At 45.0% G+C, this 51,784-nt stretch carries 32 protein-coding genes and 1 other RNA gene; 18 read left to right on the top strand and 15 right to left on the bottom strand.

Annotated elements, in window-relative coordinates:
* The 3 genes from F3I09_RS25290 to rplU form a co-directional block, all read right to left on the bottom strand.
* A partial coding sequence (locus tag F3I09_RS25290; protein ID WP_188133957.1) for a hypothetical protein occupies nt 1-218 on the bottom strand: 218 nt, incomplete at its 3' end.
* Nucleotides 219-291: 73 nt separating this feature from the next.
* A complete protein-coding gene (rpmA, locus tag F3I09_RS25285) occupies nt 292-564 on the bottom strand; it encodes a 50S ribosomal protein L27 (protein WP_110055132.1) in 273 nt (90 codons plus the stop codon).
* A gap of 36 nt (nt 565-600) precedes the next feature.
* Nucleotides 601-903: a 50S ribosomal protein L21 gene (gene rplU / locus F3I09_RS25280; protein ID WP_149697847.1), complete on the bottom strand. Its 303-nt coding sequence runs from the start codon at nt 901-903 to the stop codon at nt 601-603.
* A gap of 311 nt (nt 904-1,214) precedes the next feature.
* Here rplU and F3I09_RS25275 point away from each other — a divergent pair, with 311 nt between their 5' ends.
* The 4 genes from F3I09_RS25275 to ssrA all read left to right on the top strand — a co-directional run bounded on the left by F3I09_RS25275 (nt 1,215) and on the right by ssrA (nt 6,159).
* On the top strand, nt 1,215-2,708 hold the full coding sequence (locus tag F3I09_RS25275; protein WP_149697846.1) for a GH3 auxin-responsive promoter family protein: 1,494 nt from the start codon (nt 1,215-1,217) through the stop codon (nt 2,706-2,708).
* A gap of 101 nt (nt 2,709-2,809) precedes the next feature.
* A complete protein-coding gene (locus tag F3I09_RS25270; protein WP_149697845.1) occupies nt 2,810-3,976 on the top strand; it encodes a 1-deoxy-D-xylulose-5-phosphate reductoisomerase in 1,167 nt (388 codons plus the stop codon).
* Between the two features lie 94 nt (nt 3,977-4,070).
* Nucleotides 4,071-5,405 (top strand): RIP metalloprotease RseP, encoded by a 1,335-nt coding sequence (gene rseP, locus F3I09_RS25265; RefSeq protein WP_149697844.1) that lies wholly within the window; start codon nt 4,071-4,073, stop codon nt 5,403-5,405.
* A gap of 377 nt (nt 5,406-5,782) precedes the next feature.
* Nucleotides 5,783-6,159, top strand: a transfer-messenger RNA (tmRNA) gene (gene ssrA, locus F3I09_RS25260).
* A gap of 429 nt (nt 6,160-6,588) precedes the next feature.
* Here the strand turns inward: ssrA and F3I09_RS25255 are convergent.
* The gene (locus F3I09_RS25255) at nt 6,589-8,172 is read right to left on the bottom strand and encodes a TROVE domain-containing protein (protein WP_149697843.1); all 1,584 of its coding nucleotides are present in this window, start codon (nt 8,170-8,172) and stop codon (nt 6,589-6,591) included.
* A 426-nt stretch (nt 8,173-8,598) separates the two neighbouring features.
* Between F3I09_RS25255 and F3I09_RS25250 the strand changes: the two genes are divergently transcribed.
* Together F3I09_RS25250 and F3I09_RS25245 are read left to right on the top strand one after the other, a co-directional pair.
* Entirely contained in the window at nt 8,599-9,078 is a 480-nt protein-coding gene (locus F3I09_RS25250) for a DUF2975 domain-containing protein (RefSeq protein ID WP_149697842.1), read from the top strand.
* Between the two features lie 3 nt (nt 9,079-9,081).
* Nucleotides 9,082-9,309, top strand: coding sequence for a helix-turn-helix transcriptional regulator (locus F3I09_RS25245; protein ID WP_149697841.1), 228 nt, complete (start codon nt 9,082-9,084; stop codon nt 9,307-9,309).
* 190 nt (nt 9,310-9,499) lie between these two features.
* Here F3I09_RS25245 and F3I09_RS25240 read toward each other — a convergent pair whose 3' ends face one another.
* From F3I09_RS25240 to F3I09_RS25225, 4 genes are all read right to left on the bottom strand, one after another.
* The gene (locus tag F3I09_RS25240; RefSeq protein ID WP_149697840.1) at nt 9,500-10,141 is read right to left on the bottom strand and encodes a hypothetical protein; all 642 of its coding nucleotides are present in this window, start codon (nt 10,139-10,141) and stop codon (nt 9,500-9,502) included.
* A gap of 33 nt (nt 10,142-10,174) precedes the next feature.
* Entirely contained in the window at nt 10,175-10,642 is a 468-nt protein-coding gene (locus F3I09_RS25235; protein ID WP_149697839.1) for a (2Fe-2S)-binding protein, read from the bottom strand.
* A 21-nt stretch (nt 10,643-10,663) separates the two neighbouring features.
* Nucleotides 10,664-12,949 (bottom strand): xanthine dehydrogenase family protein molybdopterin-binding subunit, encoded by a 2,286-nt coding sequence (locus F3I09_RS25230; protein WP_149697838.1) that lies wholly within the window; start codon nt 12,947-12,949, stop codon nt 10,664-10,666.
* A 201-nt stretch (nt 12,950-13,150) separates the two neighbouring features.
* Nucleotides 13,151-14,011, bottom strand: a complete 861-nt coding sequence (locus F3I09_RS25225; RefSeq protein ID WP_149697837.1) for an SDR family NAD(P)-dependent oxidoreductase — start codon at nt 14,009-14,011, stop codon at nt 13,151-13,153.
* Between the two features lie 70 nt (nt 14,012-14,081).
* Between F3I09_RS25225 and F3I09_RS25220 the strand changes: the two genes are divergently transcribed.
* On the top strand, nt 14,082-14,432 hold the full coding sequence (locus F3I09_RS25220) for a helix-turn-helix domain-containing protein (RefSeq protein WP_149697836.1): 351 nt from the start codon (nt 14,082-14,084) through the stop codon (nt 14,430-14,432).
* A 137-nt stretch (nt 14,433-14,569) separates the two neighbouring features.
* On the opposite strand, the gene F3I09_RS25215 is transcribed toward F3I09_RS25220, so the two are convergent.
* Nucleotides 14,570-15,637, bottom strand: coding sequence for a S9 family peptidase (locus tag F3I09_RS25215; protein WP_149697835.1), 1,068 nt, complete (start codon nt 15,635-15,637; stop codon nt 14,570-14,572).
* Nucleotides 15,634-16,020: a hypothetical protein gene (locus tag F3I09_RS25210; protein WP_149697834.1), complete on the bottom strand. Its 387-nt coding sequence runs from the start codon at nt 16,018-16,020 to the stop codon at nt 15,634-15,636. The genes F3I09_RS25215 and F3I09_RS25210 overlap by 4 nt, the downstream gene beginning before the upstream one ends.
* A gap of 740 nt (nt 16,021-16,760) precedes the next feature.
* Here F3I09_RS25210 and F3I09_RS25200 point away from each other — a divergent pair.
* Complete coding sequence (locus F3I09_RS25200) at nt 16,761-17,696, top strand: hypothetical protein (protein WP_149697833.1); 936 nt, start codon at nt 16,761-16,763, stop codon at nt 17,694-17,696.
* Between the two features lie 96 nt (nt 17,697-17,792).
* Here F3I09_RS25200 and F3I09_RS25195 read toward each other — a convergent pair whose 3' ends face one another.
* The 5 genes from F3I09_RS25195 to F3I09_RS25175 all read right to left on the bottom strand — a co-directional run bounded on the left by F3I09_RS25195 (nt 17,793) and on the right by F3I09_RS25175 (nt 20,167).
* A complete protein-coding gene (locus F3I09_RS25195) occupies nt 17,793-18,089 on the bottom strand; it encodes a DUF1330 domain-containing protein (RefSeq protein ID WP_149697832.1) in 297 nt (98 codons plus the stop codon).
* Between the two features lie 16 nt (nt 18,090-18,105).
* Nucleotides 18,106-18,513, bottom strand: a complete 408-nt coding sequence (locus F3I09_RS25190; protein WP_149697831.1) for a DinB family protein — start codon at nt 18,511-18,513, stop codon at nt 18,106-18,108.
* A gap of 69 nt (nt 18,514-18,582) precedes the next feature.
* Nucleotides 18,583-19,338 carry an AraC family transcriptional regulator gene (locus F3I09_RS25185; RefSeq protein WP_188133956.1) on the bottom strand — a complete coding sequence of 252 codons (756 nt, stop codon included), beginning with the start codon at nt 19,336-19,338 and terminating at the stop codon, nt 18,583-18,585.
* Nucleotides 19,339-19,519: 181 nt separating this feature from the next.
* Complete coding sequence (locus F3I09_RS25180) at nt 19,520-19,924, bottom strand: cupin domain-containing protein (RefSeq protein ID WP_149697829.1); 405 nt, start codon at nt 19,922-19,924, stop codon at nt 19,520-19,522.
* Nucleotides 19,925-19,948: 24 nt separating this feature from the next.
* Entirely contained in the window at nt 19,949-20,167 is a 219-nt protein-coding gene (locus tag F3I09_RS25175; protein WP_188133955.1) for a hypothetical protein, read from the bottom strand.
* 714 nt (nt 20,168-20,881) lie between these two features.
* On the opposite strand from F3I09_RS25175, the gene F3I09_RS25170 reads away from it, so the two are divergent.
* The 10 genes from F3I09_RS25170 to F3I09_RS25125 all read left to right on the top strand — a co-directional run.
* Nucleotides 20,882-21,367 carry a UpxY family transcription antiterminator gene (locus F3I09_RS25170; RefSeq protein WP_188133954.1) on the top strand — a complete coding sequence of 162 codons (486 nt, stop codon included), beginning with the start codon at nt 20,882-20,884 and terminating at the stop codon, nt 21,365-21,367.
* A gap of 322 nt (nt 21,368-21,689) precedes the next feature.
* A complete protein-coding gene (locus F3I09_RS25165) occupies nt 21,690-24,140 on the top strand; it encodes an FtsX-like permease family protein (protein ID WP_149697827.1) in 2,451 nt (816 codons plus the stop codon).
* 200 nt (nt 24,141-24,340) lie between these two features.
* Nucleotides 24,341-40,192: a non-ribosomal peptide synthetase gene (locus tag F3I09_RS25160; protein WP_149697826.1), complete on the top strand. Its 15,852-nt coding sequence runs from the start codon at nt 24,341-24,343 to the stop codon at nt 40,190-40,192.
* 20 nt (nt 40,193-40,212) lie between these two features.
* Nucleotides 40,213-41,967 carry a carbamoyltransferase gene (locus F3I09_RS25155; protein ID WP_149697825.1) on the top strand — a complete coding sequence of 585 codons (1,755 nt, stop codon included), beginning with the start codon at nt 40,213-40,215 and terminating at the stop codon, nt 41,965-41,967.
* Between the two features lie 20 nt (nt 41,968-41,987).
* Nucleotides 41,988-44,075 (top strand): hypothetical protein, encoded by a 2,088-nt coding sequence (locus F3I09_RS25150; protein WP_149697824.1) that lies wholly within the window; start codon nt 41,988-41,990, stop codon nt 44,073-44,075.
* Between the two features lie 9 nt (nt 44,076-44,084).
* Entirely contained in the window at nt 44,085-45,962 is a 1,878-nt protein-coding gene (gene asnB, locus F3I09_RS25145; protein WP_149697823.1) for an asparagine synthase (glutamine-hydrolyzing), read from the top strand.
* A gap of 22 nt (nt 45,963-45,984) precedes the next feature.
* Nucleotides 45,985-47,637 (top strand): ATP-binding cassette domain-containing protein, encoded by a 1,653-nt coding sequence (locus tag F3I09_RS25140; protein WP_149697822.1) that lies wholly within the window; start codon nt 45,985-45,987, stop codon nt 47,635-47,637.
* 9 nt (nt 47,638-47,646) lie between these two features.
* Nucleotides 47,647-48,366, top strand: coding sequence for a thioesterase II family protein (locus F3I09_RS25135; RefSeq protein WP_149697821.1), 720 nt, complete (start codon nt 47,647-47,649; stop codon nt 48,364-48,366).
* 2 nt (nt 48,367-48,368) lie between these two features.
* Nucleotides 48,369-48,959 (top strand): hypothetical protein, encoded by a 591-nt coding sequence (locus F3I09_RS25130; RefSeq protein WP_149697820.1) that lies wholly within the window; start codon nt 48,369-48,371, stop codon nt 48,957-48,959.
* A 23-nt stretch (nt 48,960-48,982) separates the two neighbouring features.
* Nucleotides 48,983-51,784, top strand: a 2,802-nt coding sequence (locus F3I09_RS25125) for a condensation domain-containing protein (protein ID WP_149697819.1), incomplete at its 3' end; no start/stop codon positions are given.

The following is a 51,784-nucleotide window of genomic DNA, read 5'->3' as shown; positions in this document are numbered from 1 at the left end:
GCCTTTTTAGGAGCAGCTTTCTTAGCAGCAGCTTTTTTAGGAGCGGCTTTCTTAGCAGCAGCTTTTTTAGGAGCAGCTTTTTTAGCAGCGGCTTTCTTCTTAGGAGCAGCTTTCTTAGCAGCGGCTTTTTTAGGAGCAGCTTTCTTAGCAGCAGCTTTTTTCTTAGGAGCAGCCTTTTTAGGAGCAGCTTTTTTAGCCGCTTTCTTAATTGTTGCCATTGTTTTTTGAATTTTGGGTTAGTAATTAAAATTGGGTATTAAAAAAAACTTTATGGCAAACACTGTTCCAGACTTACGCCTGGGCAGTGGTGTCAAGTGATCTTACGGAAACGATGGTTCTGTTCTCACGTCCTTTTCTGAATTCCACAACACCATCAGCTACAGCGAAAATGGTAAAATCTCTACCAATTCCTACATTCTGTCCAGGATGATAAACGGTACCGCGCTGGCGAATGATTACATTCCCGGATACGGCTGCCTGACCACCAAATATTTTTACTCCAAGCCTTTTGCTTTGGGAATCACGGCCGTTCTTAACGGAACCTTCACCTTTTTTATGTGCCATTTCTTATGTAACGTTTTAAACTTTATCTAATAAAAATTAAGCAATCTCGTTGATCCGGATCTTTGTAAAGTGTGTACGGTGACCAACTTTCTTTCTGAAACCTTTTCTGCGTTTCATTTTGAAAGCAATTACCTTATCACCCTGAACGTGGCTCAGGATCTCTGCTTTAACCACTGATTTTACATCAGTACCAACGGTCAGCTGGCCGCCATTATCTATTAACAACACGTCAGAGAACTGCACTTTATCTCCAATTTTTCCCTGCAACTGTTGTACAAAGATTTCCTGGTCTTTTTGTACTTTGAATTGCTGACCTGCGATTTTTACAACTGCAAACATAGTTATCCAAAAATAATTTCCTGCAAAAGTAGGATTTGTTTTCTAATTGACAAAGTTTTCTCAGCTTTTTGCTACCAGGCCGTAAACAGCCCGATTCCACTGAGAATTACAATTTATACTTTCAAAGATACATACTTTATTTTAATATAGTTGTTTGGAATCGCTATATATACTGCTGTTTTCATTGATTATTGCCTCCACGGGGAGGTTCCCTGATGTCTGCAAATACCTTGAGAACCCTTGCAATATGGGCTTTTATAACAATTTTTATTTTATACATTTGTCCTTTCACTTATCCTAAAATCAAAGGCATGAAGCTTAAATCACTGCTTGCCAAGCCATTTGCTTCCATCGTAGCTAACAAGATCAGGAAGGAAATGCAACGGGCGGTAGAAGACCAGGAGGCTATTCTGGAGGAGTTGATAAAAACAGGCAGGAAGACCGAGTTTGGAAAAGATCATCATTTCGATAACATCAATAACTACAATGATTTCAAACAGGCAGTACCTGTCAGAGATTATGAACAGTTCAAGCCTTATATCAATAAAATAAAGGACGGTAAACAGAACGTATTATGGAAAGGGCAGCCTATTTACCTGGCTAAAACTTCCGGCACAACAAGCGGTGTGAAATACATTCCTATTACAAAAGACTCTGTTTCCAATCATATAGATACAGCCCGTAATGCATTGCTGATGTACATAGCAGAAACCGGGAAAACCGAGTTTGCCAGCGGGAAGCTCATTTTCCTGTCCGGTTCTCCCGTGCTGGAAAGGGTAGGAGGCATTCCTTATGGTCGTCTGAGTGGTATTGTGAACCATCACGTGCCCCGCTATCTGCGCACCAATCAGCTGCCTTCATATGAAACCAATTGCATTGAAGACTGGGAAACCAAGCTGGATAAAATCGTTGATGAAACCATCGATCAGGATATGACGCTGATCAGCGGTATTCCACCATGGATGCAGATGTACTTTGACAGGCTGATAGAAAGAAGCGGAAAACCGGTAGGAGAGCTGTTTAAGAACCTGGACGTGCTGGTATACGGTGGTGTGAACTTCGAACCCTATCGTGCAAAACTGATGGCTTCCATTGGTCGCCCGATCAATACAGTTGAGACTTTCCCGGCATCTGAAGGCTTCTTTGCTTTCCAGGATACCCAGGAACATAAAGGATTGTTGCTGAATACCAACTCCGGTATTTTCTATGAGTTTATTCCTGCCAACGAAATATTCAATCCGAACCCTACCCGTTTATCGCTGAAGGATGTACAGGTAGGTGTGAACTATGCGCTGGTAGTAAGCACCAATGCGGGCCTGTGGGCGTACAATATTGGTGATACTGTGAAGTTTGTATCCACTAATCCTTACCGTTTGCTGGTAACAGGTCGTATTAAACACTTTATTTCCGCATTCGGAGAGCATGTGATCGGAGAGGAGGTAGAGTATAGTCTGATGAGGGCTGCAAAGGAGGAAGATCTTCATATCACGGAGTTTACCGTGGCTCCCATGGTGGCGCCACAGGAGGGGCTGCCTTATCATGAGTGGTTTGTGGAATTTGAAAATCCACCTGCTGACCTGGCTGCTTTTGCGAAAAAAGTGGACGGATATATGCAGGAAAAGAACATTTATTACAATGACCTGTTAACAGGGAATATCCTGCAACCCCTGAAGATCAGACCGGTGCGCAAGCAGGGTTTTATCGATTATATGAAGTCTGTAGGTAAACTTGGCGGACAAAATAAGGTACCCCGTTTAAGCAACGACAGATCATTAGCAGATGAGTTGAGCAAGTTCCTGCAGTGAGAACTTTTTCATTGGGAATTAGCAATTAGGGCGAGAGGATAGTACTCCTTCCTCTTAAATCCTACGTTCCTAATTCTCTTATTTCCCTTATTATTGCATCAATGAGTAAGAAGAACATAGCCATATTTGGCTCCACAGGATCTATTGGCATCCAGGCATTGGAGGTGATTGAAGCACATCCTGACAAGTTCAGAGTGGAAGTATTGACCGGCGGACAGAACGCCGGACTTTTAATTGAACAGGCTTTGAAATTCCGTCCGAACGCCGTTGTGATAGCCGATGAAACACAATATGACAAGGTTAAGGAAGTATTATTTGATAAAGGAATAAAGGTATTCGCAGGCGCCAAGGCGATGGTGGAAGTGGCTGCCTGGAGTAATATAGATATGATGTTGGCCGCTGTAATGGGGTTTGCCGGTCTGGCGCCTACTTTGGCGGCTATTGAGCAGGGCACGCCTATCGCCCTGGCTAACAAAGAAACCCTGGTAGTTGCCGGGGATATCGTAATGGCAGCTGCCGCCAGGAAAAATGTGCCCATTATCCCTGTAGATTCTGAGCATTCCGCCATTTTCCAATGTCTGCTCGGTGAGTCGCTCAGCAAAGTGGACAAGGTGATCCTGACCGCTTCAGGCGGGCCTTTCCTTGGTAAGAAGCCCAACTTCCTCATTAATGTGAAGAAAGACCATGCGCTCCAGCATCCTAACTGGAGAATGGGCGCCAAGATCACGATTGACTGCGCGACCCTCATGAATAAAGGTCTGGAAATGATCGAGGCTCGCTGGTTATTCAATCTGCCACCAGACAAGATCGAAGTGGTGATACACCCACAGTCCATCATTCACTCCATGGTAGAGTTTGTGGACGGATCGCTGAAAGCGCAGCTGGGCGTGCCTGACATGAAATTACCTATTCAACTGGCTTTAGGATTTCCGGAAAGACTAGCCAACGATTTCCCGAAATTCTCTTTCAAGAATAATCCTACGCTGACATTCGAACAACCGGATACCAAGACTTTCCGCAACCTGGCCATTGCCATCGAGGCGATGCACAAAGGAGGAAATGCTGCCTGTGTAATGAATGCTGCCAATGAAGAAGTAGTGCATGCCTTCCTGAAGAACAGGATCGGCTTCCTGCAAATGACTGAGGTGATCGAAGAGATCATGGTGAAGTTGCCGTTCATCGAAAAACCCACCTTGCATGACTATTATGAAAGCGATCAGGCTGCCAGAGAATATGCGAATTCTATGATCAATGCGATTGTAATTTAATATTACATTAACGCCGTACTGCAGTTGAACCGCCTATATTTGCCGGACTATCTATAGATTATTAACATTATATATTTACGTCAGATTCATCTACATGACCACACAAGAAATATTGGTAAAGGCCGGGCAGTTAATACTGTCACTCTCAATACTGGTAGTATTACACGAGCTTGGGCACTTTATCCCTGCCAAGCTTTTTAAAGCAAGGGTTGAAAAATTCTATCTATTCTTTGATCCCTGGTTTTCCCTGTTTAAAAAGAAGAAAGGAGATACAGAATATGGTATAGGCTGGTTACCCCTCGGCGGATATGTAAAAATATCTGGTATGGTGGATGAGAGCATGGACCGTGAGCAGATGGCCAAACCACCTCAGCCCTGGGAATTTCGTTCCAAACCAGCCTGGCAGCGTCTGATTATCATGATAGGTGGTGTGACCGTCAATCTGATCCTCGGTTTCCTGATATACGCTATGATGCTGTGGCATTGGGGAGAAAGCTACCTGCCGACCAAGAACCTGACTTACGGTATCGCTGTAGACTCCCTGGCTGGCAGTATTGGTTTACGTGACGGAGATATGGTCCTGTCTGTCAACCATGAGCCAGTTGAGAACTTTAAAGCGATTCCTGCAGAGATCATCCTCCGCGAAGCCACCAGCATACAGGTGGAACGTGCCGGCAAACCGCTGGACATAAAGATCCCTTCCGGTTTTATCCGTGAAATGATCAAAAAGAAAGGGACTCTGATGGAAGTACGTGTTCCTTTCACAGTAGATAGCGTACTACCGAAATCCGCCGCTGAGAAGGCTGGTATCCGGAAAGGAGATAAGACTTTGACTGTCAATGGCCAGCCTGGTTATTATTTCCATGAATTCAAAAAAGCATTACAGGCTTATAAGAATAAAACTGTACCGGTACAGGTATTACGTGAGGGAGACACCATTCAGTTGTTCGCCCATGTACCGGAAACTGGTATGTTAGGTATGGCTCCGGCTAATCCTGAGAAGGATTTCAAACTGGCTACCCGTGAGTATACCTTCTTTGAAGCTATACCTGCAGGTTTTTCCAAATGTATCGGTACACTGGTGAAATATGTTCAACAGCTCCGCCTGATCTTCGTATCCAAAGAAGTGAAGGCAAATGAGTCATTGGGTGGGTTTATCAGTATTGGTAACCTGTTCCCTGCTCATTGGGACTGGATCGCTTTCTGGGAAATGACGGCTTTGCTGTCTATCATCCTCGCGTTTATGAATATCCTGCCGATTCCGGCCCTGGATGGTGGTCACGTGCTCTTCCTGCTGTATGAGATCATTACCGGCCGTAAACCAAGTGAGAAGTTCCTGGAATATGCTCAGATCGTTGGTATGGTAATTCTGTTTGGCTTGTTGATATATGCGAACGGGTTGGATATCTGGAGGAGTTTATTTAAGTAGCTAATAATCAAATAGGAATAATAAAAAGAGGCCCGAAAGGCCTCTTTTTTTATGTGGTGAATTTGCTTCACGGCGGTTATTTGAAAAGTTATTAGTTCGATGCTTGTTCTATGTTATTAGCGCACTTTGATTGTTCCCAGGTCCAACTATGAGATAGGTATACGTCGGGTATAAGGCATGTATACGTTAGGTATAAAGCGCACTTTAGTGCGCTCCAGGCCCCACTCTATAAGGCATATATACGTCATGTATAAGGCATGTATAAAGCGCATCTGCCCCTATTGGATACAAATATCGGTCAATTCTACTGCATTATCCCTCGCTGTGATGGAAATTCGCCGGAATGTCCGTACCTTTGTAAGCTGCGAAAGCAAACTGGGGTCGCCTGGTTTTGACAGCATAGATCTTTGAAAGTGTAAGCATGTCGTGCGTTGTATAATTAGCACGTAAATCTGAATATACAACCTTTAATTGGCGAATCTAACTACGCCATGGCTGCCTAATCAGCGATTAGCGCACCCATTTTGGCCGCCGCAAGTTCCCGTCTGCTAGAACTGCCGCCGCCTAAATCAAAACCTTAGCGGAATAGGTACTCATGGTTTCTGTGAGTGAGTACTGAAACAACAACGGATAAGGACCAGGCTGGTTAGTTGCGCCCCTGGCAAGGTTCCGACACAATAATGCGTAAATAAGCATGTAGAAAGCTTTCGGCGAATATGTTTGGACGCGGGTTCGATTCCCGCCGACTCCACGGACCTGATTTCCCACCTGGGAATAACGGGGAAAAAATTTAAAAGGTCGCCTTGAAAAGGCGGCCTTTTTGTTGTTTATAAGTGATTGATTCGCTTTGACGGTGACTCTTCTCTACGAATTGATCTTTTCTATCAGGGCAAAAAGCGAAACAAAAACGGGGCTGCGCATTGCCGGAGTCGAACCGGATAGTTATTACTATTCCTCCCCTTAAATGGACGAAGTAATTCGTTTCTACGGCACCTGTATATCTTAATAGTAAACCGGGTAATAAATCGAAAAGGTACTTACTGTGACATTTTAGTTAAACTACCTTTTTCAGGGCAGGATTGATTATCTGCATCTTCACCTTGGAACGAAGAAATCCTTTTCTACGACACCGGTTTAAATGTTTAGTCAAAAAGCATTCTAAACGGTAATATGCCGTTTCCTCCTATAGTTCAATATCATTGATCTGGTCCACCACAGTAGATCCGTTTTCTACATAATAGATCATATCAAATATCTTTTCACTCCAACCGCTTACCAGCACTGTGTTTTTATTATCTTCCTTGGTTAAGGTGTTGCCATATCCCTTCAGGTCTACACTATACAATTTTACTGTTGGATTAATAGCAAGATATTGTTTCAACAATTTATTGAAGTTATCTCCTTTGTTACCTTGTGAGTCATACCAGTTGCAACCTGTACCTATCTGGCAGTCAGAGAAGATAATAATACGGTTCACTATTGTTTTAGTAGAGATCAGCTTATCCATGTATTCGAAAATTCCACGCTCTGTAGATGGTCCACATTTCTTTGCTTCTGAATTGATCAGTTTGAAATTTTCAAACAAGTTGGACTCCCTGTTCAATACTGGTTGTATCAAATAGTCGCCAAACAAACCGATAGACGTGTTTTTGCTTTTGTTCCAATACAGCACAGCAAAAAGGTTGGCAATATCAGCTGTCTTACGGCTGCTCATCGCAGAGACCAATGACTTACCAGTTGCATCGCCATACATACTTCCCGAGTTATCAGACAGTATCACTGTTTTTCCTGCGTTTACAGATATATTATTGCAAGCAATCAGCAATGCTTTTTCTAATGCTGCAGTTGCCTGTGCTATTCTTTCTGCCTGGTCTTCAAATACAATTTCTGCTGCTGATAATTTCTCAATCTCCAGGAAAGCAGATAGATATCTGAATGGCAGTTGTTTTGCCTTCTTTACTCTATCTGCATCCATTAATATCGTCAATGCTTCAGTAAATGCTTTTGCAGAGCCTTTTGTAAGAATGTTACGCAGGTTACGTAATACAGCCATATAACCGAGCCTTCCGCTCATCACCAGTTCTTCCCATTGCATTGCTATGGCATGTTGCTTTTCTGCGTCTGTTACAAATGTTTTTTTGCCGAGTTCAGATAAAACAGTTTCCCATGTGTATGGTGTTTCCAGCTCATTCTTCGCTATTTTATTAAACAACACCTGTTGCGCTTCATCTTTCGCTTTTGGATGAACAAGGAACAAGGCATCTCTCATTTTTACTTCGGCAGCAGTATTGTACTTAGCGAACTGGTATTCGTCAAATTTGTTGAATGCTGCAGCTAACCCTTTCTGGACCTGCTTAGACAGCTTATTTAATTTTTTTATGCCCGCTCTTTTATTTGTAACCTGGTAATAGGCCAGTATTTCCTTTATTTCATCAGCTCTTTGCACGATACCGTTGATCGTTTTGCTCACCAGACTGTTACCTGAGGTAGCCCTTGCCAATTCAACAGCTAATACAACAGGTATTGAACGCAGATTCATTTCCTTACGTGCATAAATAGCTAGCTTAGCAACAAACCCAGGTGAGCACTGCGCAATCAGTGTCCTTATACGGCTAAACTTTTCTTCTTGCTTCTCATAGTAAGAATCATCTACCACACAGGTTGCCACTGCAGAGTAAAGTTCCATCTCCGGAGTCAGCTTATATGCAGTAGCTCCCATATAGTTGCTTGTTTCTTTCACCGCGTTTGTTGATAAATTGAATCTCATAATCTGAAGTTTTGTTGTTGACAAGACAAAGATGGTAGTACTTCGGCGCAGCTTATTTGCGCAGTTGGAAGTTTTTTTACAGATTAGTTGTATCTATTGATAATCATTTGCTTATCAAATTATGCTGGCTGTGATGATTGCGCGGTCATTCCATCAATTTCGGTGTCAAAATTGCTCAGGGTAAAGTGAACTCCTTCGGAGACAGCCTTGTAGCTTTAGCATAACAGGCTACAAATAATGGTTTAGATTAGCGGGTATGCCTGGCTCCCCCCTTTAATTAGGCCACTCAAAAGTTTCCTTTTCAGTCCATAAGCAAAAGTGACAAAGACATTTACTTTCCCAATATTTCCTAAAATACAATAAATATTTATTGTTTATCAATAATTACTTACTTTTGCAATAGAACCTAAAATTGTAAAATCATTTATGAAAAGAATCTCAACAATATTTCTTCAGGCCGTCATCGTGCTTATCGGCATTGTGGTGCTTGTTATTTTGATTCGGCTTCCCTTAACAGAGGGAAGAGCCGCAAACTTAGACTTGTTAAGCATTTACTCCGACCCGTTCATCTTGTATGGATACGCAGCATCAATCGCTTTCTTCGTTGCGCTGTATAAGGCGTTCAAATTGCTAGGATACATCGGACAGAATAAAGTATTCTCATCAAACTCTGTTGGGACTTTAAAGAGTATAAAGTATTGTGCAATTGTATTAAGCATTTTAATTGTGACGGCAGGACTATACATAAAGATATCCCATGATAAGGAGGATGACCCTGCGGGTTTTCTTGCTATTTGTATCGTGACTACTTTTGCTTCTATCATAGTTGCAACTGCTGCAGCAATATTTGAAAAAATCTTGCAGAATGCCATAGATATGAAATCTGAAAATGACTTAACAATTTAAGCTATGCCAATCATTGTAAACTTAGACGTGATGATGGCAAAAAGAAAAATTTCTCTGAATGAACTTTCCGAAAGAGTTGATTTGACATTATCTAACCTCTCTATTTTAAAGACAGGTAAGGCGAAAGCAATTCGTTTTAGCACCTTAGACGCAATTTGCAAAGCATTAGACTGCCAACCAGGTGACATTCTGGAATACGTAAATGACAAAAAAGGAACAACGAACCGCTAACAAAAGCTATGAGTCATAGCCGGGGTTAGTGTAAACGAAAAGTATTATCTTCTAAGTAAGTTTGGGCATGTGGGACAGCGCCGGCAGGTCGCGCTAAACATTCCGCTACGCTTCATCTATTAGCGCTCCTATAATTAAATAAATATCTACCTGCCCTGCCACGAAATCTGGAATGAAACTGTACAGAACGTTAATTCTTCGGAGCAATGCCTCCATTGTTAATCCATTCATCCCATGCTTCTACGAAATCTTTATACGCTAATGGTGGTGGTTTACGGCCCTCACCCATATTCCATCCTGCTTTTACGAGGGTATCTCTCGCATGTTCGATCAATTTCGCTTTATTTTTGTGGCCGTTTTGTTTGTAGTCCATTATTTGCAGCGCAAGTTCACGTGCCGATTTTCCTTCGAAGACCATTTTCATATCAGCAGGGGGAAGTCCCCATTTTGGGTTACCGGGCGGAGTACGTAACCCAGGCGAATTCGAAGGTTGATGACAATTCGAACATTTCATTGCATATACCCCTTTCCCATCCTTACCTCTCATCGGCGACATAGTATGTATATGGCTGTCATCTCCCTGGAGCGGTATATCACCGGCCGGATGACAATTCATACATCTCGGACTCATTAATACCTTATAGACTTTCTCAAAAGCCGCCAGGGATGCAACGCTATCAATTTTATCTAACTTTTCACGCGTTACAGTTTCACCATCATTATTGGTTCTAAACGCACTTGCCGATAAGCCAATTACGGTTACCATAACCGTTATAACGATAATGACTTTTTTAAGAGAAAATAAAAGTTTTTTCCCGAATTTAATTTTCATCTCTTTAATTTTTACTGGCAGATAAGCGTTGATTTATTTCGAACCTTTGCGTTGAATCTCTGCAGCCAGGTGAATTGCCTGATGAATGCGCAGATAAGTACCGCAGCGGCAAATATTTCCTTCCATGGCGTTATTTATATCTTTGTCAGTTGGATTCTTATTCTCGTTCAACAATACTGCTGCTGACATAATCTGGCCCGCCTGGCAATATCCGCACTGACTAACATCTAATTCCAGCCATGCTTTTTGTAGCGGATGGTCATTGTTTACTGATAAGCCTTCAATTGTTACAACTTGTTGTCCTGCAGCTCTGCTTACCTTAGTAACACATGAGCGAACGGCTTCGCCGTTCAGATGTACAACACATGCGCCGCATTGCGCTACGCCACATCCGTATTTTGTTCCCACAAGACCAATTACGTCCCTTAGTACCCAAAGCAATGGTGTGTCAGGATCAATATTCAGTTCATAATTTTTCTTGTTGATATTTAGTTTGAGCATAGTAGGTTATTAAATGAGCATTTACTGAATTGATCTTCTGATTTTCGGCTTATTAGTTGACTGTAGTGCCTGTTCAAAGAATGGTTGGTTGTAATACCTCCTGTTAGTGGTTTTATACAACGCATTAGCAACAGCGCCAAACACCGGAGGAAAAGGTGGCTCACCTAAGCCGGTGGGATCTATGTCATTTTGAACAAAGTGAACCTCAATTTTATTGGGTGCTTCACTGTGTCGTATCATTCTATAACTATGAAAATTGTTTTGTTCAGGCACACCATCTTTATGACTTAGCCTGCCAAATAATGTATTACCAATGCCATCTATAACAGCACCTTCTACCATGTTAGTTGCAGCATCTGGATTTATGACAATGCCACAATCAATTGCACTATAAACGCTCTCTACAAAAGGATGTCCATTTTTCATTACCATGTCAACCACATGAGCAGCATATGAATTATGGCAAAAGTAAGCGGCCACACCCCGGTTACGATTTTTGTTTTCCGGCTTACCCCATCCAGACTTTTGTTTAACTAATTTCAGTATACCGGCATACCTGTCAGGATCATATTCGTTGTTTTTGCCAACAGGATTTTCCTTGGCTCTTTTTAAGAGTTCCAGTCTGAAATCTATAGGATCCTTACCCATTATCTCTGCCAGTTCATCAAGAAATGATTGTTCTGCAGCTGCATTAAAGTTTGACCGTGGGGCCCTGAATGCTCCAATTGTAATATTGGACGGTATCTGCCAACCTTCAGCAAGATAATTATCGACAGCTCCTGCAGGGAACCTGTTTGCGTGTATTGCATGTTCAGGGATGCCACCACCTTTTACATGGAATGCGATTAGATTTTTATTTGCATCCAGAGCAGCCCGGTAAGTTGCGGTGTACATAGGACGATAAATGCCATAGGTCATATCATCCTCGCGTGTGTAAATAAGTTTGATGGGGGCTTTTACCTTTTTAGAAATAAGTGCTGCTTCTGAGAGATAATGCCCATACGCCCTGCGTCCGAAGCCTCCACCCATACGCGTCATCTGAATCTCAATCTTGTCGGCCGGCAATTTCAATATTTTTGACAGGGTTGGTTCTGTCCAGCCAGGTGCCTGCAAAGGTCCTGCCAGTAAGGCTTTTTCATCCGTAACATGCGCGAAGAAGTTCATTGGCTCCATGCAGTTATGTGCTAGGAATGGTGCATTGTAAGTGCGTTCGATAATCTGAGCAGCATTCTTAAAAGCAGTTTCCGGATCCCCGTCTTTCCTCAATTGTTGAGCAGGTTTTTTTGCATACTCCTGCATTTTTTCAAATTGTGTACTCGTACTTTCAAGCTCTCCCGGAACAATAACTTCTCTTTTCGCACCTCTGCCCCCCATGGTATCTTTAGTGTCACCGGCAGCTTCCCACTGTACTATTAGTTTCTTGCGGGCATTCATTACTTTCCAGGTTGTATTACCTACTATGACCAGCAGATCGTTAAATGTGCGGGTATCGAAACCGCCTTGTTCAAAACCATCTTCATATAATTCCAGTGTAAAAACATCTTTGATCCCTGGCATTTGCAAGGCCTGAGATGCGTCAAAAGATTGAAGTTTCATTCCGAAAGCAGGGGGATGTTGTATCATAGCAATAAGCATTCCTTCCTGTTTATAATCCAATCCAAAAAGTGGTTTACCGGAGACGATTTTTGAACCCTCAACATTTTTCTTTGAGTTGCGCACTACATTAAGATTCTTTACATCTTTTAGCTTAATTCCTTGTGGAATGGGAATGCCCGAAGCTTTTGATGCGAAGCTGCCATATGTTCCTGATTTACCACTTTTGGCATGATAAAGCATTCCCGCTTTGGTTGTCACTTCTTCCATTGGCACATTCCAGGTTTGGGCTGCCGCTTGGATCAGCATATGCCGCGCTGCCGCTCCCGCTTCGCGAAGTGGTTTCCAGTACATTCTCACCGAATTACTGCCGCCAGTAAATTGTGGTCCTAATTTTATATTGTCGTGTGGCCCCATTTCTACGACTATTTTTTCCCAGTCTGCTTCTAACTCTTCCGCTATGATCATGGGAAGTGAGGTCATCACATTTTGCCCAAATTCCGGATTTGGGTTAAATATTCTTATGATATTATCCGAGGAGATTTTTATGTATCCATTTAATTCATTCCATTGTTCGGCAGGATCGACGTCTTTCGAGGTATCTGCCAACCCCACCCCGGGAAGCCAGGCGAAACTGATCATAAGACCGCCACCTGCTAATAATGAAGATTTTAAAAAGGAACGTCTGCTTTGGGTTGACTTAGATTGTTCCATCTTGAAAATTTATTGTTTTAGGCAAATTTTACCGTTCAGAATACTGGTCCTGTTTATACTGAAGTAAGTTACCTATATTTTCCCCGGACCTACGTATATAAATTACTGATTTGTTTACCAATATTCCTGATTATGTACTTCGACATTCAGGTTGGTTAATTGGACTGTCTCCGTACTATGCCTACTGCCACTATACCACGACTACCGGTATAAACCGGTTTGCTCCAGACAATAGTTCCAAATGAGTTGTTCGCGCTCCGCCGTGAAATATTTTGTGCTTTTCTTAGCCGGTTTCCTCTCTACAAAATAATCGCCTGACTTGCCAGGCACATTTTCCGCAGTCGCCAGGTATACTATAGTATCTGCCCCCGACTCAGGGCTTCTGAAGAAAGAACGAGCCAGCTTGCTGACAAAATTCAGTACCGGGCCAAGATCACTGCCAACACCAAAACTAGTCGCCACTGCGCCTGGATGAAGTGTATACGCCCTCACATTGGTAATACCATCCCGCTGCAGCTGCCCTGCCAGGTGCTGGGTATTCCAGATCAGGAATAACTTCGCATTGCCGTATGCCCGCAATGGGTTATACTGTTTTTCCAACTGTATATCGCCAAAATCCGGCTTTGCATTTAACTGGTGAGAATTAGACGCCACATTGATAATGCGGGCATTATCGCTCTTTACTAGCAAATCCATCAATAAATGAGTGATCAGGAATGGGGCCAGGACATTGACTGCAAATGTCTTTTCAAAATTCTCGTGGGTGGCCTCCCGGCCTTTACCCATCAGGCCGCCCGCATTGTTGATCAGTACATCAATCCTCGAAAACTGCTCACGTATATCGGCACACATCCTGCGGATGTCCGCCAGGCTGTAGAGGTCGGCCGTTACCGTACTAACCTGATTGTTCCCGCTATCAGCAATGATTTCCTTCCTTATCTCTTCCGTTTTTCCAGGATTTCTTCCATGGATGATTAGCTGGTAGCCCTGCTGCGCCAGCGCCAGTGCTGCCGCCTTGCCAATGCCACTGGTAGCACCTGTGATCAATACCGTTTTTGCCATTCTTATTTTTTTTACAAAGCTACCAGTACAATGGTATACTTTTGATGCCAGTTACCTAAAGGATACCAGAATGGCGAAAAAGGAATTAAACATCGAGCAGAAAATTAAGTATGTACAAGACACGCTATTCGTGATCAGCGGCAAATGGAAGCTGCCCATCATGATGGCCATCAATAGCGGCAATAATCGCTTTCGCGACATCCAGCGCGCCGTACCCAATATCACCACCCGCGTACTTTCCAAAGAACTCAAAGACCTGGAAGAAAACAGGTTAGTAGTGCGCACTGTGTATGACTCCCTACCCGTTACTGTGAGCTACACGGTCACGCCGTATTGCAAGAGCTTAAAACCAATGGTGGATGAAATGATCAAGTGGGGCGAGAACCACCGTGCAGTGTTGAAAAAGGCAAAGCCTGCGTAACCGGCCATTGCAGCCGGAGGCAACCCCGGAATTAAGCGCCGGTAACAGGGCGGTCTCCCAGTTTGCTGCATTGCTTGAATGGCAGTTCCCGCCCCGGATGTAATAATGAAATTAAAGTGCTGTGCGACCTAAACCCGCTATTCGCAATAGCTAATTCTGGGGTTTGTACTGTTGCTGCATTGGAATTGATAGTTGCTTTGCGGATATTTTGGCGCAGGATTGTCTGTTACTTCCAGAGGGGGCATTGTTTGCCCATTGTAAGAAGGCATGGTGGTTTGAGCAGCTGAACCATTTCCTAAAGCTACATTTTTGGCATTCACATTACCATTGAAACTATAATCTATCATCGCATCCAGCAGGCGGTACACGCCATAATAATCCAGGGCATCATAAGCTTGGCGGGAGCTGGGCATCGCGTGGTCGGTTACATAGTTGTATTTATTAATGGTGGAAGACTTAAAATAAATAAAATCCTTCTCACTGTTTGGGATATTGATGTGTTTGTAGATGTCAATAGCCAAACGGTGGTCATTCACATCGTCCTCATCATATACTTGCGAAATCATTTTGGTATTGGAAGGGAAATTTTGCAATTGCTGCTCAGTAGTCAGATTACTGCTCCAGTTGAAGGCGTACCAGGGAGCCATCGTAAAGAGGAAACGCCCGTTTTGTCCCCAGCCTTTTTCCGTAAAGGCCTTATAGGCAAGGCCTATGCTGGCTCCTCCACCAAAAGAATGCCCCATAAAACCCACTTTACGCGTATCGATAATGTTCGGATAATCTGCCGCTGCTTTTACAAATCCTTCCCAAAGGGTCTGGTAGCGATGATCTACGCTGATGTCAATGGTACGGTATGGAACGAACACAACTACATAGCCCTTCTTCGCAATAAAATTGTATAGTCCTATATTGTAATCTTTGCTCTCCCCTCCATATGGATGCGAAAAAAATATGGTGGGTCTGGGCGAAGTAATGCCTTTGGGATAAAAGATCGACACCTCCGTACCAGCATATTGTGGGTTCGCAAAATCAATCTCGGCAACCTCATAGCCTCCATCAGATCCGTAACCGGATACAGGTTTTTGAATCGGTCCCTGGAGGCTACTATCGGTCTGCGATTGCAGTATTACTGATTCCTTATCGTTTTTGGAACATGCTGACATTGCAATGAACATCATTGCAGGCAGAAACAATCGCTTTTTCATTGTTTTTTTTCTTTTAAGGCTTCCAACATTTGTTCTTTGAGTTCCTGATATTTCTCGTATTGGCTGGCATCCAGTATTTTGCTGAGCGATGCATCTTTTTCTTTTTGAGAAGCCTTTAATTTTTTGAGCTTAGACAATTTTTTTTCGTCACTTTGCAGGACAGGGGCATTCTTCAGGGCGTATTCCAAATTGAGTGCCTGTACCTGCTCGATTTGTGCAGCATTTAATGCCAGCTTATTTTTCATCCATTCAGTCTGCATCTTTGCCCGCTGCTCAGGCGTGCTGTTTTGCATCGCTGCTTTGTTCTGTGCCGATGCTGAAAAGGCTATAATTGAAAAAGCTATTCCAAGCAATGCAGATCGTCTTTTTGTTTTACTAATCATTTTTGATACCGTTAAATTTTTAATTTCCTGTTTTATACAACAAATGTAGAAATATCGTAATTACCATTTTCAGAAAACGGGTGAGTCTGCCAAATTAAGGGTTGAAATACACTATCTGTCCGGCCATTTTCTGAATAGTATAGCCGTGCCTGAAAGAGCAGACTGGTAAAGAAAGGCTGATTATGGCTCCTATCTTCTTAAATTATTATCAGAAGTCTTACAACCGGATTTGGAAAGTGGCTTTCGGTTCGTTAATCAGAACGATATAGACAATTTTACAGCGTGTATTCAAATACGCCTGCATTGCAGCCGCAATTCGGGTGGACGCATTACAAACTGCTGTTATCAATTGGGTGGAAGGGAATTAGTCTTACAATTACGGAATCCAATTCCGAAATTGTAAGAAATCGATCATTTTAAGTCATAATCTATTGATTATCATATGTTAATTGTCCGAAACCAAGCGGCAATATCAATCTTCCTTTCCTCCGCCAACCCTTCCGTCTCCAGACTTTTCCTTCAACTTAAGTCCAACTCAAGCCCTATTCATTCCCGATTAAAGTTCAAATACTTTAGCTCACTTAAGGCTCATTATAAAGGGATTACTATAGCTCCTATGGAATATACAGATGCCCTTTTTACCCCCTTGTAATGCCCTCAATGAATAAAGATATATTCGAACAAAAACCTAATTATCAGCTTATTAATCCGTAAATTGAATAAATAATCTATTGCATGTTATGGCCCAAAACTTCAACATCCTTACGCAGGGGCTCTCCGGCCATGTCGGAGACCTGATCTATTACGAGCGGAACGGCAAACAATTCTGCCGTAAAATGCCTCAATATGGCCCGGACAGTATGTCTGCTGCCAGCAAGCAAAGCAGTCGCGAATTCGCCAGGGCCAGCAAGGCCGCAAAATCGATCCGTTCGGCCCTGAACGGTATCTGGCAACCCGCCCGGGACGAAACGACCGTATACAGGCTTAATAAGGCCGTTTATGCAGCGCTGAGGGAAGATACCCGGCATCCTCGCGGTAAACGTGTATTCGGTCCCGCTGCCCTGCATCAGCATCTCAAAGACTTCAGATATAATAAGAAGGCTGTCATGACTATCGGCGGAATAGATACTATACGCCAGGAGAATGGGAATGTGCTGGTGAAACTGCCCACCAACTGGCAACACTGGCTGAAACCGCCGAAAGACGCCCGTTATATACAGCTTCAGGCGGTAGCGCTGGATATGGACCTGGAACAGCATACCTGCCTTGGAACCACCACAGCAGCCAGCTGCGTTCCGTTGGGAGAAAAACAACATACGCTGTTGTTGCCAGCCACACCGGTTAGCGCCACTGCTACGATCGTTCTTTTGCAGATCCGTTTTTTGCACACCAATACAGGTATTCAGGCTGCCGGCACCACCAGCAGCGAACAGGCATTTGTAACAGCAGTGCTGGAACCAGTATTACCCTTGGAGGAAAAAACAGCGCATCCGCAGCAACCAGCTAAAACCGCCAGGATCGCGAAAAGAAGCCGCTCTGCGACGGAGATGCTGGCTAACAGACAACCCGAGACGACGATGCCTTCTCATAAACAGGAAACGAAGTCCGCAATCAGGGAAAGGTTTATTCAAAGGGGATTAATTCCCTTAACAGATCTACCGGAAGGACCAGCATAAATATCATCAATCAGGAATGTAGAACAGGAAGGTTTGCACAAACAAGATCAATACTAAAAAGCCTGGAAATAATCCCAGGCCCTTTAGTATGCTTTTTTATTGCCGCACAAATTCCTTTACCAGCACCATCGTACAATTTGTTGTAGAACGAAGCCTGATCTGTTTTACAGGCTGATACTCCGGATCGGCATAACAAGCCAATGCAGCTTCCTCCGAAGGGAACCGGATAATCGCATTCATTGTTTTTGCTACACCTTCTACGGCAATTGCATTGAGATCCGAAGCCAATACTTCAGCCCCATATTTCTGCAGTAATTCATACACAGGAGCAGCATAGTTGGCATACTCCTCCATATCAATGACATCATAACTATTGATATAATAAACAGCCATTGAAGAAACTTACAGGTTAAAAAATATATTCCGGGGGAGTAATGCCTTTGCAACGCAGATAAGTTGTTGCCTGCCCTCTGTGGTGTGTGATATGGTCCAAAGTACCGAAGAATCCGACGGTGGCCTCTTCATCCTTCGCCATTTTATCCACTGTATTTTCCAGTGCTGTGAAGGCTGCTTCAAGCCAGGCAATTGTCGCATCTCTATCCGCAGTTACCGCTGGTGGTTCCCAGGCCGGTTCTTCTTTTTCGATCAGTGTTGCTTTAAACCAGTGAATACCGTAACCGATATGGTGCATCAGTTCCCGGAAACTCCAAACCTCTTTCGTTGGCTTAAAATCATAATGTGCGGATGGCATTCCGTTCGCCACTGCCAGGGTGTAATTTTTTGAATTCTCCAGCTTGGCCAGTAATAGCTTTTTCATACTATGTTTATTTTGATAAAACAAAGCTAAAAAGCCTGCCCGGCGCTGACTTAAGACATCTTGCTGTTTTTAAAACCGCAATTGGGAAGGAGCTTTGCCGTATATATTTTTATATGAAGCAGAGAAATGTTCCAGGCTATTGAAACCACAGGAGAAGGCAATGTCAGTGATGGGTAGATGGGTATTCCTGATCAGCAAAGTGGCTTGCGCCAGCCTCACCTTTAATAGATAGGTATAGGGTGTAACACCTGTTAACTGTTTAAATAAGCGACTGAAATGAAAGGGACTCAAATGACCAATACCCGCCAGTTCGGTCAGGGAAATATTATCGGTAAAACGGTCATTAATATAATATTTCACCGATTCAATGATTGGCAGATAAAACTTCTTTTGTTTGTAGCTCAGTATAGGATGCGCCTGCGGGGCGCCAGCTGACACCACCATCAACAAAAGATTGGCAACAAGCTGTTCGATGAACAAAGAATCATGACGTGATTTCGCAAGTTCACAAAAGATGATGTGATGCAGATGTTCCGTCTGCGGTGTAGCCTTTATTAAAACCGACTGTATATCCGGGTTATTGAAAAACCAGGAAAACTCATTAGTCTGTCCTTTAAATGACTCCAGATTTTCAGCAGGCAATGAAAATATAGTACATTCATCAGGAAGATCATGTACGTGTCCCACCCTGTGTTCATATCCCGGCTTGCAAACCAGGAATAATCCATGGTGGGCATCGAGATCATTTCTAAACACTTTAAACTCGAAATTCCCTTTGCGTACATAAGCAATCGAGAATGTTTCCTGTGATTCGGTTTTTGACACTGTACACTCCGTGCATCGACATAAAAAGTCATGCACCGTGCACAATTGTGACTCGTAAAGTGTGGTAATATCTGCCTGCATAGTCTTTGTAATGTATAACAAAGTAAAGTGACATAAGTGACAACAGTATGTCAGCAGGAACCTTATCAAACGTTGTCACTTATCGTTACCTCCATGCTAACTAGCCCCGATACTGTTCTTCACTAACAGGTTCCAACCAGTTAACTATACCTCTCTCCGTATTAATACCAATCGCCGTATGAATCATCACTGCATCTGGAGATGCTCCATGCCAGTGCCTGGTTCCCGGTAATATATTGATAACACCACCTACCTCTACACGTCGTACAGGTTTCCCTTCTTCCTGGTAATAACAAGTCCCTTCTTTAATGAGTAGTATTTGATTGCCGGGATGCGTATGCCAATTATTCCTGGTTCCCGGTTCAAAAAGAACATCGCTGATGATACAATTAGTAGTTTCATCCGGAGTAACCAGGGGTTTCAGCCACGCCTGTCCGGTAAAGTATTCAGCCGGTGCTGGTTTGTAACCTTCTTTTTCTAACTGTTCCTTCGTATACTGTTTCATGATCTATTTGATGTTAATATCGGTTTAGAATTCCTGACTTGTCGGCCTGAATAATATCTCACTAATATCCACTTCTTCCGGCTGACTAGTGGCAAAAGCAATTGTACGCACGAAAGAATCAGCGGGAATAGCTTTTTCACATGCTTTTTTAAACACTTCTGCGATGTCAGGTTCAGAGATTGTGTCGGTAGCGACAATAGCATTCTCACCAACTGTAGCTCCATGCATTTCTTTCGAACACAAAGTTATCACTTTTAGCAGGGCCGGAGTTAACAATAATCAAATCATTAATTAAAAAAATCAAACTATTTTGATGCGCATCTCTCTTGGTGTCTGTCCGGTATTTTTCTTAAAAAGTTCACCTTTTTCGCCGAGCGGTTTAGGTAATTAACATGAATGTTAATCCCTTTCGCATATCCTGGGCTGTTCTTTTAGTTTCAGCCCGGTTTTGAAATCAGGTGTACTATTGACTGCCTGTGCATTTATTGAATAAAGTTATAAAATTCAAACCTAAACGATGCCGGCATCCGGATATTGCTAATATGCGAAATATTACCAGCATGGAAACCGCCTTAAACAACACAGGTATTCGAAATCAGAGGAAGGTATGAAGCAGATAGTTATCATTTAAATACACCTATCGGAAGATTAAAATAAGTGCTGAATTTCCCCAATTACTCATTAATATATTTATTAGAAAATAAGGCAGCCAGCCTAATAAAAAAAATTTTACTTACATTCCTTTTTCTCTACTTTTGGAAACCTGTCGATGTAAACGGATTGTTACTTTTTCCAAATTTTAAGACTAGTTAAAGCTTTAGAGTGATTATTGTGTGGGCAATTACGGGCCTGATCCGTTCTATTGCTTCACCTTTAGTATCCTGTTCGTTGTTCCATCAAACCATAATTGTTAAGCAATGAAATCCCTTAATGATGGCCCTTCAAAATACCCCAATATTGGACTGGCATTTGCTTTATACGCGTCCGCGATTTGAAGCAAAGCTCAGGAAAGAAATTGCCGATCTGCAATACGAGTGTTATTTGCCGATGCGGACCGTTACCCGGAAATGGAGTGACAGGATAAAAAAATTAAATGAGCCGCTATTTCCCGGCTATGTGTTCGTAAAAATTCCAAGGAAAGACCGCTATCGCATATTATTGTTAAGCGGCAGTGTCGGATTTGTATCATTCGAAGGCGAACCTGCTATATTACAGGAAAAGTTAATTGAAGATGTACGCAGACTCGAAATGCATGATACGGAATCAATCCCGTATTATTCTACGGGAGAGAAAGTGATGATCACGCAAGGTGCATTTGCAGGATTCGAGGGAGAATTGATACGCATACAATCGAAACTGAAAGTGGTGATAAAGATATCTCCCATAAAGCAGGCACTGGCCGTGGAGGTTGATAGTTCATGTATCAGCAGGTTGGTGTACTAGGAAAGAATTTTTTTGAAACTATGAAAAATTATCTATTTTAGGGGCCGCAAGAATAGTTAACCGAGACGTTAGAATAAGCATCCACCAACATTTTCAGCCTATCATAGAACTTTTGTGACTCATGTTCCTGTGACTTGATTGGGCGAAGCCGTGTTAACCACAGAAACCAAGTGTAAGGTATACGTAAGAAACTACGTAGAAACACGTGAACATGCTGTATAAATACGCAGAAATTCAGGGTATATATCACCACACGTTGTCCCGCCACCAGTCACACGTTTTTTGATATTGTATCTACCGTTTATAACCAATTCGAAGGTAAATGCTCAGAAATTATTTCATTATCGCCTGGCGGAATCTGCTCAGACATAAGGTATTCTCTTTCATAAACATATCTGGCTTATCAGTGGCAATTGCAGCTTGTCTGCTGATTCTTCAGTATATCCTGTTCGAGTTTAGCTATGATAAATTTCACACACGGGCGAACCTCATATACCGCGTAAAACAGGAACGCTATCAGGACGGCGCGCTGGCAGAGCGCTCCGCCAGGAGTTTTTCCGCCCTCGCCGATGCAATGAAAAGTGATTTCCCAGAGGTGCATAACGCTACTACCTGTTTCCCACTCGAATGCATCGTATCTGCTTCAGAAACAGAGAATATCACCCGCTCTTACAAGATGCCCCGCGTACTATTTGCGAGTGCATCATTCCTGAAGATTTTCAATTTCCCCATCATAAAAGGCCGTGATGCATTGGATGAACCGAATTCGCTCATCCTCACGGCATCCACAGCAAAGCGTTTCTTTGGTGATGCAGATCCTATCGGTAAGAAGTTAAGGGTCGTAAATTTCAACCAGGGAACGGATATTGACGGTTTTGTAAAAGGTGTATGCAGTGATATTCCCGCTAACTCGCATTTACAGTTTGAAATGCTGGTGTCCACCAATCCTAAAGATGTTTCATGGACCTATGCAGACAACTATACGTATGTTGAACTAAATGATAATGCGAACGCAGAGAGGCTGGAAAGTAAGCTGCCGGCCTTTCTTGCAAAATACACTTCCAGCTTGACAGGTAGTAACAAAGTAAAGCTGGGATTGCAGCCGATCACACAGATACATCTTTACTCTGATCTCACCGGCGAACCTACCGTGAGCGGTACTGGTAAACTGGTGTGGTTTATGGTGCTGATTGCAGTGCTGATCCTGATGATTGCATATATCAACTACATTAATCTCTCTACCGTAAAAGCAATGGAGCGTGCACGGGAAGTGGGATTGAGAAAGGTGTTCGGTTCGGAGCGTCTGACCTTAATGAAGCAATTCTTTTTTGAATCTTTACTGCTGAACTTCGTCGGTATTATCATCGCTATCCTTATCACACTGGTTTGTCAGGAGCTGTTTAATCAGCTGGCGGGAGTTGATATACCAATGGGATTCTGGACCAGTTACTGGTTCTGGCTGGCCTTCCTGGTATTACTGCTGGGGGGCGCGCTGGTATCAGGAATCTATCCGGCCTACCTGTTATCAGGTTATCAGCCTGTACAGGTACTGAAGGGGAAATTGCCACTAACAGGAGCAGGGATCAGCATAAGGAAGATACTGGTGGTATTCCAGTTTGCAGTGTCCATAGCACTGATTATCGGTACATATGCTATCTCCCGGCAGGTAAATTACATGAGAGAAACGAACCTCGGCATGAACATCGATCAGACCCTGATCGTTGATGCGCCTGCCAATAAACTGGAATCACAGGGAGGACAGAATTTTTATCAACGTATCAATACTTTCCGTACATCACTGTTACAATCTCCCAATATCAAAAGTGTGACAGCTGCTTCCAGCATGCCTGGTCTGGATATATTGTGGAACAGGCCTTATCAGCGCAGGGACGACGTATCTGCCAATAAGGGAAATATGTATGCGACGTTCTCTATCGGACCTGAATTCATCAACCAGTTTGACATAAAAGTGATAGCAGGACAACAGTTCTCTATTACACCCGATCAGATTACAGACAGCGCAAAGGCCACTATCCCTATCATGATCAATGAGTCTGCCGTAAAGGCTTTTGGCTTTGAAAGTGCGAAAGATGCAGTGGGAAAGATCCTGATCGATAAAAATGGCTTTGGCGTTACATTCGAGTATGAGATCGTTGGTGTACTACAGAACTTTCATCAGAAATCACTGAAAGAATCTTTTACACCCATCGTATTCCGTCTGGAAGATGGTTCCAGCATAGAATATTACGCAGCAAAAGTAAGTGCCACCAATATTGAAAAAACGATCGCATATATTGAAAAGAGCTATAAAGAATTATTCCCGTCGAGCCCTTTTCAGTATGCATTCCTGGATGAATTCTTCGACAGGCAGTATCGTACCGATGTGCGTTTCGGAAAGATATTCGGCCTCTTCTCCGGTTTCGCCATTTTTGTTGCCTGTCTTGGCCTCCTGGGTTTATCATTATTTACCAGCATGCAAAGAACAAAGGAAATTGGTGTGAGGATAACACTTGGCGCATCTGCCGTCAGTATCTTTGTTTTACTGGTGAGAGACTTTATGAAACTGATACTGATTGCATGCTGTATTGCATGGCCACTGGCATGGTGGGGACTATACCAATGGTTGCAGCATTATCCCTTCAGGATTGGCATCAGCCCCTTATTGTTTTTTATTCCAACTTTTATAGTGCTTTTCATTGCGCTGTTAACAGTGGCCTTTCACACATGGAAGGCGGGAAGATTGAATCCGATTAAAGCCTTAAAGTATGAGTAAGAAAAGATTGTTTATGTCGTAGAGCAATTATTACCCCAAAAGCTTGCCGGCTGATCATTCCTTGCCGGTAAGTAATTTTTGTTTCCTGTTTTGATGTAGAATTCAGGCAGACCGGAAGGTCTGCGCGTGTTGTTTTCCGGCTGCCCTGCCAGGGCGGTCAGGCGGAGCTATTTTGTTTTCAAAAAAATATACTGCTTTGTATGATAAAAGAGTTAATCCATACTGTTTTTGAAGATATTGCTGAACGATACCCTGCAAAGACTGCTGTGGAAGAAGATAACTATAGTATAACCTATCAGCAGCTGAACAAGCAGGGAAACAGAATTGCACATCTGATGTTATCCCTCAATATCAGCAGCGGCACTCATGTTGCAGTGATATTGCCCTCCGGCGTACATTTGGTAAGTACACTATTAGGCTGTCTGAAAGCCGGCGTTGTTTATTTACCCTTATCCCGCAATACCGGGATACCTGCACATCATATTTTTAATCAAACAAATCCCGGATTCATTATAACTGAAAGTGACCATCTGCCTGCGCTGGAGTCCATGCTGTCCGGATTGGGCGCAACCATGCCTCCACTACTTGTATTCCCTTCTTCAATGCATGGACTATTGAAAGGACTGGACCTGCAGGATATAGGCGTAATAAGTGCTGAAGAAGAACCTGCTATGTTGTGGGAATGGGATGGCGATAAATATGTACGCACAGATATATCATTGGACGATCAGCAGTTTACAGATCCGGGACTGGCTATCGACAAGCAGTCCGATGCGTATATATTTTTTACATCTGGCTCTACAGGCATCAGTAAAGGCATTATTGGTTCTTACAAGAGCCTTGCGCATTATATACACTGGCATCGGGGCGCCTTTAACGTGAATGATAGTACACGTATCAGTCAACTGGCTCCTGTGACGTTTGATGCTTCATTGAAAGATATATTGGTGGCTATTACCGCCGGCGCTACACTACACGTGCCGGGTGCCGGTTTGAAAGAACAGAGCGATCTGCTGGCTGCATGGTTGCATGAGAAAGACATTACATTGTTGCAAACAGTACCGTCTATATTCAGGCTTATTACAAAATCGCTGAAGGAGAAAGGTCGTGATCTTCCAGCACTGGAACAGGTAGTCCTGGCAGGAGAAAAACTATATGGAAAGGATGTGCTGAACTGGCGCTATGTGAATGGTGAAAAGGCACGCCTGACCAATATGTATGGCCTCACCGAGACTACCATATTGAAAAGCTGCTATCATATTCAGTCATGGAACTGGGACCCCGGAGAGACGATCCCGGTTGGTATGCCTATCAGCAATAGTATGATTGCTGTGGTAAACCAGGATCAGATATGTGCTCCGGGTGAAATAGGAGATATCTATATCAAGAGCCCTTTCATGACCAAGGGTTACCTGGATACTTCCCTGAACAGCATGTTGTTTGTTCAGAATCCGCTGGTGAATGATAGACAGGATATAGTTTGTTACACAGGGGATATCGGCCGTTACAGGGAAGATGGCAACCTGGAACTGCTGGGAAGAAGAGACGAACAGATAAAATTGCATGGTGTAAGGGTTGAACTGGATGCCGTGAAAGCTGTTGCATTAAAGCAGGAGGGCATCGAACAGGTAGAATTATTATTACACACTAATGATGAGTTTCAGCAGGAACTGATCTGCTACTATAGCGGGAAACAGTATGAAGCAGTAGCGCTAAGAACTTTGCTTGAAGCAGCGCTCCAGAAGGAGTATCTGCCTGCTTATTATATATGGCTGCCAGCTTTCCCATTGAATATAAACGGTAAAGTGGACAGGAAAAGACTGCCTCGTCCGTGGGAGTTGCTGGAAGATGATAACTATGAAGCTCCCTTGCCGGGAGTGGAAACACAGTTGTTGAAGATCTGGCAGCGTATACTGGGGAATGAGAAGATCAGCAGGAATGCGTCTTTCTTTGTTTCGGGAGGCTCTTCATTGAAAGCTATACAGCTGGTTTCCCGTATTTATCGTGAAATGGAAGTGCAGTTGTCTATTGCCGATGTATTTAATGCCTCATCTATTGCAGCACAGGCAGAACTGATCTATGCGAGTGCTAAGCACTTCCAGCCAATTATCACTCCGGTGGCCCAACAGTCGCATTACGGATTGTCCCACGGACAAAGAAGATTATGGGTATTGGAACAGTTGCACGATAAGCTGGCAGCATACGCGAGGCCTGATACTTATCATTTGCAGGGAACGGTAGATATACAGGCCCTGGAAGAAGCATTCAGGTCAGTAATAAAACGGCATGAGAGCTTGCGTACTGGCTTTATTGCTGTGGACGGGGAACCCCGGCAGGTCGTTATTCCTGCGGAATTGCTGGAATGGAATATCACATACACAGATCTCCGTGCAGCAGCAGAACAGGAGAAACAACTGGAAGAAATATTAAGCAGGGAAACACAGGTACATTTTAACCTGGAAAAAGCGCCACTGATCAGGGTAAGCCTGGTGCAGTTGTCGGAAGAGGAATATGTGCTGGTGCATGCTTTACATCATATCATCTCGGATGAGTGGTCCATGCAGGTCCTGATCCGGGAAGTACTTGGGTTTTATAGCGATCCTGCATTGGTATTGCCCGATCTGACATTCCAGTACAAGGACTATGCAGCCTGGCAGGCAACACAACTAAGTGGGACAAATCTGAAGAAGCACGCAGACTACTGGTTGTCTCAATTGCAGGGAGAATTACCTGTGTTGGAACTGCCTGCAGATGACGAGCGCCCTGTGGTAAAAAGTTATAAAGGTGCGCAGGTAGCTGTAGAACTACCAGCGGCGTTAATAAGCCGTTTAAAGGCACTGGCAGAAGTAGAGGGGGCTACCTTGTTCATGGGGCTTGTATCGCTGGTGAAGACGTTATTATACCGTTATTCCGGCCAGGAAGATATTATCACCGGTATACCTGTTACAGGCAGAAGTGGGGCAGGCCTGGAGCAGCAGATAGGTTTTTATCTGAACACATTGCCATTGAGAAGCCGCATTAATGGAGAACATGGTTTTGTAACCTTACTGCAACAAATTAAAGAGCACGCACTGGCATTGTATGCACATGAGGTGTATCCTTTTGATCTGTTGGTAGATCAGCTGCATTTGCAAAGGGATATGAGCCGGTCACCGGTATTTGACGTAGCCATTATCTACCGGGAAGAACAGACTGCGCAGCAGGCGCCTGAAATGGAGGGCGTACAGATATCACAGATCGGTATGCCGGTACACACAAGTCTGTACGATCTCACTTTCTGGTTCTCACATATCGGTGAAACTGTAAAGCTTACACTGGAGTATAATACGGACGTATTTGCAGCGCAACGGATCACGAATGCATGTGATCATCTGCTGCAATTACTGGAGAATATACTGGCTGATAGCAGGCAGCCGCTGAACAAGATCAGTTATCTCTCTATCCGTGAAATGACATGGATAGAACAGCAGCTGACAGGAATACAGCAGGCGTATCCTGCTGCAAGTACGTTGATCGCTTTATTTGAAGAACAGGTACGGCAGACGCCGGCGCAGAAAGCACTGGTGATAGGGAATGAGGCCTGGTCATATTATGATCTGAATGTAAGGGCTAACCAATTGGCGAATTATCTGCTGCAGCAGTTTAAGATTGCACCAGGCGACGTTATAGCCCTGAAGACGGATAGAAATGAATGGTTGCTACCGGGCATATTGGGTATTCTGAAAACAGGCGCAGGGTATTTGCCGGTAGATCCTTCGCTGCCGGAAGCAAGGATAGCCTATATGCTGAACGACAGCAATACGCGAATTATACTGACTGACCGGCAAGAAGAAGAGGTGGGTTTTACAACTGTATATATGCCAGATGTATTTAGAGCGCCGTATACATTGCTGGTGGATAATCCGTCTATAGTAGCCAGTGGCGATAGCCTGGCTTATATGATGTATACTTCCGGATCAACAGGAACTCCTAAAGGCGTAATGGTGCCTAATAAAGCAGTGATCAATCTCCTGCATAGTATGACTGGCATGCTGGAAGTTAAAAGCAGTGATAGCTTGCTGGCAGTAACCACTTATTCATTTGATATTTCCGTACTGGAATTATTCCTGCCATTGCTTAACGGTGCAACAGTGATCCTCGCGGGGAATGAAGTAGTGAACACTCCATTCCTGTTACAGGAAATGATCCATGCGCAACAGCCAACGATCATGCAGGCAACACCCTCACTATGGAGTTTGTTATTTGAACATGGCTGGACTGGCCATAGCGGTATGAAGTTATTATGCGGAGGTGAAGCGCTTAGCCGGACACTGGCTGCTCAGTTATTGGGAGCAGGGGCAGAAGTATGGAATGTATATGGTCCTACAGAAACAACGATATGGTCTGCAGCGCACAGGGTAATGACTGCGGATGCTGTTATTCCCCTGGGAAGACCCGTAGCGAATACAAATATTTACCTGCTGGACGATCATTTTATGCCTGTGCCAACAGGTGTTCCGGGCAATCTTTTTATAGGAGGTGCAGGGCTATCAGATGGTTACTGGAAACGCTCAGCACTAACAGCAGAAAAGTTCATTGAGGTGCCATCAGTGGCAGATGGCTTATTATATCGCACGGGCGACAAGTGTTCCATTGGCTTTGATGGTCTGCTGTATTTTTCAGGCAGGGAGGATGAGCAGGTGAAGATCAGAGGGTATCGTGTGGAGACGGGAGAGATCGCAGAACAGATCAGTCAGTACGAAGGTATTTTACAGTCTGTAGTGGTGTTGAAAACTGTTGATACTGAGCAGAAGCTGGTCGCTTATTTTGTCGCGCCAGAGAAAGTAGATATTGCAGCATTGCGTAATTACCTTGCAGCGTTCCTGCCGGCATATATGATACCATCTGCGTTTGTGCAGTTGGAACAATTGCCTGTTAACGCTAACGGAAAAATCGACAGGAAAGCACTGCCACTGCCGGAATTGTATGATGCCCGGGAGTATGTAGCGCCAGTAACAAAAGAAGAACGTACAATTGCCGCAATATGGCAGGAGATATTGGGTGTCGATACGCTGAGTGTGACAGATAATTTCTTTCATCTCGGTGGTCATTCACTGAAGGCCATACAGGTCATTGCAAGGATATACAGGGACCTTCAGATCAGGGCGGAGTTGAAGGATTTGTTCCGTTATCCTGTATTAAGTGCATTTGCGGCAGCGGTGAGAAAAGCGGATCATAGTACTTATACCCATATTCCGGAAGTGCCATCGCAGGAATATTATCCGTTATCACATGCACAACGGAGACTATGGCTGTTAAATCAACTGGAAGGTAATGCAGTATTATACAATCTGCCAATGAGTTACTACTTCAATGGTACATTGAATGAAGCCGCTTTGAACTACGCTTTCAGTACATTATTGGCAAGACATGAGAGCCTGCGTACACGCTTTGTAATGAAAGGCGATAATCCCGTACAGGAGATTATATCCATAGAACATCTCACGTTTAAAATCGTCAGGGAAGATCTTCGCTTAGAGGAGGATGCCCGCAAAGTAGCTGAGGCAAGAGCACTTGAACTGGCATTGCTTCCATTCGAGTTGTCTGACGCGCCGCTGCTACGGGTACATTTACTGCAGACGGCAGATCATGAGTGTTTATTCTTCTTGTGCATACACCACATCATAGCAGATGAATGGTCCATCCGCCTGCTGATACGTGAACTATTGTTTTACTATAATAGTTTTCAGCGTGAAGACATTACACCACTACCATCATTAAGGATACAATACAAAGACTATGCTTCCTGGCAGCTGGAAGCATTGAATGAGGCACAGTTGACGTTGCACCGGAAGTATTGGAAAGAACAGCTGGGAGGAATATTACCTAAGCTGGAACTGCCATCAGACAGGTTAAGGCCGGTTGTACAGCATTACAGCGGCGGACAGGTAAGTTACAGGTTTAACCAGGAAGGGATCACCGGGTTAGACCTCCTGTGCAGACAGGAACACGCAACGCGTTTTATACTGCTTACCGCGCTGGTGAAAACCCTGTTATTCAGGTACAGTGGACAGGAAGATATTATTGTAGGAACGCCGGTAGCTGGCAGGGATCATACAGACCTGGAGAACCAGATCGGTTATTACCTGAATATTTTGCCTTTGCGCTCTTATCCGGGAGGCAGGACAACCTTCCGTCAATATCTGCGGGAGCTAAGGGAAACAGCCTTCAATGCTTATACACATCAGGCTTATCCTTTTGATATACTGGTAGATGAACTGGGACTGGAACGGGATATCAGCCGTGCACCATTGTTTGACATCGTGATCACATTGGAGAATACTGCTGAAGATCTGTATCCTGAGATGAATGATATAGCGATCACTGAAGTAGTGCTGAAACCGGAACTGAGTAAGGTTGACCTGCATTTTATATTCAGGGAAACCAGCGAAGGGCTTTATCTGAAGCTGGAATACAGCCGGGAATTGTATGACGGAGATCGTATGGTACGGATGATGCAGCACCTGGAAAGCCTGATGATAGCAGTTGCCAGGGATCCTGAAACGGAGCTTGCAAGATTGAACATCTTGCCCGGGGCAGAACGTACACAGATATTATCAGTATTCAACAATACAGATTTTACCTATCCCGGGAACATTACGCTGGCGGCCCTTTTTGAGGCGAAGGTAAAGCAGTCGCCGGATGCCATAGCGCTTGTGTCAGGAGATAGGTCGATGACATACAGCATACTGAACGAGAAAGCCAATCGCCTGGCAAAAGTATTACGGCATCAGCATGGCGTTGAGCCGGGAACACCTGTCGGAGTAATGGCTGGTCAGCAGGAGTGGCTGATTGTTTCCATTCTTGGCATATTAAAAGCAGGAGGCGCTTATGTACCGATCGATGCGTCTTATCCTCCTGAAAGGATCAGGTACATTATAGAAGATACTTCTTTACCATTGCTGATAACGATATCAGACTATCTGCTGGATGTAACATATTTCACAGGACAGTTGCTGGTAGCAGATATTGAAATACCTGAATTGCCGAAAAGCGAAGATAATCTACCCTTACTTTCCGGCCCATCAGATCTGGCTTACATCATATATACCTCCGGTTCGACAGGTAAGCCCAAAGGTGTGATGATCAATCATGCCGGTGTGGTAAACATGGTGCATAACGAGCTGTCTGTTTTCGGTACCAGCACAACAGACAAGGTGTTGCAGTTTGCATCTCCTTCCTTCGATGCTTCCGTAGCAGAGATCTTTATGGCTTTTGCGGCCGGAGCAACATTAGTACTGATCCCCGCTACAGTGGGCCGGGATGCTGCCAGGGTGACGGAATACATGGAAGTTGCCGGCGTTACGGTAGTGATACTACCTGTTTCCTATCTGACGGCATTGGATACTACGAAACTGCATTTCCTGCGGAAGATCATTACTGCGGGCGATGTTGCGCATGTGCCTACAGCAGTTGCATGTGCCGCTTTCGCAGAGTACTATAATTGTTATGGCCCTACAGAAGCTACAGTATGGGCAAGCTCTTACCAGGTAACAGCCGCAGACGCAGGCCTGGGTAGATTGCCGATAGGAAAACCCGTGCATAATGTACGAATGTATATACTGGATGAATTACAACAGTTGTTGCCCGTAGGTATCAACGGTGAGATATGTATTGGAGGCGCCGGTGTAGCGATGGGATATTATAATAACGAAATACTATCAACAGCGAAGTTTGTCAAAGATCCCTATGGAGAGGGATTCTTGTATAGAACAGGAGATACTGGCCGCTGGTTAGCCGATGGTAATATTGATTTCACAGGAAGACTGGATGACCAGGTGAAGATCAGAGGTTACCGCATTGAGACAGGAGAAGTGGAGCAGGCGCTGTTAACTTATCCCGGCGTCAGCGCAGTGGTAGTAAAGGCCTTTGGCAATGATGCTGAGAAATACCTCGCAGCATATTATACAACAACAGGCAATATAGCAGGTGCTACTCTACGTGCTCATCTCCAGCAGTTCTTACCTGAATATATGCTGCCATCCTATTTTGTACAGGTGGAGCAATTCAGGATGAATAACAGCGGTAAAATTGACCGTAAAGTGCTGAAAGCGCCGCAGGCTGATACGGAAGTGCTGGTACAACAACCAGTGACACCGACTGAAACTGCATTACTGGAAATATGGAAAGAAGTACTGGGTAACGAACAACTGGGTACAAAGCATCACTTCTTTGATGCAGGAGGACATTCCCTGAAAGGGATACAGGTGGTAACCCGGGTATATAAACAGCTGGGCATAAGAATAGAATTGAAAGACCTTTTCCTGCATCCGGTATTGTCTGACCTGGCAGCGGAAATTGACAGGACACAGGCCGGTAGTTATACACCTATCAGCACTGTGGCTGCGCAGACACATTATAAGTTGTCGCATGCACAGCGTAGGTTGTGGGTATTGGATCAATTTGAACCGGAAGGCTCTATCGCTTATAATCTGCCGGTATGTTACCGCCTGGAAGGTAAGCTGGACAGGGATGCATTGGTGACAGCATTCGATATACTGATTGAACGCCACGAAAGTCTAAGGACAGTCTTTGAGGCAGTAGAAGGTGTACCCATGCAGTGTATACGGACGGCGACAGAAAGTGGCTTTAAATTGCAGGATGAAGATCTTCGTGGTCATCCGCAGGCGGAAGAGCAGGCAAGAACTGAAGCGATGCAGCTGGCGCTCGAACCATTTGATCTGAAGAATGGTCCATTGCTGAAAGCAAAATTGATGCAGACAGCAGATGAGGTATTCCTGTTTGTACTGTCTATGCATCATATTATTTCAGATGAGCGCTCATTGCGCGTTATACTCGAAGAGTTGATCGCATTGTATAACTCAGCGCTTACAGGAACACCGTACAGTTTACCGGTGTTAAAAGGACAGTATAAAGACTATGCGGCATGGCAGGAAACGGAGTTGACAGGAGAGAAAGTGCAGCAGCACCGTACTTACTGGCTGAACCGCTTCGAAGGAGACATCCCTGTACTGGACCTGCCAGCTGATCATCCCAGACCTCCCGTGCAGACCTATAACGGTGGACAAGTGTATATCAAATTGCCGGAAACATTGAGTAATGGCCTCAAAGAGCTGGCTTCTTCAGAAGGCGCCTCACTCTTCATGGGGTTGGTAACACTGGTAAAAACATTGTTATACCGTTATACAGGCCAGGAAGATATTATTATCGGATCGCCGGCGGCAGGACGCGAACATCCTGACCTGGAACACCAGATAGGATTTTTTATTAACACATTGGTGTTGCGGTCCCGGTTTGCCGGCAAAGAAAGTTTCCGCAGCTTATTACAGCAGGTAAAACAGACCGCTCTTGAAGCATATTCGCACCAGGTATACCCATTTGATACGCTGGTGGATGAGCTGGACCTGGAACGGGATATGAGCAGGGCGCCGCTGTTTGATGTGGTGGTTGTACTGGATAATACCAGTGAGCAGCCACTGCCTGCAATGCCTGGTTTAAATGTAGAAGATGCGCTCATACAGTTGCCGGTAAGCAAGATTGACCTGCGTTTCTTCTTTACCGATACGGCTGCTGGTATCGGGTTGACACTGGAGTATAATTCTGATCTGTACCACCGCGATCGTATAGAACGGATGACCGCACATCTGGAGCAGCTGCTGATATCGGTTTTGGCGTCTCCTGAAAAGAGCCTTCAGACATTTGAGATCTTATCTGATGTTGAGCACGAACTGCTGACATCATTCAATAATACAACAGTTGTCTTTCCTGTCGGGGAAACGCTGGTAGATCTTTTCGAAGAGCAGGTAATACTTCATCCGGATGCCATTGCACTGGAAGGAGCCGGATGGAGTTGCAGCTACCGCACATTGAATGAACGTGCGAATCAGTTGGCAAGGCTGCTGCTGGATACACACCATGTGGAAAAAGGAAACATTGCGGCTATTATGCCTGGTCGGAATGAATGGCAGATCATCGGGTTATTAGGGGCATTGAAAGCAGGGCTGGCTTATCTACCAATAGATAGTAAACTCCCCAAAGATCGTATCCGGTTTATGCTGGAAGATTCCGGAGCGAAGATATTACTGACAGAATCTGCATTCATGTTTGATATTGACTATTTCAGCGGGTCGCTGGTGGTAATGGATATCGAACTGTATAATGCAGACCTGCCACTGGAAAACCCGGAAGTAACAACCGGAGCCAATGACCTGGCTTATATTATTTATACTTCAGGATCTACTGGTCAGCCGAAAGGTGTAAAGATCAGGCATAGCAGTGCCGTAAATATGGTATTTAACCAGCAGCACGTCTTATCTGTCAGCAGAGAAGATAAGGTGCTGTTGTTCTCTTCCTTTTCTTTTGATGGCGCAGTTTTCGAAACCTTCATGGCAATATGCGGAGGTGGTGTATTGGTAATGCCGGAAGAGGACACTGTGAAGAATGCAGAAAAGCTGTTGGACTATGTAGCCTTGACAGGCATTACTGCCGCTGTATTTCCGTCTGCTTTTGCTGCTTTGCTGCCACCGGACCGGTTATCTGCATTGCGCTTTATGATTACGGCAGGAGATGTGGCGCCGGTGGAAACTTTATTAAAGGCCAGTGAATATACGACTTGCTATAATGGGTATGGACCTACAGAAAATACAGTATGTACGACCCTCTATAAAGTGAGTGGATCTGACGCTGGCAGACGTTCCCTGCCAATTGGCCGGCCGGTGGGTAATGTGCAGGTGTATGTGTTGAATACTGCGTCAGCAATCCAGCCTGTAGGGGTAGACGGAGAACTGTGTATAGCAGGCGCCGGCCTGTCTGCCGGATACCTTGACCGTCCCGGACTGACAGCAGATAAGTTTATCGCCAATCCTTTTGGCAGCGGCTTACTGTATAGAACGGGAGATAAAGGCCGCTGGCTGCCGGATGGTAATCTGCAGTTCAGCGGACGTATGGACAATCAGGTTAAGATCCGTGGTTTCAGGATAGAGAAAGATGAGATAGCGCAGGCATTGTCCCTTTTCCCGGGCATTAATGGCGTTGCAATTGTTGTGAGAGAATTAGCGGGCGACAAATACCTTGCGGCCTATTATGCGGCTCAGAATGCGATTGATGGGCTTTTATTGAGGCAGTTCCTGGGAAGGAATTTACCGGACTATATGATCCCCGCCAGGTTCATACATCTGGAAGCCCTGCCGTTGAACAGCAGTGGTAAGATCAGTTACAGGCATTTACCGGTTCCCGCAGACCAGCAGGTAGCTGCTGAAGAGACAGGAGGAACGGTAACAGAACAGCGTCTGCTGGCTATCTGGAAAGAAATATTACAAAGGGGCGATATTGGGTTCTCCAGCGATTTCTTTTTATCGGGTGGTCATTCATTAAAGGCTATTCAGCTGATCACAAGAATATACCGTGAATTTGGCGTGCAGTTATCCATAGGGGATATTTTCGGCAACACCGTGCAGGCAAGCCTGGCAACCCTGATTGATCAGGCGCAGCAACAACAGTTCAGGGAAATACCCGTAGCACCGGAGGCTACATACTACCCGCTGTCACATGCGCAGCAACGCTTATGGCTACAGACGCTGCGTTTGAGGGATGTACAGGCATTCAATGGTATTGAGGTCTACCGCATCAGTGGGCAGCTGAGACGGGATGTGCTGGAAGCTGCGTTTGCAGCAGTAGTGGCGAGGCATGAAAGTCTGCGGACAATATTTGTCACCCGCGAAGGAACTCCCATGCAGCAGGTGGTGAATGCTGACTTCCGTATGGTGTATGAAGATCTGCAGGGTGTACCAAAACAGGACGAAGAGATAATAACGCGTATCCGTCAGGCAGGAGAGTGGAAATTTATACTGGATCAGGGGCCATTGATGCGTGTATTGTTGTTGCAGACGGGAGCGGAGGAGCATGTATTGCTGTTGGCATTGCATCATATTATTTCAGATGAATGGTCTATGCAGGTGTTAATAAGGGATCTGTTGACCAGTTATAATGCCGGTGTAAAGGGAGCGCTTAACCCATTGAAGCCCCTGCGTATTCAGTACAAAGACTATACACTATGGCAGGCGCAGGAACTGAGCGGTGAGCGGTTAGCCGCGCATGAGCAATACTGGTTGCAACAGTTGGGGGGAACTTTACCACAGCTAACTTTACCGGCAGACAGACCAAGACCGGCAACACCATCATTCAGCGGAGAACAGCTGACATTCCGGATTTCAGAAGAAAGTAGTGCTGGGTTAAGGCAATATGTGAAGGCAAATCAGGCCACACTATTCATGGGATTATTGTCACTTGTGAAGGCGCTCTTATACCGTTACAGCGGGGAGCGTGATATCATTATCGGAACACCGGTAGCCGGCAGGGACCATGCAGATCTGGAAGACCAGATTGGTTATTACCTTAACACAGTGGCATTACGAACCCAGGCAGATGGCGAAGCAGGGTTCAATATGTTACTGCAGCAGGTGAAGCAAACAGCCACAGATGCATTTGAACATCAGGTATATCCGTTTGACAGACTGGTAGAGGTGTTGGCGGCAGGAGAGGATGTAAGCCGGAATCCTGTTTTTGATGTGGTGATGATATTGCAGAATATCCGCCTGGAACCACTGGCAGCATTGGAAATGGAAGGAGTAGATATTGAACCCTTACCTGGACAACTGAAAACAAGCAAGGGTGATCTGCGATTCCTCTTTGCGGAAGAAGAAGGGTATATCAGTGGAAACATAGAGTATAGTACAGACCTGTTTGACAGGGAACGCATAGCCCAGATCATTAAAGACCTGCAGTCATTATTGGCATTGGTTCTTCAGTCACCTGAAGTATCTGTCTCATCGCTGGCGTACAGAGGTGATGAATCTCAGCCTGCCGCATCATTTAATGCACCTGTATCAGCGCCTGTATATCCATTGCTGACAGATATTATCGCTGCACAGGCATTACAACAGCGTAATAAAACAGCTATCAGGGATGGAGAGGGCGCCATCAGTTATGAAGAACTGGCAACACGCTATAATGTGTTGGCTGCTCACCTGGAACAGCATACAGGTATACAATCAGCGGTGGCCGTTGCATTGAAGGCAGGGATAACACAGGTCACCAGTCTGCTGGCATGTTTTAAAGCCGGTATGATATACTTGCCGATGGATGCCGGTATGCCTGTGCCGCAATTGATCTATATACTGAGAGAGGCTAAGCCTGCTGTATTGATTACCGACAGGGAGCAGGTACCGGCCTGGGAAGCAATATTCCAGCAGAGCGGACATACTGCGGAGATACTGGTGCCAGCTGAGTTGGAGGGTACAGCAACAGTAATATCAGGATGTGTTACCACAAACATGTCCGCCTATATATACTATACCTCAGGTTCTACAGGAATGCCAAAGGGAATAGTAGGAAGTCAGGGTAGTATCAGCCATTATACCCACTGGCATGCCGCAGCTTTCAATATCGGGGTGAATGACCATATCAGTCAGCTGGCGCCGGTAACATTTGATGCGTCACTGAAAGATATTTTCCCTGCATTGATGACGGGAGCCACATTACATATACCATCACCGGCTATTCGTCTGCAGATGGACCTGTTGACTACATGGTTATCTGATAACAATATTACTATACTGCAAACAGTGCCATCACTGTTCCGCTTGATCACAGCCAGTCTGCAGGGGCCATTGCCAGGCATCCGGCAGGTAGTGCTGGCCGGAGAACGGTTGTATGGCAGGGATGTGATCAATTGGAGAACAATACATGGTGCAGCCGCCAGCGTATCTAACCTGTATGGCCTGACAGAAACGACCGTATTAAAGACGTTTTATCATATACCGGAAACTGACTTCGCAGCGGGAGCAGTCATTCCTGTAGGACAACCCATCTCGCACACCGCTGTAGCTGTGTTGAATAATAATCACTATTGCCAGGAAGGAGAAATTGGTGAAGTGTATATCAGCAGCCCGTTTATCACCAAAGGCTATCTGTCACCTGCATATAAAGACATCTTCGTCGCACATCCATTTGTAGAGGGCGTACAGGTAGTGCGCACAGGAGATTTGGGACGTTATCTTCCCGGCGGGGTCCTTGAACTGTTGGGCAGGAAAGATGAGCAGGTGAAGCTACATGGTGTCAGAGTAGAAACGGCAGGCGTGCGGTCGGCTATCCTGGAGCAGGAGGGGATCACACAGACAGAACTGGTATTGCATGAAGAACAGGAGCTGATCTGTTACTATACAGGCAGGCCTTATGAAGCGGAAGAATTGAGGAAGGCATTGGCAGATGTGCTGCCGCAAAGCCATCTTCCGGCAGCTTATATATGGCTGGAAGTATTCCCGATGAATATTAACGGGAAGGTGGACCGTAAGCGCCTCCCTCGTCCGGAACTGGTATTGGCTAATCGTCAGCGGGCGTTGCCACATGCCGGTATTGAGCGGCTGGTAGCAGATATCTGGGAACAAATATTGGGTACAACAGATGTAGGCCGGAATGACTCGTTCTTTACAATGGGTGGTTCTTCGCTAAAGGCTATACAATTGCTATCACGCATTTACAAAATGTGTGAAGTCCAGCTAAGTATTGCAGATGTCTTTGAATATCCTACAGTAGCAGGGCAGGCGAAGCTGATATTGGGCGCGCTGAAAACAGCCTACCTGGCCATCCCACATGTAGCGGAAGCTGAAGATCACGCGCTTTCCTATGCACAACAGCGTTTATGGGTACTGGAAGAGCAGATGAAGGGACAATCCACGTTTAATATATTCATGAGTTATCGCCTGGAAGGCACATTATATCCGGCATTACTGCAGCAGGCATTTACTACACTGGTATTGCGACATGAGAGTTTAAGAACGGTGTTCGTGCTGAATAATGGCGTGCCAAGGCAAAAGATATTAACACATGCCAATGTCAGCATACAATATGAGGACCTGAGGGCGGCAACAGATAAAGAAGAGATAGTAGAGGAGTACAAAAAACAGGTAGCCTTATCACCATTCGATCTCAGTGGAGGTCCATTGATACGGGTAATGCTACTCCACTGCGACGAAGAAGATTATGTGCTGCTATTCGCCATCCATCATATCATAGCAGATGAGTGGTCATTACAGATATTGGTGAGAGAAGTGCTCAACCTGTACAATGGCTATGTAGCAGGAGCAGAAGCGATATTGCCGCCATTACCCCTGCAATACAAGGATTATGCACATTGGCAGTCGGCAGCGATGGATAGTGTTCGCCTGAAGGCACAGCGTAGCTACTGGCTGGCAAAACTGGGAGGAACATTGCCGGTGCTGGAACTGCCGGTAGACAGGCCAAGACCGGCAGTGCAAACTTATAACGGGCAGCAGTACCTCTTTGAATGGAGTGCTGAGATCAGTAACAGATGGCGTTCATTCCTGGAAGAACAGCAGGTAACGATGTTTATGGGATTATTGTCGCTCGTGAAGTTGTTATTATTCCGTTACAGTGGTCAGCAGGATATCATTGTAGGAACACCTGTAGCTGGTCGTGATCATCCGGACCTTGAAGGACAGATCGGTTACTATCTGAACACATTGGCCTTAAGAAGCAACATCAATGCAGAAGGCGGATTTGATGCACTACTGTTGGCAGTGAAACAAACTGCCCTGGAAGCATTCGATAACCAGCTGTATCCTTTTGACAGGCTGATAGAAGAACTGGGTGTGAACAGAGACCTCAGTCGCTCGCCATTGTTTGACGTGGTATTGATATTACAGAACGTACAGGTAGAAACCACGGCACTACCTGAAATGGCCAATGTATTGATCACACCTGCTGCAATTGATCCCGGTATCAGTAAGGGCGATCTGCGTTTCCAGTTTGAAGATCAGGGCACTCATATCAGCGGCAGCATAGAATACAACACAGACATTTATGACAGGGCGCGTATTGTACGTATGTTACTCCATCTTCAACAGCTGATAGCGGCTGTGACAGCGCAGCCTGGTCTGTCGTTAACTACACTCAATTATCTGACCGAAGAAGAACGGGAAGAAGAACGCTTCCAGTCTGATATGTTCAGCGCTACTATAGACAAAGGTTTTTAACCATTATAAAATCATCATCCATGAGTTTAAATATAATTGGCATCTCTGCCTTTTACCACGATTCAGCCTGTTGTATACTCCAGGACGGCGTATTGAAAGCTGCAGTGCAGGAAGAAAGGTTCAGCAGGAAAAAGAATGATCCCGATCTGCCCAAGGCAGCCTTTAACTATTGCCTGAAAGAAGCAGGCATCACAATTTCCGATATTGATTGCATCGCCTATTATGAAGATCCGGTAAAGAAATTATCCAGGCAGCTATGGAGTGGTAGCAGATTTATTACTGCAGATAGTATACGTAATACAGACCACGCAGCAGTAGAACGGCAGATCAGGGAGCAGTTTGGTTATGATGGTCCTGTCAGGTTCTATGAGCACCATCTGTCACATGCCGCCAGCAGTTATTATTATTCCGGTTACGACCATGCCGCTATTCTCACGGTAGATGGAGTGGGAGAGTGGGCTACTACTACCTACGGCATTGGTAAAGGTGCAAAGCTGGAACTATTTGAAGAGGTTTCCTTCCCCGATTCACTGGGACTATTATACAGTACTATTACCAGTTACCTCGGTTTCAGCGTAAACAGCGGTGAATACAAGGTAATGGGACTTGCGCCTTACGGCAAGCCTTTATATGTTGACAAAATAAGGCAGCTTATCAGGAACGGAGAAGCCGGTCAGTATGAGTTGAACATGGAATACTTTGATTTCCTGAAAGGAGAGAAAATGTATAGTGAGGCCTTACCTGCATTATTCGGGTTGGCGCCGAGGAAAAAGGAGACGGCGATACTGCCGGTGCATGAAGACATTGCTGTCAGTTTGCAAGTAGTACTGGAAGAGGTCCTGATAGAGAAGGCACGTTATCTGCACGAAAAAACGGGGGCGGAAAATCTTTGTATGGCTGGTGGTGTAGCCTTGAACTGTGTAGCTAATGGAAAGATCCTGAAGAGCAGTCCCTTTAAGCAACTTTTTGTGCAACCCGCTGCAGGAGATGCCGGATGTGCATTAGGAGCAGCCGCATTGGCTCATGCCGATCTGTCCGGAGAGGGAATGACCAGTCAGTTGGAACATGTTTACCTGGGCCCCTCTTACGGCTCAGCAGAGATCAAAAAATTGTTAAGCGCTACGTCTCTGCGCTATACGCAGCACAAGGATGATGAGGAACTGGTAAAGCAGGTAGCACAGCGTTTGGCAGAAGGTAAAGTGATAGGATGGTTTCACGGCAGGATGGAGTTTGGGCCACGTTCATTGGGCGCCCGCTCAATACTGGCCGATCCCCGGGGAGCTGATATGCGTGACCGCATCAATGCAATGGTAAAGAAGCGTGAAGCGTTCCGTCCCTTTGCTCCTGCTGTATTGGAATCAGCAACAGGTGAACATTTTGACATAGATCATCCTTCCCCTTTTATGCTGGAAACCTGCCAGGTGATCTCTTCCTTTGATCTGCCTGCCATTACCCATGTAGATGGATCTGCCAGGGTGCAGACTGTAGGTGAAAAGACAAATCCACGGTTTGCTGCATTACTGAAAGCCTTTGCGGATTTGACAGGATGTCCTATCCTGCTGAACACATCCTTCAATGTAAGAGATGAGCCGATAGTATGTAATCCTGAAGAAGCATTGATATGTTTTGTTACCACGGATATAGACTGTCTGATACTGGAGGATTTTATCATTGACAACGAAAACAATGATACCAGCATATTGGAGATGATCAACCAGAATCTCCTGGAACGTCCTTCATTTGAATTGAATCCTAACGTCTACACTTTTATCTGATCTTAATTAAAAAAAGGATTATGTCTGTACGACCATCATCAGCATTAAGAGAGAAAGCAGACGCCCTCGCTTTATTATTGAGCAGTGGGCAGTCATCCACCATAGCAATAAATGCCCTGTTCGAAGAGTTGGGTATTACCAATGAACAGATTGCAGATACGGCACTACATGGATCTGTAGCAACGGGGCATATAGGTATTTATAAACCGGAAGAGGTAGACGGAGAAATTGTGTATAGTCGTGATGTATCGAGAAAAGCCCGCTGGACATACTTTGCCGATATTCCAGTGATCCCTGCGAAAGGAACTCGCAAAAGAGTTGTCCTGCTGGGGGAATCTGTAGCCCGTGGATTCTTACTGGACCCTGGTTTTACACCTGCACAGGTGCTGGGTACTTTACTGAATGGCAATGCCGATAAGGATGAATTTGAGGTGATAGATCTGGCAGAGACGAATCTGGGCATGGCTGGCCTGAAAGAGCGTTATCGTGAAGCGCTTGCGCTGGAGCCTGATATGGTGTTGTTCCTGGCTGGGAATAACTGGCGCGACGACCTGGTGAATATGATATTAACTGACAAGACATATTTGTCCCGGGTAAAAGATGCCCTGGTGGTAAATCAGGATATCAGCAGTGCGAGAACTATACTGGAGGAGTTATTTTCTAAACTGGTAGGATCTTTCCTGGAGTATGTACGAACAGTGGGAGGGCCTGAATTACCCGTAATATTTGCCATACCGGAGTTCAACCTGCTGGATTGCAGAAGTACACCGGGAGAGCGCTTCATATCAAGATTACCTGATAATGGTATTGCCGGTTGGATAGCCGCCAGGGATCAGGCGGAGCTGGCCTTAAAGGAGCAGGATGCGCAACGCGGTATTGCGGAGGCCAACAGGATGATAGCACTGGATCCCAGTCACCCTTATGGATATGAACTGTTAGCGGATGCACACCTGCTATTGCAGGAATATGATAAGGCGCGCGTTTACCTGGAAACAGCAAGAGATACAGCATTGTTCTGTCGCACCAACAGTAAGCCACGTATGTTCAATATAACAAGGCAGACAATATTGCGGGAAGCTGCAACGCACAAGATAGGGGTGGTGGACATCCCGGAAGTATTCAGCCGGCATCTGAATGGAAGAATACCCGGTAAGGACCTTTTCCTGGACTATTGCCATTTTACTGCAGAAGGTATACAGGTAGCCATGCAGGCTGTAGCTGATAAGGTACTTGCGCTTTCAGGCAACAAAGCAAGTGGTAAGGTGCCTGCTGCAAGTATCAGACCCGATCAGGAAGTACATGCAATGGCGCATTTGTTTGCTGCCATTCATAATGCACATTGGGGACAGCAGTATGGCATACTGTATCATCACTGCGTAAAGGCGCTGCAATATTCCAAAGAAATTGCCCGGACAATGATCTACTACTGCGATATGATGAACCGCAGTGCATCCAATAATCTTTGCAAAACATTGGAAATACTGGTAACAGGAAATACCCGCCTGGACAGGTATGTACATGCCCTCTTGCATCCCCGTTCCGGCAAAACCATGGAGATTGATCTGGTGAATGCTATGGTGGCTGCGTTGCAAACAGCAGGGGTCAATCTTAATAAGTATGTGGATGATCTCAGGAATAAAGAACATGGGGTAGCCGGGCAGGCTGTTAACCTGCTGGAGACATTTTATCATGCTACCTCATACGATGAATATCAGGGAACAAAGGCCGCCTTTTATCAGGCCAGGGATGCGCAATCTGTCTTCTTCCTGGTAGCCGCTAAAGATGAACCGGTATTCTTTGATATCTCACTCCGTGTGCCCGGATTACAGGAAGAAGGTAAGATCAGGGTGTTGTTGAATGGAGTACAGGTAAGTGAAGTGGCAGTGTCGGGGAAATGGACACGTCATTCACTGACAGTACCGGCAGATATCTGTACCAATGGTATCAATACTGTAACCATCTCTTGGCCGGTGCCGGAACAACTGGTGGCCGCAGAACAGCGGACCACAGCGGATGAGGCTATCCTGGATGCTGCTTTTTACGTATTTGGTGAGATCGTGACGTTTACGGCTACCAGTAATACGGCTACTCACTTTGAGCTTAATTAAACTTCTTTTATGTGCGGTATAACCGGGATAATTTACAATAACAGGCAGCAGACCGTTGATGAGAACATATTAAGGCAGATGGCAGGTAAGATGGAACATCGCGGACCAGATGATGCCACCAGTTATGCAGACGGGCATGTCGGGTTTGGTTTTCGTCGGCTGAGTATTATAGACCTTGCTCATGGGCAGCAGCCTTTTTTCAGTGCAGATGATAACATAGTGATGATCTGCAATGGAGAGATCTACAACTATAAAGAGTTAAGGGCTGACCTGCAGGCCAGGGGACATATATTCCGTTCCGCATGTGATGTGGAAGTGATCCTTCATCTGTACCGGGAGTATGGAACCGGGTTCCTGAATATGCTGAACGGACAGTTTGCTTTTGCGTTGTACGATAAAAACAAACAAACCTTGTTCTTTGCCAGGGATCATTTCGGTATTTGCCCCTTGTTCTATAGTCAACAGGAGCATGTGTTCCTGTTCGGGTCAGAGATGAAAGCCCTGTTGGAATTCCCTGGTATGCCCAGAGACGTGGATCTTGGCGGGCTTGACCAGATATTTTCCTTTCCGGCAAATATAGCTCCCGTAACTATGTTCAAACACATACGGAGCTTGCAGCCGGGATATTATGGGCTGTTCAGCAACGGTAAGCTGGAGCTGCATGAATACTGGGACCTGGAATATCCGGAAGAAGCGCATGTTTATGAAGAGAAACCGGAATCTTATTATATAGAACAGCTGGATGAGTTGCTGCAACAATCTGTCAGGTATCGTATGCATGCAGATGTACCGGTAGGCTTTTACCTGAGCGGAGGCCTGGACTCCTCTATTATCGGCGCTACTATGCGTAGCCTGAAGAATGGCAGGGATTTTAGTTCTTTCTCAATCTGTTTTTCCGGTTCGCCCGACAACAAGGAGATCAATGAACAACGTTACCAGCGGCTCATGAGTGAGCATATCGGATCAATGCATCATGAGGTGGAGTTTAACTGGAAAGACCTGGATAATAAGTTGAAACAGGTGGTATATTTTTCAGAAGCACCATTGAAAGAAACATATAATGTTTGCTCACTGGCCTTGTCGGGAAAAGCAAAGGCTCAGCAGATAAAGGTAATCCTGTCCGGGGAAGGAGCCGATGAGCTGTTTGGAGGGTATGCAGGTTATAAGTTTGACTACCAGCGTGCAAAGAATGGCGTTGTGAAAGACCTGGATTACCTGATGGAAGACCAGGTAAGAAAGACTTTGTGGGGGAATGAAGATTTTATCTACGAGAAGAATGAGTATGAATTTAAAGGCACAAAAGAAGCGCTTTATTCCACGGGTGTTAATGATGTGTACAGCCAGTTTGACTGCCTGCGGCAGCCTGCCGTAGCGCATAAACGTTTACAGAAGAGGCATATTTTCCATCAGCGTTCTTATGTGGACTTTAAATTGAGACTGGCAGGGCACCTCATTGCAGATCATGGGGACAGAATGACGCTGGCCAACAACGTTGAAGGCCGTTATCCTTTCCTGGATGTGCCACTGGTAGAATTTGTACGGCAAATACCCCCGGGGCTGATGCTGAAGAATATGAAGGAGAAGTATATTCTCAAACGGCTGGCAGATAAATATGTGCCAAGAGAAATTATTGACCGTGAGAAATTTGGATTTGTTGCTCCCGGTAGTCCGCAGTTATTGAAGAACAACAATGAGTGGGTGAATGATCTGTTATCCTACGATTACATTAAAAGAAGAGGTTATTTCAATCCGGATACTGTGGAACGGTTGAAAGCCATGTATACGCATAAGGACTTTATTCTTACCCCGCCTTATGATATGGACCTGCTCATCATTATACTAACGTTCAATATATTCTCGGAGGTCTTTGAAGTGCCTTCTTTATAGTACCTCTAATAAAACTATTCTTATGGGTTTTCTCGATACACTGATAAAGAAGTCGAAACAAGCGATCGGGTATGTGGTCGTACTGGGTGTGTTTAATAGTTTGCTGAACGGAGGTTTGCTGATTTTTATCAACAGCACCATTGCAGGTAAGCCATTTCCGGTATTCCCTGAATACAACTGGTTGGTATTTATTGTAATTGTGACGACCTCGCTGATCTGTTCAAGATATTTCCAGGCCTACATGATCCGGCTGACCAACAACATCCTGTTTGATTTTGAACTGACGATACTAACTAAGTTGCGTCATGCCTCTTATGAAGATTTTGAATCGCTGGGAAATGAGAAGGTGTATACTGCCATCAATGACACGAAGGTACTGGCGCATGCACCGGAAGTATTTATGAATGCTTTCAATGCCTTTGTGGTGATCATTTGCTGTTTTGGATATCTGTTCTGGATTGCTCCACTGGGAGCCGCGTTTGTCTTACTGGTGATGGCGGCATTGTTGGTATTCTATATTGTGCGTAACAAGGCAATCGAAGCAGATCTGAACAAGCAGCGCGATTTGCAGAACGTATATTATAAACATCTCGAAGACCTGCTGCACGGTTTTAAGGAACTGAAGATGAGCATCGTCAGGAATCTTTCCATATTCGATAATTTCCTGATAAAAAACAGGGAGGCAGGGAGAAATATATCCATAGGCACTTCAGTGAAGTACATGGATAATGAGCTGATAGGTAGTTATAGCTGGTATATTGTAATGGGCATTACCATGTTTATACTGCCGGCGATGTTTCACCTGGATATTGCAAAGACATCTGCATTTCTGATCACTATTTTGTATCTTATAGGACCGATCGCTATCATATTGACCCTGGTGCCTACCTACACCGCCGTTAAGATATCTGTGCAGCGATTGAATGTATTTGACAGTATGCTGGATGCGCTTGACAGCCATACTGCTGCAACTGTTAACCTGGTAGATGAACCATTCGACAGCATACGTTTTGAAGGGGTAAGCTACCGTTATGACAAAGGGAAGGAGCAGGGATTCCATCTGGAACCCTTTAATCTTGCCATTCAGCGTGGAGAGATCGTGTTTGTAACGGGAGGAAATGGTAGTGGCAAGAGCACATTTGGTTATTTGTTGTCGGGGCTTTACCGGCCTTATTCAGGCAAGATCTATCTGAATGACCGCGAGATTAACGATAAGAATTATGTAAATTACAGTGACAGCATGAGCGCTGTGTTTACCACCAATTATTTATTCAATGACAACTATGATGGTTTTGAGTTAACCGCCGCCAATGAACAGTTGTCAGAATATATAGAGCTGATGGATATGGGAAAGATCCTGAAGCTTGACGGAGAGCAGAAGACCCTGGGTAAGAAATATTCAAAAGGGCAACAAAAGCGTCTCGCACTTATCTACGCCCTGCTGGAAAATAAAGAGGTAATTGTGCTCGATGAATGGGCTGCAGAACAGGATCCCCGTTTCAGAAGATACTTTTACCAACAGGTTTTGCCGTTACTGAAAGAGAAAGGAAAGACCATCATCGCCATTACCCACGATGATGACTATTATGATTGTGCAACGCGGATCATCAAGTTTAACTATGGAAAGATTGTAAGCGATAGTCCGGTATACGCCGGTAAAGTTGTCGAAAATTAACCCTTCAGTATGGTAAATGTTAATCTGTTTTGTATACCCTTCGCTGGTGGAAACCGCTATTCATTCCTGCCTTTGGAAAAAGCAATAGGGGGTTCCCTGACTACAGTTCCGCTGGACTATCCGGGAAGAGGCACCCGCTACGGTGAGCCGTTGTTGAAGCGTCTGGATGTTTTGTGTAACGACCTTTTTAACCAGCTGACAGGGAAGTTGCAGGAACCATATGCAATATACGGACATAGCATGGGAGGGCTGCTGACCTATCTTTTAACAAAGAAGATAAGGGAAGAGCAATTGCCGCTGCCGGTACATCTGTTTATCAGTGGAAGCCGGGCCCCTTCTATGAGACGGGATATGCCCGATTATCACAAGTTGCCCAGGCCTCAATTCATAGAGAAGCTACGTTCGTTGGGTGGTACAACTGATGAAATATTGAACAGCAGTGAGATACTGGAATTGTATGAGCCAATACTCCGTGCCGATTTTGAAGCGGTAGAAACTTATGAATATGAGCCTTGCGAGCCGTTTAATATACCTGTTACTGTTTTTAATGGCTTGTCTGACAGGATCAGCCGCGAGCAGGCGGAAGCATGGCAGCGGGAGACAACCCTTCCAATTGTGCTCCGTGAATTTCCCGGAGATCATTTCTTCATTCTCGAACACACCACTGCAATAGCCAGTCTGATCGTGCGAAACGTTTATGCTGGATTTTCCTTAAAAAACACCATATAGTTATGCGTTATCTAAGTATTCTTCTTTTGTTTCTGATGGGCTTTTTCTCAGCTAAAGCCCAGGTAAACGCCAATGGCCAGATTAACATTAAAAAGGGCGATGTGCTCAAATATGCAGCCAAAGGGCCTGACGGCAGTATCATAGATTTTCTGATCACTGTGTTGTACAAGGACAAAACCGGCGTTGGTTTCCAGTATAAGGTCATCAATGGAAAAAAGATTATACAGGGGAAATGCCTGGTGACACCGGAAGGTACAAAAGACGGAAGCAGTCTTAACTGGGACAACCTGAATCCGGGTGAAGAAAGACATGTGAAGAAAGACCAGACATTGTTCTTCTATTCTCAGAAGTTCTATAAAGAACTGGTGAAAAATAAGAAAGCCGTGTATGGAGGAACCACCTATGTGTTAAAAACAACACCTGCGGCTTCACAGATTAAGATCAATAACAAAAAGGTGAAATCCCTTTATGTAACCAGCCAGGATGGTAAGGAAGCCTTCTGGATACTTGATAACCCCGATTTTCCATTGTTACTGAATTCTGCCGGAAATCAGCAGGGACCTGATATGCTGCTGGTGAACGTAGGAAAATAAAAAAGGAAACTCCATTTGTGTTCATGATACAGGAGCGTTGTAAATCTTTGGTTAATATACTTCAGCAGGCTGCAGAGGAAACTACGGGTATCACCTTTATTCTGGCTTCAGATAAGGAACGGTACCTGTCATACGATGATCTGAGGAAGAATGCATTGCATGTGTTGTATAACCTTACGTTGCAGGGCGTAAACCCTGGAGACGAGCTGGTTATGCAAATAGAGGACAATGCGCTTTTTCTGACGGTTTTCTGGGCTTGTCTGTACGGGAAGATTATTCCTGTTCCCATTGCTATGGGTAGTCAGGAAGGGCATAAAGATAAGCTGTTTAATGTATGGAGTACACTACATCATCCTTTTCTGCTAAGCGAGGATAATTGGGCGGGGCCTGTCCGCAGCTATGCGGAAGAGAAGGACTGCCTCGCGGCGTGGGAGGAGATGAGCGCACGGCATATATGCATTGCATCGCTAACTGCCGGAGAAGGCAGTGGTACATGGCTGCCATCTGTACCGGATGATATAGCATACATACAGTTTTCTTCGGGTTCAACTTCTCATCCAAAAGGAGTTATGTTAACGCACGGGAATCTGCTGGCCAATATCAGCGATATCCGGGAACGTTCTGCAACAACGGCTGTAGATAGCGCCTTAAGCTGGCTACCGCTAACGCATGATATGGGGCTGATATGTTTTCATCTGTCCTGTGTAATTGCCGGTATAGATCAATACCTGATAGCAACGCCTCTTTTCATCAGGCGGCCGCTGTTGTGGATGGAGAAAGCACATCAACACAGCATCACACAATTATACTCACCGAATTTCGGCTATCAGTATATTCTTGCTGCATTGTCCGGTATCGATAGGCCTGACTGGAACCTGGATGCCGTGAGGATCATTTACAATGGTGCGGAGCCTATCAATAAATCGCTCTGTGAAGACTTTATGCGGGTAATGAGCAGCTTCGGGCTCCGTGAAAACACAATGTTTCCGGGATATGGACTGGCAGAGGCCTGCGTAGCGGTGACACTACCTGCACCGGGAGATCCACTGCAGTTTGTTTCACTGGATAGGAACTACCTGAAGACAGGTGATCGTGTCAGGTATGTACCAGACAAGTTGCACTTTGCCTGTGTAGGTTACCCGATGCGTTCAACCAGCATTGTTATTGCAGATGATCAGGGAGGATTGTTGGGAGATGATCATATTGGTAATATATGGATCAGTGGCGGCAATGTGACCACCGGTTATTATAACAACCCGGAAGCAAGTAGCCGGGCTATTGAAAATGGTTGGCTGAAGACAGGAGATCTTGGGTTTATCAGTGGAGGAAGGTTGTACATAACAGGGAGAGCAAAGAATATTATCATCATTAACGGGCAGAATTATTACCCTCAGGATATAGAACATCATGCACAAATACCTGGTATTAAGCCGGGAGACATCGTTGCCTGTCAGGCATTGCCTGCCGGGAGCGACAGGCATGAATTAGTGCTGTTTGTACATTTCCGCAGGTCAGTGCAGGAGTTTCATCCACTGGTAATACAGCTGAGAGTGCAACTGCTTGGCAAACTGGGCGTCGTGCCGGATAGGATCGTAATGGTGAAAAGTGTGCCCCGTACTACCAGCGGTAAGGTACAGCATTATCTGTTGGTGCAACAGTTTGAACGTGGCGAATATGATAGTCAGCAGGAAGCCCTGGCAATGCTGGACAAAGCATATTACCAGGTAGACGGAGATACTGTGAGAGCGCTTGTACAGGAGGTGTTCAGTGTTTCTGCCGATCCTGACGAAGACTTTTTCCGGAATGGATTGAACAGCCTGGAGGCGGTAAAACTGGTGTCCCGGCTAAGAGCAGTTGGGTTTGAACTGACGGTAAGAGAGGTGTTTGAACACAATACAATAGGTTCCCTGCAACGATATCTGTTGGGGAAAGAACATAGCAAAGCAAATACCATCCCGGTAACAGCGTTACGGTTGCTATATGGACTCTCTGAGGGGCAACGGCGCTTCTGGAATTTCTGTCAGCTGGAAGGAGCGAATGTTGCTGCTAATATTGCCAGTGGTGTTCATATACAGGGGCATCTTTCGGAGGAGGCTTTCACACGGGCATTCGCAGGTATAGTATCCCGTCATGACTCATTACGCACTGTATTTGTTTTACATGACGGAGAAATATATCAGCGGGTGTTGACAGCAGATGAAATTGGCTTCAATGTGAACATGGTTGATCTGAGCGGTGAAGAGTCGCCATTGCAGGCAGCAAGAGCAGCAGCCCAGGTACAAGCTTCAGTTGAATTTGACCTTTACTGTGGCCCATTATTGCGGGTAACACTCTTCAGATTATCTGCTACTGAATACTATTTCGTGTTTGTGATTCACCATCTGATCAGCGATGGCTGGTCTATAGATGTTATCAGCCGTGAGTTGGAACAATTATACATGTCGGAAGGAATGGCTGACCTACCAATGCCACGTATCCAGTATAAAGATTATGTAGGCTGGTCCGAGGAGCGGGCAACGCAGACGGACTATTGGTCATCCTTGTTAAGTGGTGTATTGCCCGTTACTGATCTGAGTGTATGGGGCGGTCATCGTAATAATGCACGTAAAGGGCATGTTGTATATCATCATTTAAATGCAGGATTAGTAGCTGGTTTATTGGGTATTAGCAATGAGGTGACATTATTCACCACCTTATTGTCTACGTTCAGCATACTACTGCACCGCTATACAGGCCAGTCTGAGTTGATGCTGAGCACAGATAGTGCAGGCAGAACACATCCGGATCTGGAAGACCAGGTAGGATATTATTTACAGTTGTTGCCG

Source organism: Chitinophaga sp. CF418, assembly GCF_900142925.1.
Taxonomy (GTDB): Bacteria; Bacteroidota; Bacteroidia; order Chitinophagales; family Chitinophagaceae; genus Chitinophaga.
The sequence above is the reverse complement of the archived record's forward strand: the minus strand, read 5'-3'. Positions and strand labels throughout refer to the sequence as shown.

Bases quoted from the DNA above. Each gene is read 5' to 3' on its own strand.
- F3I09_RS25215 (WP_149697835.1), bottom strand. From the start codon at position 15,637: ATGAAAAAGCGATTGTTTCTGCCTGCAATGATGTTCATTGCAATGTCA.
- F3I09_RS25250 (WP_149697842.1), top strand. From the start codon at position 8,599: ATGAAAAGAATCTCAACAATATTTCTTCAGGCCGTCATCGTGCTTATC.
- F3I09_RS25155 (WP_149697825.1), top strand. From the start codon at position 40,213: ATGAGTTTAAATATAATTGGCATCTCTGCCTTTTACCACGATTCAGCC.
- F3I09_RS25220 (WP_149697836.1), top strand. From the start codon at position 14,082: ATGGCGAAAAAGGAATTAAACATCGAGCAGAAAATTAAGTATGTACAA.
- F3I09_RS25275 (WP_149697846.1), top strand. From the start codon at position 1,215: ATGAAGCTTAAATCACTGCTTGCCAAGCCATTTGCTTCCATCGTAGCT.
- F3I09_RS25235 (WP_149697839.1), bottom strand. From the start codon at position 10,642: ATGCTCAAACTAAATATCAACAAGAAAAATTATGAACTGAATATTGAT.
- F3I09_RS25255 (WP_149697843.1), bottom strand. From the start codon at position 8,172: ATGAGATTCAATTTATCAACAAACGCGGTGAAAGAAACAAGCAACTAT.
- rplU (WP_149697847.1), bottom strand. From the start codon at position 903: ATGTTTGCAGTTGTAAAAATCGCAGGTCAGCAATTCAAAGTACAAAAA.
- rpmA (WP_110055132.1), bottom strand. From the start codon at position 564: ATGGCACATAAAAAAGGTGAAGGTTCCGTTAAGAACGGCCGTGATTCC.
- F3I09_RS25210 (WP_149697834.1), bottom strand. From the start codon at position 16,020: ATGATTAGTAAAACAAAAAGACGATCTGCATTGCTTGGAATAGCTTTT.
- F3I09_RS25245 (WP_149697841.1), top strand. From the start codon at position 9,082: ATGCCAATCATTGTAAACTTAGACGTGATGATGGCAAAAAGAAAAATT.
- F3I09_RS25150 (WP_149697824.1), top strand. From the start codon at position 41,988: ATGTCTGTACGACCATCATCAGCATTAAGAGAGAAAGCAGACGCCCTC.
- F3I09_RS25135 (WP_149697821.1), top strand. From the start codon at position 47,647: ATGGTAAATGTTAATCTGTTTTGTATACCCTTCGCTGGTGGAAACCGC.
- F3I09_RS25200 (WP_149697833.1), top strand. From the start codon at position 16,761: ATGGCCCAAAACTTCAACATCCTTACGCAGGGGCTCTCCGGCCATGTC.
- F3I09_RS25190 (WP_149697831.1), bottom strand. From the start codon at position 18,513: ATGAAAAAGCTATTACTGGCCAAGCTGGAGAATTCAAAAAATTACACC.
- F3I09_RS25180 (WP_149697829.1), bottom strand. From the start codon at position 19,924: ATGAAACAGTATACGAAGGAACAGTTAGAAAAAGAAGGTTACAAACCA.
- F3I09_RS25225 (WP_149697837.1), bottom strand. From the start codon at position 14,011: ATGGCAAAAACGGTATTGATCACAGGTGCTACCAGTGGCATTGGCAAG.
- F3I09_RS25270 (WP_149697845.1), top strand. From the start codon at position 2,810: ATGAGTAAGAAGAACATAGCCATATTTGGCTCCACAGGATCTATTGGC.
- F3I09_RS25165 (WP_149697827.1), top strand. From the start codon at position 21,690: ATGCTCAGAAATTATTTCATTATCGCCTGGCGGAATCTGCTCAGACAT.
- rseP (WP_149697844.1), top strand. From the start codon at position 4,071: ATGACCACACAAGAAATATTGGTAAAGGCCGGGCAGTTAATACTGTCA.
- F3I09_RS25160 (WP_149697826.1), top strand. From the start codon at position 24,341: ATGATAAAAGAGTTAATCCATACTGTTTTTGAAGATATTGCTGAACGA.
- asnB (WP_149697823.1), top strand. From the start codon at position 44,085: ATGTGCGGTATAACCGGGATAATTTACAATAACAGGCAGCAGACCGTT.
- F3I09_RS25240 (WP_149697840.1), bottom strand. From the start codon at position 10,141: ATGAAAATTAAATTCGGGAAAAAACTTTTATTTTCTCTTAAAAAAGTC.
- F3I09_RS25230 (WP_149697838.1), bottom strand. From the start codon at position 12,949: ATGGAACAATCTAAGTCAACCCAAAGCAGACGTTCCTTTTTAAAATCT.
- F3I09_RS25195 (WP_149697832.1), bottom strand. From the start codon at position 18,089: ATGGCTGTTTATTATATCAATAGTTATGATGTCATTGATATGGAGGAG.
- F3I09_RS25130 (WP_149697820.1), top strand. From the start codon at position 48,369: ATGCGTTATCTAAGTATTCTTCTTTTGTTTCTGATGGGCTTTTTCTCA.
- F3I09_RS25140 (WP_149697822.1), top strand. From the start codon at position 45,985: ATGGGTTTTCTCGATACACTGATAAAGAAGTCGAAACAAGCGATCGGG.